The sequence below is a fragment of the uncultured Clostridium sp. genome, from assembly GCF_963515715.1.
Taxonomy (GTDB): Bacteria; Bacillota; Clostridia; order Clostridiales; family Clostridiaceae; genus Clostridium_AW.
On record NZ_CAUPZS010000022.1, the window covers coordinates 1 to 57,671 of the forward strand.

At 29.1% G+C, this 57,671-nt stretch carries 58 protein-coding genes (1 of these 58 running past the window's edge); 7 read left to right on the forward strand and 51 right to left on the reverse strand.

Annotation, left to right across the window (positions count from 1 at the left end; genetic code table 11):
- The 3 genes from RYO54_RS14285 to RYO54_RS14295 all read right to left on the reverse strand — a co-directional run.
- Nucleotides 1-1,773: fructose-1,6-bisphosphatase (locus RYO54_RS14285; RefSeq protein ID WP_315120108.1), on the reverse strand; the 1,773-nt coding region annotated here is incomplete at its 3' end.
- 176 nt (nt 1,774-1,949) lie between these two features.
- The gene (locus tag RYO54_RS14290; protein ID WP_315120110.1) at nt 1,950-3,335 is read right to left on the reverse strand and encodes an MATE family efflux transporter; all 1,386 of its coding nucleotides are present in this window, start codon (nt 3,333-3,335) and stop codon (nt 1,950-1,952) included.
- Between the two features lie 131 nt (nt 3,336-3,466).
- Complete coding sequence (locus RYO54_RS14295) at nt 3,467-4,738, reverse strand: M14 family metallopeptidase (RefSeq protein WP_315120113.1); 1,272 nt, start codon at nt 4,736-4,738, stop codon at nt 3,467-3,469.
- A gap of 226 nt (nt 4,739-4,964) precedes the next feature.
- Between RYO54_RS14295 and RYO54_RS14300 the strand changes: the two genes are divergently transcribed.
- The 4 genes from RYO54_RS14300 (at nt 4,965) to RYO54_RS14315 (ending at nt 8,506) form a co-directional block, all read left to right on the forward strand.
- Nucleotides 4,965-5,450 carry a DUF4358 domain-containing protein gene (locus RYO54_RS14300; RefSeq protein ID WP_315120117.1) on the forward strand — a complete coding sequence of 162 codons (486 nt, stop codon included), beginning with the start codon at nt 4,965-4,967 and terminating at the stop codon, nt 5,448-5,450.
- A 20-nt stretch (nt 5,451-5,470) separates the two neighbouring features.
- Nucleotides 5,471-6,871, forward strand: a complete 1,401-nt coding sequence (locus tag RYO54_RS14305) for an MBOAT family O-acyltransferase (RefSeq protein ID WP_315120119.1) — start codon at nt 5,471-5,473, stop codon at nt 6,869-6,871.
- Between the two features lie 24 nt (nt 6,872-6,895).
- Entirely contained in the window at nt 6,896-8,035 is a 1,140-nt protein-coding gene (locus RYO54_RS14310; RefSeq protein WP_315120122.1) for a DHHW family protein, read from the forward strand.
- A 111-nt stretch (nt 8,036-8,146) separates the two neighbouring features.
- Nucleotides 8,147-8,506, forward strand: a complete 360-nt coding sequence (locus RYO54_RS14315; RefSeq protein WP_315120124.1) for a YmaF family protein — start codon at nt 8,147-8,149, stop codon at nt 8,504-8,506.
- Between the two features lie 213 nt (nt 8,507-8,719).
- Here the strand turns inward: RYO54_RS14315 and RYO54_RS14320 are convergent, their stop codons facing one another.
- From RYO54_RS14320 to RYO54_RS14350, 7 genes are all read right to left on the reverse strand, one after another.
- Nucleotides 8,720-9,571, reverse strand: a complete 852-nt coding sequence (locus RYO54_RS14320; RefSeq protein ID WP_315120127.1) for a DMT family transporter — start codon at nt 9,569-9,571, stop codon at nt 8,720-8,722.
- A gap of 175 nt (nt 9,572-9,746) precedes the next feature.
- A complete protein-coding gene (locus RYO54_RS14325) occupies nt 9,747-10,943 on the reverse strand; it encodes a hypothetical protein (RefSeq protein ID WP_315120131.1) in 1,197 nt (398 codons plus the stop codon).
- A gap of 148 nt (nt 10,944-11,091) precedes the next feature.
- On the reverse strand, nt 11,092-12,549 hold the full coding sequence (locus RYO54_RS14330) for an aminoacyl-histidine dipeptidase (protein WP_315120293.1): 1,458 nt from the start codon (nt 12,547-12,549) through the stop codon (nt 11,092-11,094).
- Nucleotides 12,550-12,596: 47 nt separating this feature from the next.
- Entirely contained in the window at nt 12,597-13,247 is a 651-nt protein-coding gene (locus RYO54_RS14335; RefSeq protein WP_315120134.1) for a TetR/AcrR family transcriptional regulator, read from the reverse strand.
- A 496-nt stretch (nt 13,248-13,743) separates the two neighbouring features.
- Nucleotides 13,744-14,214: a peptide-methionine (S)-S-oxide reductase MsrA gene (msrA, locus tag RYO54_RS14340; protein WP_315120136.1), complete on the reverse strand. Its 471-nt coding sequence runs from the start codon at nt 14,212-14,214 to the stop codon at nt 13,744-13,746.
- 81 nt (nt 14,215-14,295) lie between these two features.
- The gene (locus tag RYO54_RS14345) at nt 14,296-15,294 is read right to left on the reverse strand and encodes a hypothetical protein (RefSeq protein ID WP_315120139.1); all 999 of its coding nucleotides are present in this window, start codon (nt 15,292-15,294) and stop codon (nt 14,296-14,298) included.
- Nucleotides 15,295-15,312: 18 nt separating this feature from the next.
- Nucleotides 15,313-15,495, reverse strand: coding sequence for a DUF4177 domain-containing protein (locus RYO54_RS14350; RefSeq protein WP_315120142.1), 183 nt, complete (start codon nt 15,493-15,495; stop codon nt 15,313-15,315).
- A gap of 175 nt (nt 15,496-15,670) precedes the next feature.
- Here RYO54_RS14350 and RYO54_RS14355 point away from each other — a divergent pair, with 175 nt between their 5' ends.
- The gene (locus RYO54_RS14355; protein WP_315120144.1) at nt 15,671-16,234 is read left to right on the forward strand and encodes a hypothetical protein; all 564 of its coding nucleotides are present in this window, start codon (nt 15,671-15,673) and stop codon (nt 16,232-16,234) included.
- A gap of 209 nt (nt 16,235-16,443) precedes the next feature.
- On the opposite strand, the gene lepB is transcribed toward RYO54_RS14355, so the two are convergent.
- The 19 genes from lepB to RYO54_RS14450 all read right to left on the reverse strand — a co-directional run bounded on the left by lepB (nt 16,444) and on the right by RYO54_RS14450 (nt 29,114).
- The gene (gene lepB / locus RYO54_RS14360; protein WP_315120147.1) at nt 16,444-17,052 is read right to left on the reverse strand and encodes a signal peptidase I; all 609 of its coding nucleotides are present in this window, start codon (nt 17,050-17,052) and stop codon (nt 16,444-16,446) included.
- A gap of 85 nt (nt 17,053-17,137) precedes the next feature.
- On the reverse strand, nt 17,138-18,013 hold the full coding sequence (locus RYO54_RS14365) for a radical SAM/SPASM domain-containing protein (RefSeq protein ID WP_315120150.1): 876 nt from the start codon (nt 18,011-18,013) through the stop codon (nt 17,138-17,140).
- Nucleotides 18,014-18,098: 85 nt separating this feature from the next.
- On the reverse strand, nt 18,099-18,575 hold the full coding sequence (locus tag RYO54_RS14370; RefSeq protein ID WP_315120152.1) for a GNAT family N-acetyltransferase: 477 nt from the start codon (nt 18,573-18,575) through the stop codon (nt 18,099-18,101).
- A gap of 15 nt (nt 18,576-18,590) precedes the next feature.
- Nucleotides 18,591-19,841 carry a S41 family peptidase gene (locus tag RYO54_RS14375; protein WP_315120155.1) on the reverse strand — a complete coding sequence of 417 codons (1,251 nt, stop codon included), beginning with the start codon at nt 19,839-19,841 and terminating at the stop codon, nt 18,591-18,593.
- A gap of 63 nt (nt 19,842-19,904) precedes the next feature.
- The gene (locus RYO54_RS14380; RefSeq protein ID WP_315120157.1) at nt 19,905-20,447 is read right to left on the reverse strand and encodes a flavodoxin domain-containing protein; all 543 of its coding nucleotides are present in this window, start codon (nt 20,445-20,447) and stop codon (nt 19,905-19,907) included.
- A 71-nt stretch (nt 20,448-20,518) separates the two neighbouring features.
- Nucleotides 20,519-20,608, reverse strand: coding sequence for an SHOCT domain-containing protein (locus tag RYO54_RS14385; protein WP_315120158.1), 90 nt, complete (start codon nt 20,606-20,608; stop codon nt 20,519-20,521).
- A gap of 9 nt (nt 20,609-20,617) precedes the next feature.
- Nucleotides 20,618-20,773, reverse strand: a complete 156-nt coding sequence (locus RYO54_RS14390) for a hypothetical protein (RefSeq protein ID WP_315120159.1) — start codon at nt 20,771-20,773, stop codon at nt 20,618-20,620.
- A 60-nt stretch (nt 20,774-20,833) separates the two neighbouring features.
- The gene (locus RYO54_RS14395; RefSeq protein ID WP_315120162.1) at nt 20,834-21,583 is read right to left on the reverse strand and encodes a DUF5694 domain-containing protein; all 750 of its coding nucleotides are present in this window, start codon (nt 21,581-21,583) and stop codon (nt 20,834-20,836) included.
- A gap of 38 nt (nt 21,584-21,621) precedes the next feature.
- On the reverse strand, nt 21,622-22,188 hold the full coding sequence (locus RYO54_RS14400; RefSeq protein ID WP_315120164.1) for a DUF3267 domain-containing protein: 567 nt from the start codon (nt 22,186-22,188) through the stop codon (nt 21,622-21,624).
- Between the two features lie 32 nt (nt 22,189-22,220).
- Nucleotides 22,221-22,409, reverse strand: a complete 189-nt coding sequence (locus RYO54_RS14405) for a DUF6440 family protein (RefSeq protein WP_315120167.1) — start codon at nt 22,407-22,409, stop codon at nt 22,221-22,223.
- A gap of 68 nt (nt 22,410-22,477) precedes the next feature.
- Nucleotides 22,478-22,951: an NUDIX domain-containing protein gene (locus tag RYO54_RS14410; RefSeq protein ID WP_315120170.1), complete on the reverse strand. Its 474-nt coding sequence runs from the start codon at nt 22,949-22,951 to the stop codon at nt 22,478-22,480.
- A 202-nt stretch (nt 22,952-23,153) separates the two neighbouring features.
- The gene (locus RYO54_RS14415) at nt 23,154-23,408 is read right to left on the reverse strand and encodes a DUF1653 domain-containing protein (RefSeq protein ID WP_315120172.1); all 255 of its coding nucleotides are present in this window, start codon (nt 23,406-23,408) and stop codon (nt 23,154-23,156) included.
- 172 nt (nt 23,409-23,580) lie between these two features.
- Nucleotides 23,581-24,336: a GNAT family N-acetyltransferase gene (locus tag RYO54_RS14420; RefSeq protein WP_315120175.1), complete on the reverse strand. Its 756-nt coding sequence runs from the start codon at nt 24,334-24,336 to the stop codon at nt 23,581-23,583.
- A 76-nt stretch (nt 24,337-24,412) separates the two neighbouring features.
- Nucleotides 24,413-24,856 (reverse strand): NUDIX domain-containing protein, encoded by a 444-nt coding sequence (locus RYO54_RS14425; protein ID WP_315120178.1) that lies wholly within the window; start codon nt 24,854-24,856, stop codon nt 24,413-24,415.
- A 131-nt stretch (nt 24,857-24,987) separates the two neighbouring features.
- The gene (locus tag RYO54_RS14430) at nt 24,988-25,971 is read right to left on the reverse strand and encodes a tetratricopeptide repeat protein (protein ID WP_315120180.1); all 984 of its coding nucleotides are present in this window, start codon (nt 25,969-25,971) and stop codon (nt 24,988-24,990) included.
- 158 nt (nt 25,972-26,129) lie between these two features.
- On the reverse strand, nt 26,130-26,591 hold the full coding sequence (locus RYO54_RS14435; protein ID WP_315120183.1) for a GNAT family N-acetyltransferase: 462 nt from the start codon (nt 26,589-26,591) through the stop codon (nt 26,130-26,132).
- Between the two features lie 55 nt (nt 26,592-26,646).
- Nucleotides 26,647-27,330, reverse strand: coding sequence for a cyclase family protein (locus RYO54_RS14440; RefSeq protein ID WP_315120186.1), 684 nt, complete (start codon nt 27,328-27,330; stop codon nt 26,647-26,649).
- Between the two features lie 43 nt (nt 27,331-27,373).
- Nucleotides 27,374-28,177 (reverse strand): lipid II flippase Amj family protein, encoded by an 804-nt coding sequence (locus RYO54_RS14445; RefSeq protein WP_315120189.1) that lies wholly within the window; start codon nt 28,175-28,177, stop codon nt 27,374-27,376.
- Between the two features lie 37 nt (nt 28,178-28,214).
- Entirely contained in the window at nt 28,215-29,114 is a 900-nt protein-coding gene (locus tag RYO54_RS14450) for a radical SAM protein (RefSeq protein ID WP_315120295.1), read from the reverse strand.
- Nucleotides 29,115-29,341: 227 nt separating this feature from the next.
- On the opposite strand from RYO54_RS14450, the gene RYO54_RS14455 reads away from it, so the two are divergent.
- Entirely contained in the window at nt 29,342-29,884 is a 543-nt protein-coding gene (locus tag RYO54_RS14455; protein WP_315120193.1) for a GerMN domain-containing protein, read from the forward strand.
- Nucleotides 29,885-29,968: 84 nt separating this feature from the next.
- Nucleotides 29,969-31,225: a class 1 isoprenoid biosynthesis enzyme gene (locus tag RYO54_RS14460; RefSeq protein WP_315120196.1), complete on the forward strand. Its 1,257-nt coding sequence runs from the start codon at nt 29,969-29,971 to the stop codon at nt 31,223-31,225.
- 116 nt (nt 31,226-31,341) lie between these two features.
- Here the strand turns inward: RYO54_RS14460 and RYO54_RS14465 are convergent, their stop codons facing one another.
- From RYO54_RS14465 to RYO54_RS14570, 22 genes are all read right to left on the reverse strand, one after another.
- Entirely contained in the window at nt 31,342-32,187 is an 846-nt protein-coding gene (locus RYO54_RS14465) for a hypothetical protein (RefSeq protein ID WP_315120199.1), read from the reverse strand.
- Between the two features lie 6 nt (nt 32,188-32,193).
- Complete coding sequence (locus RYO54_RS14470; RefSeq protein ID WP_315120202.1) at nt 32,194-32,538, reverse strand: hypothetical protein; 345 nt, start codon at nt 32,536-32,538, stop codon at nt 32,194-32,196.
- On the reverse strand, nt 32,480-33,481 hold the full coding sequence (locus tag RYO54_RS14475; RefSeq protein ID WP_315120205.1) for a hypothetical protein: 1,002 nt from the start codon (nt 33,479-33,481) through the stop codon (nt 32,480-32,482). Before RYO54_RS14475 ends, RYO54_RS14470 begins: the two co-directional genes overlap by 59 nt.
- Nucleotides 33,482-33,714: 233 nt before the next feature.
- Nucleotides 33,715-34,326 carry a DJ-1/PfpI family protein gene (locus RYO54_RS14480; protein ID WP_315120206.1) on the reverse strand — a complete coding sequence of 204 codons (612 nt, stop codon included), beginning with the start codon at nt 34,324-34,326 and terminating at the stop codon, nt 33,715-33,717.
- Nucleotides 34,327-34,455: 129 nt separating this feature from the next.
- On the reverse strand, nt 34,456-35,634 hold the full coding sequence (locus tag RYO54_RS14485) for a hypothetical protein (RefSeq protein WP_315120209.1): 1,179 nt from the start codon (nt 35,632-35,634) through the stop codon (nt 34,456-34,458).
- Nucleotides 35,631-36,905 carry a TRAFAC clade GTPase domain-containing protein gene (locus tag RYO54_RS14490; RefSeq protein ID WP_315120213.1) on the reverse strand — a complete coding sequence of 425 codons (1,275 nt, stop codon included), beginning with the start codon at nt 36,903-36,905 and terminating at the stop codon, nt 35,631-35,633. The genes RYO54_RS14485 and RYO54_RS14490 overlap by 4 nt, the downstream gene beginning before the upstream one ends.
- A 62-nt stretch (nt 36,906-36,967) precedes the next feature.
- The gene (locus RYO54_RS14495; protein ID WP_315120216.1) at nt 36,968-37,615 is read right to left on the reverse strand and encodes a hypothetical protein; all 648 of its coding nucleotides are present in this window, start codon (nt 37,613-37,615) and stop codon (nt 36,968-36,970) included.
- Between the two features lie 33 nt (nt 37,616-37,648).
- Nucleotides 37,649-38,914 carry a vWA domain-containing protein gene (locus RYO54_RS14500; RefSeq protein WP_315120218.1) on the reverse strand — a complete coding sequence of 422 codons (1,266 nt, stop codon included), beginning with the start codon at nt 38,912-38,914 and terminating at the stop codon, nt 37,649-37,651.
- A gap of 26 nt (nt 38,915-38,940) precedes the next feature.
- Complete coding sequence (locus RYO54_RS14505; protein WP_315120221.1) at nt 38,941-41,280, reverse strand: hypothetical protein; 2,340 nt, start codon at nt 41,278-41,280, stop codon at nt 38,941-38,943.
- A 63-nt stretch (nt 41,281-41,343) separates the two neighbouring features.
- A complete protein-coding gene (locus tag RYO54_RS14510; protein ID WP_315120223.1) occupies nt 41,344-44,751 on the reverse strand; it encodes a tubulin-like doman-containing protein in 3,408 nt (1,135 codons plus the stop codon).
- 21 nt (nt 44,752-44,772) lie between these two features.
- A complete protein-coding gene (locus RYO54_RS14515; RefSeq protein WP_315120225.1) occupies nt 44,773-46,512 on the reverse strand; it encodes a vWA domain-containing protein in 1,740 nt (579 codons plus the stop codon).
- Between the two features lie 23 nt (nt 46,513-46,535).
- On the reverse strand, nt 46,536-47,888 hold the full coding sequence (locus RYO54_RS14520; RefSeq protein ID WP_315120228.1) for a hypothetical protein: 1,353 nt from the start codon (nt 47,886-47,888) through the stop codon (nt 46,536-46,538).
- Nucleotides 47,889-47,930: 42 nt separating this feature from the next.
- The gene (locus RYO54_RS14525) at nt 47,931-50,591 is read right to left on the reverse strand and encodes a hypothetical protein (protein ID WP_315120229.1); all 2,661 of its coding nucleotides are present in this window, start codon (nt 50,589-50,591) and stop codon (nt 47,931-47,933) included.
- A gap of 9 nt (nt 50,592-50,600) precedes the next feature.
- The gene (locus tag RYO54_RS14530) at nt 50,601-51,785 is read right to left on the reverse strand and encodes a hypothetical protein (protein ID WP_315120232.1); all 1,185 of its coding nucleotides are present in this window, start codon (nt 51,783-51,785) and stop codon (nt 50,601-50,603) included.
- A 74-nt stretch (nt 51,786-51,859) separates the two neighbouring features.
- Entirely contained in the window at nt 51,860-53,062 is a 1,203-nt protein-coding gene (locus RYO54_RS14535; RefSeq protein WP_315120235.1) for a hypothetical protein, read from the reverse strand.
- 198 nt (nt 53,063-53,260) lie between these two features.
- The gene (locus tag RYO54_RS14540; protein WP_315120238.1) at nt 53,261-54,007 is read right to left on the reverse strand and encodes a SagB/ThcOx family dehydrogenase; all 747 of its coding nucleotides are present in this window, start codon (nt 54,005-54,007) and stop codon (nt 53,261-53,263) included.
- A 44-nt stretch (nt 54,008-54,051) separates the two neighbouring features.
- On the reverse strand, nt 54,052-54,555 hold the full coding sequence (locus RYO54_RS14545) for a peptide deformylase (RefSeq protein ID WP_315120240.1): 504 nt from the start codon (nt 54,553-54,555) through the stop codon (nt 54,052-54,054).
- Between the two features lie 62 nt (nt 54,556-54,617).
- Nucleotides 54,618-55,058 carry a GNAT family N-acetyltransferase gene (locus RYO54_RS14550; protein ID WP_315120242.1) on the reverse strand — a complete coding sequence of 147 codons (441 nt, stop codon included), beginning with the start codon at nt 55,056-55,058 and terminating at the stop codon, nt 54,618-54,620.
- A gap of 34 nt (nt 55,059-55,092) precedes the next feature.
- Nucleotides 55,093-56,022 (reverse strand): DUF4261 domain-containing protein, encoded by a 930-nt coding sequence (locus tag RYO54_RS14555; protein ID WP_315120247.1) that lies wholly within the window; start codon nt 56,020-56,022, stop codon nt 55,093-55,095.
- Entirely contained in the window at nt 56,019-56,555 is a 537-nt protein-coding gene (locus RYO54_RS14560; protein ID WP_315120250.1) for a GrpB family protein, read from the reverse strand. The genes RYO54_RS14555 and RYO54_RS14560 overlap by 4 nt, the downstream gene beginning before the upstream one ends.
- A 50-nt stretch (nt 56,556-56,605) precedes the next feature.
- On the reverse strand, nt 56,606-57,325 hold the full coding sequence (locus RYO54_RS14565; protein ID WP_315120252.1) for a hypothetical protein: 720 nt from the start codon (nt 57,323-57,325) through the stop codon (nt 56,606-56,608).
- Between the two features lie 81 nt (nt 57,326-57,406).
- Nucleotides 57,407-57,671, reverse strand: partial view of a class I SAM-dependent methyltransferase gene (locus tag RYO54_RS14570; protein WP_315120255.1) — the final stretch only. Its footprint extends 338 nt past the window's final position; only the last 265 of its 603 coding nucleotides appear in the window; its start codon lies beyond the right edge, outside the window; its stop codon occupies nt 57,407-57,409.

A 57,671-nucleotide genomic window follows, 5' to 3' on the forward strand; every position in this document is an offset into this window, starting at 1 on the left:
ATAGGAATTATATATCAATGTGTATCCCGCTATTCCTGTTTCAGGCTGATATGCTCTACAGAATCCCCCGTCAATTACAAGAAGCTTGCCATTTCCTTTTACTGGACTTTCACCTTTGATAGTCTTCACTGGTATGTGACCATTTATAATATGAGATATGTCTGGATCTAAATTAAACTCTTCAAATATTCTATTGCATAGTTCTTCGCTGTCTCTATATTTATAATAATAACTTTTATTTTCTTTATGCGATTCCTTGTCTTCTATGAAATATCTTTCAAAGGTAGTAATCCTCTCTTTACCAAATAGAGGTGAATAAGGCCCACACCATAGATACCACATCATGTCCATAGCATAATTTTTAATATTTGTATCATTTTTATAGAAATACGCCTCTCTAGCGTAGTGTTCAAAAATATCTAATAACGACTTTCCACTATATTCTTTTCCGTCAATAACCAACTTCTTAAAGCTTCCATCTTCATTTAATGGAATGCATCCGTGGTATAAAAGATTAGAATTATATACTAAATATAAATTACCTTTGCTATACATGAAACGTATATGTTTTTGAAGTTTTTCACTATTTACAAAGGATTTAGTTAATTTATTTATCAGCTCTTCTTCTTCTTCAGTTAATTTATATGGATCACTCGGATCTATAGTTGGGAAATTAGTATCTTTCAGTTTATATTTCTTTTCGTTAATCTCCACTGTTCCTTCCTCTAAATCCATCTTATCTAATAACAGCATATAATCCATTTCAAATTCAGGGCGTCTCTTAATTTTTTTCCCTTCTAACTTAAACTGAATTACAGTTATAGCTTTATGCATTTGAGAATATAAATATTTATCACTCTCACTTATATCTTTGTCCAATGTCCTAGGAGTAAAACATTCACAAGGGTCATTATTATATGCATCCATAGCAAAAGTAGCTAACGGCAGTAAATTAATTCCATATCCATCTTCTAAAGTGCTTAAATTTGCATATCTTAAGGATATTCTTAAAACATTGGCAACACAAGCTCTTGACCCCGAGGCTGCCCCCATCCACAGAATGTCATGGTTACCCCATTGAAAATCTATGGAGTGATGATCCATTAAAGCATCCATAACTATTTCTGCTCCTGGTCCTCTATCATAAATATCCCCAATTACATGAAGTCTATCTACTACTAGCCTTTGTATCACCTTAGAAATGGCAATAATAAAAGAATTAGCACACCCTATTTCTATAATTGTGTTTATTATTCCTGTATAGTATTCTTGTTTATTTATTCTATCTCCTTGTTCATTTAATAATTCTTCTATTATATATGCAAAATCCTTTGGTAGAGCTTTCCTTACCTTTGATCTTGTATATTTAGAAGATACGGACTTGCAAACTTGTATTAATCTATAGAGGGTCACTTTATACCATTCTTCTAAATTACTTTCTTTTTGTTTTAGTAATTCTATCTTTTCTTCAGGATAGTAAATAAGGGTTGCAAGACTAGACTTGTCTCTTTCCATCAATGATGTTCCAAATATATCATCTAGCTTTCTTTTAATTACGCCAGAAGCATTTTTAAGCATGTGAGTAAAGGACTCATATTCACCATGAATATCACTAATAAAATGCTCTGTACCTTTAGGCAGGTTTAAAATTGCCTGTAAATTTATTATCTCTGAACTAGCAGAAGATATAGTTGGATACTTAGTTCCTAAAAGCTTTAAATATCTCAAATCTTCACTTATTATCTTAATATTATTTTCCTCGTATAAAGTCATAGGATTTACCCCTTTTTCTATATTTTTATTCAAATACAATATATATTATATTACATTTCTATAATAAATTCTACATTAATTGGATAAATAGCTATTTAAAAAATAATAAAGTATATCATATTCAAAAATGTGATATACTTTATTATTCATCTTACAACCTGAAATATAAATCAATTTTAATTAGCTTTTAATTCTAACTCTTCTTCCTTTTCGTTATCCTTGATTTTTTCCTTAAGTGTTTTTACAGCTTTAAATAAAAATACAGCTGTTATTATAGATGACAATATATCGGAAATAGGCCCTGTTATCCATACTCCATCTAATTTAAATATAGGAGGTAATATTAATAATAAGGGTACTAATAAAATAAATTGTCTTGAAAGACTTAAAAATATTGATATTTTTGCCTTTCCTACAGCTTGAAAATAATTTGAACTTATAATCTGAAATCCGATCACTGGTAGCGCTGCCATATATATTCTAATACCACGTGATCCTAATGCTATAAGTTCTTTATTTTCTTTACCAAAAATACTTATTAAAGCTTCTGGAAAAGTTTGAATTACTATAAATCCTACAGTGGCAATTGTCACTCCAGCAGCTATTGCTATTTTTAAAGTCTTTAATACTCTGTCATATTGTTTAGCTCCATAATTATATCCGATTATTGGCTGACATCCTTGATTTATACCAAACATAGGCATTAAAAACAACATTATAATACTGTTTATTATTCCCATGGCACCAACAGCTAAATCTCCACCATGCTTTAATAAATTATTATTATAAAGAGTAGTAACCAAACTAGCTGCAATCTGCATGGAAAAAGGTGAAATACCTATGGAAAATATAGTTTTCACTGTGTCCATTTCTATTTTTAAGTTTTGTTTTTTAATTTTCAATGTGCTCTTATTTCCAAAGAAATAAGCTAATACCCAAATAGATGATACCGCTTGAGCAATTATTGTTGCTATTGCTGCCCCTTGAACTCCCATATTAAAAACAAATATAAAAATAGGATCCAATATTGTATTTATTAATGCTCCAATGAGCATAGTAGCCATAGCAACTTTAGGACTTCCTTCAGCACGAATTATATTATTTATAGCAAAGCCTATATTTTGCAATACCGCCCCACCAATTATGTATTTCATATAATCTCTAGCATAAGGCAATGTAGCAGAGCTTGCACCAAATATTTTTAATAAGTTATCCAAAAACATTAAGCCTAAAATACTTACCATTAATGAAATAATTATATTTAAAACAAGGGCATTTCCTAGAATCTTTTCAGCTTCATTTTTTTTATTTTCACCTAGCTTTATAGAAATCATAGTGGAAGATCCTATTCCCACCAACATTCCAAAAGCCATGTTAATTATAGACAGGGGAAATCCAACTGCAAGACCTGATATGGCTAATGCACCAACTCCTCTACCTATAAATATTCTATCCACCATATTATATAATGCATTTACAATCATTCCTATAATTGCTGGTATTGAAAACTTCAAAAGAAGTTTACCTATACTTTCTTCCCCTAATTGTTTTGACCTGTCCAAACTACCACTCCTCTTATTACATTCTATATAACTAATTAATTATACATAAATGTAGTATATTTTTCAAATCAAAGTTGTATTTTCCTAATACTCATACAATTATAGGGATTTTGCTCAGCAAAATCCCTTCTTTAAATTGTGGAAGCCAATAATAAAAGTTCTTCATTATCATTATATATCTTATCGAATTGACTTATAGGTAGTGGATTTTTTCCTAATCCTACTTCTATTGTAAATCCTGGTCTTCTGAATTCTTCAATGAACCAATCCTTGTAACCAGCATAAGATGCTATGCCAACAGTCTCACTTAAAGTATAACCACTAACTTCTGCAAATAGCTCTGCCATCCTTCTAGATTCAGGTGGAGTTAAATCTCCATATTGCCAATATATAACTTCTCCTTGGCTATGATAGGCAAGTACTAATCTAAAATTATGATCTCTCGTAAATTTTACCACTGATTGGGTTTCAGGCTCTGATTCTGGGAAAGGCCCTGAATATCTCGTAGGACCTGGACCCGTTATTCCATATGCTCTTTCTGCATCTTTAGATAATTGCCAAGACGCATTATAGTTGTGATTTAAATCTACTCCTCTATTATTTGCCTGCCAGATTCGCGAAAAATCAGTGCTGCCATTATTCCATCTTATTAACTGGTTATAATAAGGATTATCTCTCCTTAAACCATTTAAAACCAAGTCCACACCATCGGGATTTACCATAGGCATAATATATATACTACTTCTACTCCATATATCTCCTACATCATATCCTCTCATTTCTCTTCCTAAAACATAATTATTAAGAAAGTTTTCAGTAAACTTCATAAGTAGCGGCGATGTTATCCACTCTAATGAGTGATGGGCAGCATTATAAAATACTTCATTAGGCCCTACTCCCAGTCTTATATAATATAAATCTTTTCCTAATACACTTTTCCCTGCACTTCCCACAGTAATAAATGGATATCTCTTTTTCAATCCTTCAATATCTTTTGTTAATACATCATAAGTGTAGTCTATATTAGTATCCACTATATCTATTCCAAAAGGAACAACTATACTCTGTCCAGGAATGAGGTTATACGGATTTAGTCCTGGATTGGCAACTAATATTCTATAAACCTGAGTGTAATATTTTCTAGCAATACTATATAGTGTATCCCCTGGCTGTATTATATAATTGTCATAACCTAAAAGTAGTCTTTCTATAATTTTATAAGTGTTAGGACCAATTATGCCATCCGCTACAAGTCCATTTTTTCTTTGAAATTCCTTTACTGCATTTTCCATTTGAGCTCCAAAAATACCATCAATAGGTCCTGGATTATATCCGATTTTCTTCAATAATCCTTGAATCTCCATTACATCGGTTCCTCTAGAACCCCTTTTTAATGTTCTCATATTACAATAAAACCACCATTACATATTATTACTATTATTAGTTTATTTTCCACATTAATTTTTGTGATAAATTTATGATAAATATTAATGCATTTGTAACTTAATTTTTTTGTAACCTTTTCTATTTACAAATATACTATAATATTTTTTGTAGTTTAAGATTAGTTGTTCTTTATATTTGCAGATACAATAATGAAAATTTACAACATAATTAGGAGATGAAGCTATGAAAAATTTATTTAAAAATATGTTATTGATATCCTTAATAATAATATTGCCTACGGGAATTTTATTTGGTTGTTCTTCAAAAGAGCAATCATCAAAAAATCCTTCATCAAAAGAAATTGGCGAAAAAATAAGCCTAGCTACTAATCTATCTGAGATGAAAGAAGGCGATAGTAAAAACTTAACTAAACTTTATGATATTTCAGAAGAAGATCTTGAAGATTTCTTTCTTTTAACAGCTCCTTCAAATATTAAGGCTGATGAACTAGCTATAATAAAAGTCAAGGATGAAAAGAAGATAGATTCTATAAAAGAAAAGGTAGAAAAGAGAGTAGAAAATCAAAGTACAAGCTTTAAGGATTATCTTCCTGAAGAGTATAACTTAATAGAAAATCACATTTTAGAAGTTAAAGATAAATATATTTTCTTATCAATTTCAAAAGATAGCGAAAAAGCAAAAGAAGTTTTTTATGAAAGCTTTAAATAGTAAATTGGGAGGTACTCACTTTGGTATTTAGCAGTCTTGTATTTATTTTTAAGTTTCTTCCAATTACTTTACTTATATATTATATATCTCCAAAGCCCTTGAGAAATTTTGTTCTTCTTATAGCAAGCTTGATTTTCTATGGCTGGGGAGAACCAGTATACATATCAATAATGATTTTCTCTACAGTTTTTGATTATTTTAATGGACTATTAATCAATAAGTATAGAAATCATAAAGTTATACCTAAATTTGTACTTATAAACTCAATGGTAATAAACTTAGGTATATTATTCTTTTTTAAATACTACAATTTTGTGGTACTTAATATTAATAACTTATTGGGATTAAGTATTTCAACTTCATCCCTTCCATTGCCTGTTGGTATATCTTTTTATACCTTTCAGACTATGTCCTACGTTATAGATCTTTACCTCGGTAAAGCTCAAATGCAAAAAAATATCATTTCTTTTGGAACGTATGTAGCAATGTTTCCACAATTAGTTGCTGGTCCTATTGTCAAATACGGGGACATTCATAAGCAATTGAATGATAGAAAAGAATCTTTGGAAAAGTTCGGGGAAGGAGCTGAAATATTCCTCATTGGATTATGTAAAAAAGTGCTATTAGCCAATAATATTGGAGCACTTTGGACTAGCGTAAAAACTACTCCATTCATAGAACTTTCTACCCTCTCAGCTTGGCTTGGTATTACAGCCTTTACTTTTCAAATATATTTTGACTTCAGTGGATACTCTGATATGGCAATAGGTCTTGGTAAAATGCTTGGCTTTGATTTAGATATAAATTTTGATTACCCTTATATATCAAGGAGTATAACAGAGTTTTGGAGAAGATGGCATATTTCTCTTGGTTCATGGTTTAGAGAGTATGTATATATACCCCTTGGAGGAAATAGAGTTGGTACAGGAAAACATTTTAGAAATCTATTTATAGTATGGTTTTTAACAGGTTTTTGGCATGGTGCTAGCTGGAACTTTATACTATGGGGATTATACTTTTGTACCATACTAATTATAGAGAAAAGTTTTCTTTTAAAATGGTTGGAGACCAAACCTAAAGCTATAAGTCATATATACGCAATTTTACTAATAATCATAGGATGGGTTATATTTGAGTTTGACCAACTAGGAAATGCATTTTCTTTCATAGGATTGATGTTCGGAGCATGCAAAACTCCATTCTTTGATTATAAGTCACTTTATTACCTTTACACAAATATTTGGGTATTTATATGTCTTATAATCTTTTCTACTCCATTTCCTAAAAAGATAATGGACGGAATTAAAAAGAAATCCTATGGTTATATAATTGTGGCAACAATATATATTATTCTTTTATTGTTATGTACAGCTTATCTGGTAAACGTGAGCTATAATCCTTTCCTATATTTTAGGTTTTAGGAAAGCGAATTAAGAGGTGGAAAATTGAAGAATTTAGATAAATTATATAAAAGCATATTAGGACTTCTTATACTAGGTTATTTAATAATTATATTTGTTTTTAATATGATAATGCCTCAGAGAAAATTTTCTGAAAGTGAAAATAGGGTACTTCAAGAAAAGCCCAATTTTTCATTAAATAAACTTCTAAAAGGTAAGTATACCTCCGATTACGAAAAATACGTGGCAGACCAATTCCCTATAAGAGACTTCTGGATAGGAATAAAATCAAGTGCGGAGAGAGCAATTGGTAAGAAGGATAATAATGGTGTGTATCTAGGTAAAGACGGGTACTTATTTCAAATGTTTAATGCCTCTAGTGAAGAAGATTTCAAGAACAAGATGAAAAAAATTAACTCCTTTTCTTCTAAAAGCAAAGAAATCAATAAGTATTTTATGCTTGTTCCAAATTCAATTAAAATTTTAGAGGATAAGCTCCCTAAGTTTGCTTCTCCTGAAGATCAAAAGTTCTATATTAATAAGGTAAAAGAATCCTTAGATAAAAATATGAATTTTGTAGATGTGTACTCACCTTTAATGGATAAAAAAAATGAATATATATATTACAAAACAGATCATCACTGGACAACCAAGGGAGCCTATTATGCATATGAGGCTTTAGCTTCAGCAATGAACTTTACCCCTAAAGAGGAAGAGGATTTTAGCGTAACTGAAGTATCAGAGAATTTTTACGGCTCTATGTATTCTAAAAGCGGATTTAGAGGATTAGAACCTGATAGTATTAATCTTTATCTTCCTAAGAACAAACAAAATCTAATTGTTTCTTACTCTGATAAAGATGAAAACTTTAATTCAATATATGCCATGGATAATCTAAATAAAAAAGATAAATACACTGTATTTTTAGATGGGAATTACCCTATAGTTAAAATTTCTACCGATGTTAAAAATGGTAAAAAATTATTAATTATTAAAGACTCTTATGCTAATAGCTTTGTACCATTTTTACTTAACCATTTTAATGAAATATATATGGTGGATCTAAGGTTCTACAATGAGAATTTAAATGATTTAATGGGAAAAAATAATATAGATAATTTGTTAATTCTTTATAATGTAAATACATTTTTTGAGGATGCCTCTATAAATAATATTATTGGATAGTTTTATGTAAATCTCTATATTAAATAAATTATATATTTATTTAATTATAATAGTACCTCCTTATCTTCCGTTGCATATTATACAGTATCAAAAGATAAGGAGGTGTCAATAATGTCAGAAAGATTAAATTATAACCATGAAAATTGTAGACCAGAGCCAAGTGATTGTCAAACTCACACTCATGAATTTTTAGGAAGCACAAGATTAGCTGAACAAGGCGAGGATAGGCATAATCATAGATTTGCTGGAGTTACCAGTGAAGCTATTCCTGTGGGGAACTCTCACGTTCATGCCATCCTTGTTAATACTGATTTCTTCGACCATCACCATGAAGTAGGTGTAACTACAGGACCTGCTATTAATGTAGGAAACGGTAAACACGTTCACTTAGCAACAGGAGTAACCACTATTGTTGAGAATCATAATCATACTTTTATCTTTGCAACTTTAATTGAAAGTCCTTTACTTTAAGTATAATATAATTAATAATATAAAAGAGCACTTGGTTTCCAAGTGCTCTGATTGATTGTGTATTTATAGCTTGTAATACGTAGTTTTGTTTTTTTAATGTTAAATAGACTTCAAAAATGACTTAAAATTATCTAAATGCCTTTCAATTATTTCTTACATTAAATTTATAAGAGAAAAATGACATTGCCGAGCTTGCTAACCACTCTCTCCCGACTAGTTTCCTGTATCATCACTTCCATGTTTTTTAAATAATATATCTGCAACTGCACCAAGTAAAATAAATATAACACCTACAATAGTCATTGCTTCTGGTATTTCTTTATTCCCCAAAAAAACCCAAATAGGATTTAAAACTGGTTCTGCAAGAGCGATAATCATTGCTTTTTCAACTTTTATTTTTCTAAGGCCTGCTCCGTATAAAGCATAGGATAAACCAGAAACTAATACTCCTGCTAAACAAAGTAATAAAATATCTTTTAAAGAAGATGGTACATTAGTATAATTAAATGGAAGTACCAGTATATAAAAGAAAGAACATACAAGATTTATGAGAGCCACTATCCCCAAAGGTGAACCACTTTCAATTTTTTGCAAAGTTGCTGAATAAAGAATGAAAGTTATGCCTATGGCTAACCCTGAAAATATAGCTATAATATTTGCCGATTTAAAACTATCTAACACGTTTAGAAAAACTCCAATAAAAATTAATATTAAAACCATCAATTTTTTATAATCAATTCTTTTATTTTTATAAAAACCATATGCGATTACGTACATAGGAGCTGCATACTGCATAGAAATAGCCATGGCCGAACTTGAAATTTGTGTTGTCAGTGTAAGTGCCATAAGAAAAAGTGCCATAAAAACACTAGCAATTAAAACATTCTTTAGAGGATAAATTTTTTGTTTAAATATAAAAGGAGATAAAAATATTCCTCCTGATAAACTTCTAATTAAATTTATCCAAATTGCACTAGTATTAACTGTTTTTGTTATAATACCTGTAATACTCCATAAAATTACAGCCACGAGCACTAACAAGCTTCCTTTTTTAGTAGAGTCCATTATTTATCTCCTCCCTTACTGTATTAATACAAGTTTTATAAAATTTTTTACTTAAATAAATAATCTACAGAGTAAAAGAAAAGTTGTAATATATAACAACTTTTCTTTATTAGTTAACTTAGATGTTGTTTCAAAAATACTCAAGTTTAACCACCTTACTAAGCTTGTCCACTTATTACAAAAAGTTTTTTATAATTCCAGCAAATATAACAGATCCTATTGTAACTGTAGTAAAACCACCAACAAGCATAGTTGGAACCATAGTATTGGTCAAATAATCTTTTTCTTCTTCATTTGCTTCAAGAGAATTAATTGCTTCGTTTGTAAGTAAAAAGTTAACAGGGAAACCTATCAAACAGTTCAATGCAATGGCAAAGGACATTTCCCAAGACCTTCCAAGCATTTTACCAACAATAATTCCTCCTATTCCCATACCAACAATACCAATTCCTATTAATACAGCAATTGGCACTAATACAGCAATGATTTCCTGAGGTGTATGGTTTACAAGTCCACCCATAACCCCTATCAGGGATGCTACAACAAAGAATCCAAAAGCATTTGCTTTTTGTAGGGATTTACGTTCTAATAGTCCAATTTCGCCAGCTACAACACCATAAAATAATGCAAATATCGTTGGTGAAATACTATATGAAATTCCCATAGAGTTAAATATTTTTTTCGTAAACAAGGATGATAAAATTGCAACAAGACCAACTACAGCTAATAGGAAAAGATACATTTCACTACTTTGATACTTTTCTGGAATAGGTTGAAAGATCCTCTTTTGTCCTTCTTTTTCTTCCAATTTAGTTACAGCAGCTTCACCTCTTCTATACCTTTCCAAATTTCTATTAGCTTCTTTTTTAAGTAAGCTTGGTAATAAAAAGTATACTGGAAACTCTTGAAGTGCAAGCAATAAAAGAGCAATCATTGACAAATGTGGTAATCCTTTTTCAAGGGCCGCTTTTGACATCTCAAATGCCGCCACAAATCCACCAGCTAGAGGTGGTGCTGCTATAACAGCAGTTTGCCATCCATAAATTGCACTACCTAGAGTAAGCAATAAAGCTGCTAGTCCAAGAATTGCACCAATTCCAATCAACACAGTTTTCCACTCGCTCTTTAAATCACTTACGCTTAAAGAACTACCCATATTTACCACTATTATAACCATAATAACATCTGTCAAATTCTCAGAAAATCCTGCTAAGTCTATAACATTTGTAGGTAAGATGTTAGTCCATACTGCCCCTAGTAAAAGTATTAAAAATATGAGTATTGACGGTATTACTGCTTTTGTTTTTACTGAAACTACTTCCCCAATTGCTAGAAATGCCATTAATGCAAAGAAAGCTATTGCTGGATGCATGAATATTCCCCCTCTTTTTTTATGATTTTGTTTATTATATTTTTTATATTTTTTACATTGTTTTATATACACACTTAGTTTCTGTCAACCTATCTATCAAACTCTTTTCTTAATACCAAATTAGCTATACAAATTATGATAGGGTAATTTATTTTAGATTTTTTAGGATTTCACATAGCAACATAAAAACTCTGTCTATTGAAGATACACTGGCGCATTCGGAAGGTGAGTGGAGCGACCAAATGTTAGGACCTATTGAAATAGCATCTAAATTATGTATTTTAGGATAAAAACATCCGCACTCTAACCCACAATGTACAACTAAACTCTTCATTTCCTTTCCAAATATATCTCTATATGTTTTTTGCGTTAGGTCTCTTAATTCTGAATCAGGTCTATAGGCCCAACCAGGATATTTCGCAAATTGGCTTGTATTTGCTCCTAACAGTTTTGAAATAATGTTTATTTTTTCATATACATATTCACAACTGGAATTTTTAGCTGCTCTTATTTCATAAACAAAGTTAATACAGTCATCAAGCATATAGAGCTCCCCTAAATTGCAAGAGCTTTCAACAACATTCATTGTGCCATTCATCTCCTCAATTCCATTTGGAGATAATATTATTGCATTTATTATATTACTAACTCCTGACTCTGTAATTGCCTCAGATTCAAAGGTAGTTTCTTGTAATTCTATTTTAAAGTTCGGTTCTGCTTCTAAATATTCCTCATCGAGGTAAGCTTTAATACGATTTGTTGTATCTTTTAATATATCAATATTTTCAGGATCTATAATAATTGTTGCGTAAGCCTCCCTTGGTATTGCCAACCTAAAGTTACCCCCGCATATATCTCCAATGAGGAAATTAAATTTATTTTTATACTCATGTAATAATCGTGCTAATAAGACATTTGCATTACCACGTCCCCTATGAATATCTTCACCTGAATGACCTCCAGTTAGTCCATCCAAACTTACTTTAAAAGCCTTAAATTCTTTTGGGAAAGTAGTAAACTCACTTGGCAATGTAAATTTTACTCCCACTCCACCACAACTTCCAGCTATGACTTCACCTTCTACCGCATGATCTAAATTGATTAATCTATTTGTTGAAAACCACGAAGGATTTACTGAAATAGCACCACTCAAATCCTCTTCTTCCGCTGTTGTAAAAAGCACTTCAATAGGTGGATGGTCAATTGAATTTGATTCCAATATAGCCATGGCCATTGCAACACCTATTCCATTATCTGCCCCCAAAGTAGTCTTTTTACCAGTTGATAATATATCTCCATCTAGTTGCAGAGCAATGGGATCCTTAGAAAAATCATGAGCTACTTCCGGATCTTTTTCACAGACCATATCAATATGAGCTTGTAATATAACAGGTTTAATACCCTCATAACCTGTTGATGCAGGTTTTTTAATGAAAATATTATTGTGCTTATCTTGTACTGCATTAAGCCCTAAGTTATTAGCCCAACCTAATAAAAAATCACTTAACTCTTTCTCTTTGTAGCTCTGATGTGGAATTTGACAAATTTGATTAAAGTAATAAAATATTCTATTTTGCAGAAGTTCTTCTAGGTTTTTAAAAGGCATTATTTCCAAATATAGCTCCCCCTTTAACATTTAATTATTAAAAAAGTTTAATGTGCCATCTCCATTATGTAATCAAATAACTTTAAAAATGATTTATTATGCTCGTCTGCATCGATTCTATCCCCTTTTGCCCAAGCTTCATACAAGAAAGATTGATGTGTACGTATTATTAAATCTAAGGTCATTTGAGTTTTTAGAGAGCTTACATATTTTTCTTTAACTAGCTCTTTCATAACAGGCTCATCTCTTAAATACATGTTACCTTGCTTAAGCATTAATTTGAGAGTGTCATCATGCCCTTCTAAATCCATAGGAAACAGTTCATAATATTGGTAAATTACTTGTGAAAGCTTGGAACTATACTTTCCAAAAAACATATTATGAAAAATTTCAGGAGATCTAAAAGCAAAATAATTAAAAGTTGAATAAATAGTTCGATATTTCTCTAAAGCATTCATTTTTGGAGTTATATTTTGCCCCAAAGTGCTTATATATTCTCTCAAATAACGAACAGATGCAAATAAAACCAAATGTTCAAGGTCTTCAAAATAATTATATAAGGTTGCACTATTATAACCTGCCTCTGATGCTATTTTCCGTATAGATAAACCATCAATGCTATCTTCTTTTAAAAGTTTTTCAGTTGCCTCAATAAAATAGGTCATTACACGCTGTTTCTTAATGTCCACATTATCCATATAATACGCCTCCTTCCTATCAAATTAATAACTTAATTCGATTTATTTAATCATGATTATAATATAATCATGATTAAATATCAAGAATTTTGTCAGAAAATTAGACCATTTCATAATTTTGCGCCAGAATTACTATCTTTTTTGATTATTATGACGAGATACTTAAGAATATGGTGCTAAATTTGGCATAGATTTTTAAAAAGAATTCAAAGACTGGGGGAAATTAAAAATATTTTAGAAACAGTTAAAAAAGAAAAACTACGCTGTGATTGACTAAAAAGCAAAACAGCCCAACCCCCTCCGTTTATGAGGGGTTTGGGCTGTTTTTTAGTCTATTTCAATGAAAACGTTCTGCTATGCTATCTCCATTATTGAAAGAAACCATTTTCTCAACACCTTTATATATGATTATATCCAATTTATAGAAAATACAATTTACATATAGAAAGCAATTAGACTATTAATAATTTATATTTATTAATAGCCTAAAATTTATCTATAGTTTTATATGACAATACCCTCCTGGGTTTTTCTTTAAATATTTTTGATGATATTCTTCTGCTGGATAGAAACTTTTAAGGGACTCTATTTCCGTAACTATTGGCTTTGAATAACTCTTTTGCTCTTTCTCTTTACTTTTTAATATAATATCTGAGTCTTCTTCTTTTAAATAATATATCCCCGTTCTATATTGATGTCCAATATCTGGTCCTTGTTTATTAATAACTGTAGGATCAATAATATCCCAAAATTTTCTTAAAAGTTCTTCTAATCCTATTGTATTTTCGTCATACTTTACAAAGCATGCTTCTGCATGACCTGTGCTTCCCTTGCAAACTTGTTCATAAGTTGGATTTTCTAGTTGCCCATTAGCATATCCTACTTTAGTATCTAATACTCCATTAATTCTAGATATATATTCCTCTAATCCCCAGAAACATCCACCTGCTAATACTATTTCCTTCATAAATATCACCTCTCAAAATAAGTTTCCCATTTTTTCTTCATTTCTATCCGTTCTTTATTTATTATATATCTTAGCTCAAACTTAATCATTATTAAATCCACTTGAAAATTCTTTAAATATATTTATTATATCTTCACCAGTTATACTCATTTCTTGTCCATTTTTAGTTACATTAATAAATTCTTTCGTTCCTCCATTTAAAAGAATTTTTTCTCCATTTTCTAATTTTATAGTTACATTAATATGATTTTTACCATTTTCATCTTCTTCAAATATAAATGGAGATGAATTATTATAAGCATTTATAAATCTTTCAATCTCTTTTGTATTATTTTGTTTTTTGTAAGTCTCCTTTAAAATATCGTCAAATTTTATATCAATAGAGTTAACTTCATCTATATTTATCTTTTCAATATGATCCTTATATTCTTTTAAAAATTTACATTTTACTATATATGCATAATCATATTCCGATAATTCTTTTTCATATTTTTCTGGTTCTTTAAAAAACTCTTGTGGTAAACTTCTAAATGAATCACCTTTTGAATATAATATAGCTGCAAGGTATAAAGTATCCCCTTCCCTTATCTCTAAATTTTCAGCACTACCCCAAGTGGAAGCTATTTCACCTTCTTTTTTAGGGATAGTAGATTTGGCTTTAGTCATTCCATTACTATTTGCAAAAGCAAAAGACCAAATTTCTTTTTTATCATCATCATTTACATTATCATTTATAGAAATAATAATTCTACTATCTTTTTTATTCTCACTATTTGCATCGTCACCAAACCAAAAAATCTTTTCTTTTTTTACTCCTTTTTCATATTCATCCACCCAAAGCTCTGCCCACTGATATTTTTCCTTACCAAGTTTCACATCAAAAATAAAATACTTATCTGATAAGGATTCAACTAATGTTTCCTCTTCAGGCGTTAACTTGCTTTGAGTAATTATACCACCCTTTTTACTTGATAATTTATCAGAGTTATTTTTTCTACAAGAAACAAATAATACTCCATTTAATAAAATACATATGATAAATATCATTTTAAATTTACTTATTAACTTATTGATTTTCATATTATCCCCTCCTAAACACTATTCCACTTTCCTCTCAAAAATTATTTCATACGCCGTAGGCTTTCCATTTCCATTGTAATAGGTAGGAACTATTTGAACCAATCTCCATCCTTCTTTTGCATATTTATCGATTATTTCATGATGATTAGCATTTGTAAAAACACCACCTAAATTACAAGACTCATATTTATACTCATACATATATAACCCTCCGTGCTAGTTTTAAAAATTCTCAATTTTCATATCACTTAACTATATTTTACCACAAATTTATTAACAATCATCTAATGTAATTTATTTGTAACCATTAATTTACCAGACTTATTATAATTAATATTATAATATATACTAAATATAGATATTAGGAGTGAGCTTTGTGAATAAAAAATTAGTAAGTATAATTATATCTGCTTTAACCGTAGTTTCACTATCTGCATGTAGAAACAAAAGATCTGATACTGCTGTTGATAATAAAAATAAAGAAAATATAACTATTACAGATCCAGATGATAAAACTAAGGATAACACTACAAAAAACTCTGACATTAAGACTAATCCAGATGTGAAAACCGATGAGGATAAGATTACCAATAGATATTCCATAGCAGGTATAGATAATCCATCAGAATTTGAAGATGCTTTTAATAAGATCAAAGAACTAGTAGCTTCTGATGATAAAGAAAAAGTATCTGAATATATAAATTTTCCTATCAATGTACACATAGACGGAAAAAAAGTAGCTATAGAAACTAAGAATCAATTTATAAAAAATTATGATGAAATCTTTAATGATAACGTTAAAGCTAAACTAGCCAATCAAAAGGTTGAGGAAACCTTCGTAAACGATAATGGAGTAATGGTTGGCGACGGTGAAATATGGATTAGCGTATTTAATAATAGCACACACAAGTATTTAATCTATGCAATAAATAATAATTAAAAACCCACAACTGAGAAATTAATTTAGAGGTAAAACAAATAAAAATGCTATGCAATGCTTCTTATGTTGTTTCGCTGCAATAAGAAGAGCTAAATATGTAGTGAAATAGCGACTTTTTCTGGAGCGACTTCACTACGTACTTAGCTCTCTATTTTGAAAACCAAATTATCTTTGTAGAAACTTATAATTGTGAACTAATCTTATATAGCTTAATACATACTGCCTATCTTATCAATTGGCCATATTCTATATAATACCTTACCTTTAACCTGCTTAAAATCTATGGGTCCTAGATCTCTACTGTCTAGACTTACTTCTCTATTATCTCCTAATACAAATACTTTGTTTTCAGGTACTTTTATGGGAAGTGAGAATGCACCAGTATAAGTTTCTCCCTGTTCTTTGATATAATTTTCCTCTATTTTTTCTCCATTTACATATAAATACCCTTCTTTTATATCTATTAAATCTCCTGGTATTCCTACAACACGTTTAATCAAATATCTCTTTTTACCTTGTCCCAAAATAGAATCTAAAGTTTCCTTTGCATCAGTATATGTATTGTGGATTATTCCCTTACTTTCCTCATATTTGTCTAGTATTATAATGTCTCCTCTTTTAGGTTCTTTAAATAAGTAATTTAGTTTATATTCAAATATTCTTTCTCCTTCAAAAACAGTATTCTCCATAGAACTTTCTAATATCATAGGCATAGCAAATACATTACTTTTTATAATGAATGTAATAACTATAGAAAATACAAGGACAAATGCCCATTCCATCAATTCTCTTTTAATAGATTTATTAGTATCACTCATTTTCATTCCTCCTTAGTAACCTTTTTATTTATAACAAGTTTTTCCTCTCTATTTGAATTATCAATTGATTTTATAATAATAAAGCTTAATCAAATCTTTCCCTATAGCCACAGCTTTTGCATAGTTCTTCTACCACTTCTCTTCTGGAAAATCCATTTAAAATATTGGTTGCTCTATCTCCTTCTACTATTTTTGAAAAATTGCTTTCATTAATATTTCCTAAATTCACTATACCCTCTCCATCAAGACAACAAGGGACTACTGTTCCGTCTACTAATATACCTATTTGATTTCTAAGTCCATAACAAAAACCTTGGCTACTCCTATTTAGATTTTTTAAATCTGGCCACTGAAATTCATAATCCTGATTTAAATATATTCTCTCTTTAAGTTTAATTCCCCTGCCTGGTTCAATTTTTTCTTCAATCCTATAATCTAAATTAAACTCCTCCTCAATTATCTGTAAAATATCGCGATTTATCTCTCTTTGAAGATTTGTTATATTATCTTTATCTAAATTCCATAATCTAAAGGATATTAACATATCAGTATGAGAATTAGCTTCTTTTGTAAAATCTATAATATCCTTAATATATTCCTCTTTATCACATACCATATTGTTTCCGTCAAAGCTGTGCAATGAAAAATTAATCTGCCGTAAAGCTGGCTTATTAATTAATTTTTCTCTTGCTTTCTTTATAAGAGTTCCATTGGTAGTAATGTTTACTTTAAAACCCTTCTCATAGCTTATCTCTAAAAACTCATCTATTTGCGGATGAAGTAGAGGTTCTCCTTTTATATGAAAATATATATATTCTGTGTAAGGCTTAATTTGTTCTAGTATATTCTCAAAGGTTTCTATCGTCATAAACTGTTGAGTTCTATTAGTTTTTGGACAAAAGCTACAGGAAAGATTGCATACATTTGTAATTTCAATATAAAACTTCTTAAATTTCTTCATTGGTTACGCTCCAGTTCTATGTTTTTATATATTCTACATCAGTCACTATAATACATGTAGATCATAGGTAATTCAACCTGATAATTTACTTTTCTTTTAAAATAATTGTACTTGGATAAAAGTTATATTTTTTATAAAAACCCAATGCTTCCTCATTTCCGCTAACCACTCCAATTATCTTTGATTTCACTTTATTTTCATTCATCCAACTCAATGCAGAAGACATTAAACAATCTCCAACATTAAGTTTTCTATATTCTTTTCGTACAAATATAGAATCAATTTCTCCTATACCATCATCAGTTATTGAGCTCACACAATATCCTATAATTTTATTCATACTTATATCTTTAGCTAAATGAACTCTTAATCTACCGCCTTGTGATTTTTCAATGAGTCCTTTCTTTCTATTTTCAAAGATATTAATGCTATAAAATTCTTTGAAATAAGGAGATTTTTCCTCGTGATGTTGATTTAATTCTTCCCATAAGGATTGTATTGAATTTAATAATTCTTCTTCTCCAATTATATACTTAATATTTTTATTTTGTGGTAAACTCAAACTTTTCCCTTCTTTCTAATTTAATATTTTTTCAATTACAGCATCTTTTTTGTTTATATAATCTATTATACTAGGTTCAACATTAATATCTGGCATTAAAGAATCCGTATCTTCTTTAGAGTTTTTAAAATATTTAACTGAATAACTAACCGTAATTCCCGTATTATCCAAATATAATTCTTTAACTTCGCCATAGTGATTAGGCTTCCCTCCCGTAGGTTCTCCAATAAAAGTTGCCTGTGTTTTATTCTTAAAGGTTAAAGCGTTTAATATAGCCGAAGAAAAAGTTCTTCTTCCTACTACAACATATAGCTTATCCTTACCATTCAATTCTTCCCTTTTCTTTAGCTCTTTGAAGAATGGATTCATAATGGTAGAATTCCCTCCTCCATTATGTCTTAAATCAATAACAAGCTTCTCAACCTTGTTATTATCTATAAAATCAAACATTTCTCTTGTAAATTGTTTGAAAGGCTTTTCTTCCATCTCTGAGCAGGAATTGTATTGAAAATATAAAGTATTCTCTTCCTTAATGTATTCATACCAGTAATTTATATATGGATTACGTAAATATAGGGGATTATTATTATCCTCTACCATCTGTCCTATATATTTTATGTTTTCTACTTCATCTGGTTCTATATCAACTTTTATCTCTTTTCCTTTTTCATCTAAAAAAATCATATTTATTTTATCTTCATTTATAATATTTAGTCCCTTTAATATTTCAGGCATGATTAAATATCTTACCGCCAAATTCTTAAATTGAGGAGAATTTTCATGTGATATAATAGGTTTTAATAGTTCCAATACCTCCGATATATCCTTGCCATTTATTTTATCTAATTTAAGATTAATAGTATTTTTATATTCCTCTGGTGCATCAATAACATAAATTCCTTCTTTAAACCAATAGAGTTTTAATGGATATATAGTTTCTATATTAGGATATACCATTGTATGTCCATCTCCTATTGATGCAATTATTTTACTTAATTGAACTTTAATTTCTTCATCTGAGTAATCATTTACCTTGTTTTTCAACTCATCCATATCTATATAAAAATCCTCTTTCTTTACTTTGAAAAATAAATTCTTATGTCTTTTGGGTAACTGCTCTTCTAGATAAGTAATATCATTTACCCATTTGCCATTTCTATTATGAGCTATAGTTGGTTTCGTAGAACTACTGCAAGCAACCATTGATATAGATATAATCATTGTTAAACTAGCAGCTAAAGCTTTTGATACAAAATTTCTTTTCACCTCTATATCCCCCTTCTGACCAAAGACAACACTCTTTTTTCTTACAGGATTCTATTTAATGACCTATATGCAATTATTAATATAATTAACTAAAGGTGTTATTGTATTTTTATCTGTAAAATCTACTTTATCTCCATAGGTAGCTAAAAACTCTCTTTCTTCATCTGTTAATTCATCTTCAGATTTCTTAGCCGTTACCTTTTTAAGCATTGACATCATGGATTTGTGCAATAAACTTAGTTTTTTATATTCTATTCCGCCACGAAAATGGAAAAACTCTATGTTTTCTCCCATGGGCTTAGGGAAATTTTTTTCTATGATTGGGATAAAAATTTCTTTTTTATCTGTGGAAGCAAGTCCTACCGTATATACTATTATTTTTTTATCTTTTAAAATATGCAAATTTTTAGTTATAAGAGATACTCCTGAAATACCGCTAGCATAAAGTCCTCCACCATAAACAATAATGTCATATTCCTTTAACTTTTCTGCCTTAATCTCCGAAGCATCAAACAAATCACCCTTTACTTCCTCCGATATCCACTGAGCATATTTTTTACTGCTACCATATTTAGATTTGTATATTACTGCTATTTTATTATCCATGTTCTTTACCTCGCTAAATTATATTTTTATAAAAATTTATTTCCAACAATTTGATTATGCTAACTATCCTCTTACCATTTTTCTTTCATAATTTCATCCTTTTTAATTTTGTATTCTTCTTCACTGATTATGCCATCATCTCTTAATTTTAATAACGCCATCCATATTTATTAATTATTTAAATTTTTATTCTTTAATAATTCTCTTATTTCTACTAGTACTTTTAGGTTTTCCTTTAATAATGTAGTAGTTAAAGATCTATTTATTGCCTCAGTTATAATTATGTATAATAAAACAAATAATATAATGTATAAAAATATCACCATATACCTTTCCCCCTTGGAAATCTTATTGAACATAAATTTTAAAAATAAATATCGCTCACCTTATAAATAATTACAAACTTCCCTCAATTCCATATTGCTGCAGGAACTGACTAATTCACTCAGTATTGCTTTATGCCCCGCTCCATATATTACTAAAATTCGATCTCCTGGTTCTACTATACTTTTTAGATTCCCAAATATACGTATATTTCTTTCATACCAAGTTGAAAGAACTTTAGCACCACAATATGTGTCACCTGCTCCAATAGAGGCAAAATCTACATAAAGACTATGATTTTCCATAACCCATTGAGGAGTATTTAAATATTTTAGCACATCTATAACTGTTGCAGTTTTTATTAAATTATTTACTGTACTATCAATTTCATTGGTTTTTCTAATAAAATTATTATAAAAATCCTTTTGAAACTCTTGAGCATACTCCATTGCATCCTCAAAGGGCAACTCTAGTTCCTCATTTATTGCATAAACCCTTGGATGATTCATAATTTTTGCTAGTCTAAGCCCTAACTGATGAATTTCATTTCTATTTAAAGAATAGTTTCCATTACAATACTGCCTATATGAATTGTTCAATACTCTATCCCATCTTAAACATTCTTCCACAGCTATTTTATTGGGATTTATGCGACTTAATTTATCTACTACTTCAATTATTTCCTCTTGTTTTTCTGAGGATAATATATTTGACACTTTAAAATCTATAAAATCATTTTCTGGTGGGTCAAAATGATATGTGCCTAAAACAAAAATTTCTGCTTTTGATGATAATTTAAAGCTACTATTCATAATGTTTATCCCCCCATAATTTCTTTTTTATCCATTAATTAAAATCTATAATATGTTTCCCATCCTTTATTTCTCACAATTACTCCTTTAGGTAAATTGAAAGTCATAATAAAAAAACCTAATATATCCCCACAGGAGAGCAGAGCATTTAATTGAGCCAAATTAAAAACGAATTTATTCCATCCTAAAAAGCACATTGAAATTATGGGAATCACAGACAAAACCATAAGCGGCATTAATAAACATAATATAAATCTTTTCTTACTCATCTCCCCTTCGTAGTAAGCATAAAATATTCCCTTCTCTAACCACATGCCAAATATAACATTATCTGATTTTATGCTCTCTGGAAAAACTAATGCGTGAATAGTCTCATGAATTGGGATGATGAGTATAAAAGATATAATAAAATAGATAAAGCTAAAAACCCTAATTTGCTTAAATAAAATTATGGCAATAACCCACATAATAATCCAAGTTATAATTGCTATTGGAACAGAATATAGCAGATATTTATCTTGACTAGGTTCTTTTGCTTTTATCCAATTTCCTTGAGCAGGATTAAATTCTTCACTTAATGGCATCTCAGACTTAATAAATTTCAATGCTCTTCCCCCCTCTTGTAAATTATATGATATCAATCATCTATAGATGAAACAACAGGTTTACCATCCCCATCTAAAAGCACTGTAATTCCTCCAGCGTATCCATCCCAGGAAAACAAGTAATTCACTCCTGTCTTCTTATCTACAATTATTTTAATTCCTGATATTGTACCCTCTTTATAAATCACATCAAATCTTCCATTAGAATTTTTATTAAACATAATTTATCCCTCCATAATAACTATTTATAATATCTATTTTCATTTGAAACTTTTAGCTTAATATCTTCCTATCCTCTGATTTTAATCTCAACATCATTAATGTATTTTCCTATAATCTCTACATCCGGTGGATTTATTTCACTTGGTATTTCATCTAACTCAAAAAATTGTAAAGAAATACTTTCTTCATTTTCTAAGTCTAATTCTCCACTATGCTTATCTGATATAAATACAGTAACAACATTATAAACTTCATCGCCGTTAGGGTATATATAATGCTGCCCTTCCCCTGAAAAAACACCAAACAATTTTAGATTATTTGAGTGTATTTCTAACCCTGTTTCTTCCTTAACTTCTCTAGTGGCAGCTTCTTCTACCCTTTCACCAATTTCTACTGAGCCACCAGGTAACCCCCATTTATTATTATCCCTTCTTAATTGTAATAAAATTTTATTTTCATCTCTTATAACAACACTTGTACCGCATTGAATAAGTGGCCTACATCCTACAATTTCTCTTAATTCAAGCATATAGTTTGCCATAATACCCTCCATTATTTATCAATTATTTCTATATTATACATACTATATTTTCTTTATTATCTATATTTTAACATTACCCTAACTAAAAATACAGTATTACCTCTCACTGCGTATAAAACCAAGCGTCACTTACTTTATAAGCTTACGCCATAGCTAATAATTTTAATACTTCCGTTTTTATAAAATAAAATATTTAATTCATCTATTTTTTTACACTTTCAATTTGAACATATTCAAATCTATACTTTTGTCCTGTAGGATTTTCCTTATCCTTTGGCACCTCTTCATTAAACATATTATAAGGTCTTGCGAATACTCCACACTCCCCATAAAGAGCTTTATATATTACTAATTCTTCTCTTGTTTCTGAATGTATAGCAACATCTAATAATAAGTATAAATCTCCTTTAAAATGTCTAAATATTTTTCCTTTATATTCATATAAATTTCTTTCCATCTTATCCTCCAATTTTTTTATTTATTCCATTCTTCTTATACCTTCATTATTTATATTTTATCATCTCAATAATTAAAAAAGAAGGTACTTTTTAGCACCTTCTTTTTACTAGAATTTTAAAATACTTATATAATAATTTTTTCTAACTATACTTATCACTTTTCAATAACATCTATCTTATCTTATCCATAAGTTTATAGAACTTATTTTCGTTTATGATGTCATTTGTAATAAATTTACCATTATAAAATAGACTATATATACTGCATGCTGTAGGTATGTTCATTGCTTCTTCCTTAGTATTTATCTTTATAATTTCAAGTGGAATTCCCTCTTTTTGCGCTAATTCCTTTAATACTATATTTGTATAATACTCCGTATATGGACATCTATTAGAATAATATACTGCTAATCCATTCTTATTTTCACATATGTTGTTCTTTGCACACTCATTAAAAGTCGGAGTAATAGCATTAGGATTATTCTTATATACTAATAATTCAAAATAAGGAGGTGCTGTATCACATATTTCAAAGCCTTGCTTTAAAAAGAACTTCTTATCCGCTAAATATGGTCTTTTCTTATCACTAGATAAAAGAATAATACCATCCTTATCTTTTAAATCTTTAATACATTCATTTAATAAGTTTTTACCATATCCCTTCCCTCCATAGCTACCCGCTACCCAAAAACAGTTAATCACCATATAATTAGGAGCGTTAACTGGCAGCCAGGATATTTCTGCAGGACAATATTCAATAAAAACTTTATGTCTCACATCATATTTTTTGAAAACATATCCTTCATCTATTCTCTCTTTAATCCATTGCTTTTTCTTAAGATATCCTTCTTTACACTTTTTATCGGAAATGGCACAACAAATATGTTCTTCATCAATATTATTTTGATTTAATTTTATAATCTCCATCAATACATCCCCTTTTATAGACAAAATAATTATAGGTTTATGTAGAGTTTACTTATCAAAATATCTATAATATTTTTTAGCGAACAAAAGGTGTTTCTTGTTCACATAGTGCATCATTTAACCACTGAGGATGCATTGGTAGAATGTTAGAAGGTAAATTGTCAGTGTTAAAATACTCTAATTTCAAAGTTTCCGGTGAAGAGCAGGATAGTTGTCCATCTATAACTTCCCCTTCAAAATATGTTGTTACAAAGTGAGTAACATGCCCATCTGGGTATTTAAAAACTTGAGACTTAGGATCTGAATAAACGCCTATCAATCGCGTGATATTAATATTTAATCCTGTCTCCTCTTTTACTTCTCTAATGGCAGCTTCCATTACACTTTCTCCAGGTTCCACATGCCCTGAAGGAATTCCCCATAACCCTACATCTGCACGTTTTTGTAATAGAACCCTTCTATCTTTATCAAAAATAATAATAGCTACTCCTGGCCAAATATCATCGATAATCTCCTTCATTATCTTTCACTCCCTTAAACTATTTAATGAAGATTAATATTTTACATCTAATTTCATAGATAATTTCTTTTAATTTTTAAATTTATTTTAGTTCCTTTTAATTTCTTTATTCTTCTTTTATAACATAATTATTATTTTATCAATGAAATAAATTTTGCATTACTTTTCAAATCATCAAATGCCTCATCTTCTTTAGCGTACTCTTTGTATTCTTCATCAAATTCAATTGATTTACCCAAATCTATTAATGCCTCATCAATTCTATTCAATCTCGCTAATACTCTACTTTTACCATAAAAGGCCTCGGAAAATTCATTATTTAACTCTATGGCTTTTTGGTAACAATTTATTGCCTCTTCATTTTCATCTAAATAATACAATGCATCGGCTTTATATAAATATACAACTTCTTCATTTTTATCTATAGCTATAATTTTATCATAATAAGTTATTGCTGTTTCAAAGTCTCCTAAATTGTAATGAGATTCCACTAAGTAATAATATGCATCTATATCCTTAGGTTTTAATTTTTCATACTCCTCAAAACAATCTATAGCTTTTTCATATTCTCCTAAATCATAGTTTATAACGCCTTTTCCATAATATGCATATGAACATTTCGCATCATATTTTAGCGCTAAGTCATAATTCTCTAAAGCTTCTTCATATTCACCTAATGCTAATAGGGCATTACCTTTATTTGCATATGGTTCCGCAGACTTTGGCTCTAACTCAATCGACTTATCACAGTAAGTTATAGCTTCTTCATATCTATCTAAATCATTCAAAGCCCAGCCAGCATTATTATAAGCTACATCACTATAAGGATCTATGTCTATTTCCTTCTTGTAATAAGCAAGAGCTTCTTCATACTTGCCATCCATGTGTAACTTATACCCTTTTGAAAGATTATTTTCATCTGGGTACATGTAATTCAATATACCTAAAGCAATGATTGCTATAGAAATAATAAAATAAAAAATGCTTGTAAAACCATCCCCGAATAACCTTCTTAAACCCCTAGCTTTTCTATGGTTCCAAAAAAAGTTAGGTTTTGCCATTGTACATAAAATAATAAATAATCCTATCACTATGCTTAATATCAAAATACCCATAAATTTGTCCCTCTTTTCTCGTAATTTTAATTCCATGTAAATAATCGTATATATTAGAAAACACTTGATATTTTGAAACTATAATAACTATGCTAACTATGGCTATTTAACAACTTCTTATCATAAATTTAAGCATAATGATATACTTATATTTAATTTTATAAATCCAGACTTAAACGAATCATATCCACACAATCTATGCCATTTTCTATAATCTTATCTTCATAATGTTTTATAAAGAAGTTTTTATCTATGCTTTTCATTCTGAATCCACATTTTTGATAAAGCGCTAGCTGTGATATACTTGAGTTCCCAGTACCTACCTCTAAAGTTTTAGCTTTTTTCTCTCTAGATCTATGGATAGCATCCATTACTATTCTTTTACCTAGTCCTTTTCCTTGAAACTCTTCTTTTATTGCTACATTTACAAGCTCCATGGTAAAAGGTCTTGTTTTTATTAGAACATATACACCAACTATAATATCTTCTATATAACCACCATAACATTCCCCTCTACTAATATAATCTTTTATAGCTTCCATAGAAGGATCTGCTAAAAGCAATAAATCAAAAGGAATCTTTTCATCTTCATTTATTTCTCTTATTATAAATTTGTCCATATAATATTTCCCCTTTGTATAAACATGTATGTTAAAATGTACTAATTAATTTTCCCTATTGAATCTCTGCAAATGCTCTTATTGACATAGCTGCAGTTTTCTTAGCTTTTAAAGGGACAGCAAAGAATCTAAAATCATGGTCATATAATTTTTCTAATGACGTTAAATTTTCAACTATGAGAATTTCATTTTTTAAAAATAAAGTGTGAGCAGGTCTTTCGGGATTTTTAGAACTATCTATATTTATAGTATCTACTCCTACAAGCTTTACTCCTGAACTTATAAGAAAGTTTATAAGCTCTTCAGATATGTATGGATAAGAATGATATTTTTCCTCTCCCCAATGCTTGTCCCATCCGAAATTAAATAAAACAGCTTTGCCCCTTAAATCAAGCCCATCAGGAATAATGCTAACTCCTATGGATTCAAACTCTTCCCTGGCCCTTACATCTATAACTACACCTGGAAGTACAACTTCATTTATTTCAATTTCACTGATGTCTCTCCCCTCAGGGTAGCGATGGTATGGAGAATCCAGATATGTACCTATTGAAGTTTGGAAGGTTATCTCTGTTATCTCAAAACAAGCCTTCCCTTCATAGTTAGGTGCCGACTGTTCATGAGTTATAAAAGGTTTTATTTGAGCTGTGTATTGTATTAACTTCCCAGATTCATCCTTCATTTTAAAACCCGGCATTCCATCTTCAAAATAATGACTTAAGTCTATAAATCTTGACATTTACCTCACCCCATAATTATATTTTATATATAAGTTTTGCAACTTAAATTAATCTTGCTACAAACCCAATTAACCTTGCTGATGGAACTAATAATATTTGTGATAATATAGTACCTACAATTAATCCACCAACTATAAATATTATGCACCTATTGAATTGCAATTCCGTGCAGTCCCCTTTTATTACGTCATCTGTCAGCATTGATATGAACGGATCTATAAATATAAACATTAATATTGTAGAAAATCCATTTATGACAGAGGATAAAGTACTGCATGTGGTCCTTAATTCAGGGTTTAAACATCCAGCATATAATGAGGCCAACACACCAACTGTAGATATAGAAAAAGCTATTGTATTTAATAAAATAATCTTTTTTGGCATTTTATTAAAACTTTTTAAATGAACAAAATTATCTCTTTTGGGTATAGTAACACTTTTTTTAAATTGCTCTATGCCTGATTTAGAAAATCCATGTAATAATAATTTGGGTATAGAGCGATGAACACTAAATGACTCTACCGCTTTCCCAAATACTTTTATAAATGTAGGCATCAATAAAGCACCAGCAATTGTAGCTAATGTTGATGAAAATAGCACCCATCTAAAAACATGCAATAAGCCTTCTGTATTACCTATCTTTATGCTATTTTCAATTGTTTTAGCCATTAATGGGGCTTGAATCGTGTTGGCAGTCCTAGAAATTAAGGCAAATATATTAAACACCGCAAATGATATAGCTATTCGTCCTGTTTTTACTGCTACAATTCTTACTGAATATGCTAAAGTTGATATCACATATATAATGAATGTAAGCACAAGAACAATTATAATTTGCTTTGACATTTATCTTCCTCCATGAAAATCAATATAGTTATCTATCTTATACTCCAGTAAAGCTTTTAAAGTCTGGAACAAACTCTTTTGATGAAGTTCCCTCTTCTTGTATAAATGCATTCTTAACTCCTAACTCTAAAGCATAGTCTATAAGTGCATCATAATGTCTCATATCTAAGGTTTTATTAATCTCTGGATAATCCTTAGCATTAAACATTGGAGTATACTGATTCATAATGCTTATATAAACATTATCGCCAAAAGTTTTATATAAGAAATCTATAATCTTTCTAGAATCAAAGTATAATCCTGGAAGCATAAGATGCCTTACTATTACCCCCTTTTTTATTATGCCTTCCTCATCAAAGATAACTTTTCCAGTCTGTCTATACATTTCTTTTATTGATAGAGAGGCCTTTTCAAAGTAATCCCTAGATTTGGAATATCTTAATGAGTATTTAGGGTTATAATATTTTAAGTCGGGCAGATATACATCTATATGCCCTTCCAAGGCTTTTAAAGCCTCCAAGCTATCATACCCATTAGAGTTATACAGTATAGGAATCTTTAAACCTTTAGCCTTTGATAGCTTTAATGCTTCAATTATCTGTGGCACATAGTGAGTAGGCGTTACAAGATTTATATTATTAGCCCCTTTTTCTTGAAGCTCTAAAAATATTTGTGCCAATCTTTCAATTGAAATCTCCATGCCTAAGTTTTCTTGACTTATACAATGGTTTTGACAGAATACACACTTTAAATTACAATTAGAAAAAAATATGGTTCCTGAACCACTCTTTCCTGAAACACAAGGTTCTTCCCAAAAGTGAAGATCAGCTCTTGATATCATAACTTTATCACTAGCTCCACAAAACCCAACCTCACCATTTAATCTATTTACTTTACATTCCTTTGGACATAATTTACACTCATTTAACATGTTCATCATTTGTAACCTCTTATTATAATTTTAATATATATTATATCACTAATTTGTTCTTACCTACAGGCAATAAAAAAGACAGTACTCAGCAAGTTAAATGTAGAAATATATTATTAAGGTAACATAATCATGATATACTAAAATATAATAACTAAGCATGTATTGTTCAAAGAAAATATTTTAAAAAAGAGTGAGGTGTAAAGTGGTAAAGTTAAATTTGCCACGAAAAGATGAAAAAAAGATTTTTTCCAGTAGTGATTTCTATAATATTTGCTATTGCTTTAATTGGCTGTAAAAGTAATGAAAGGCCTAATGAGATGCCTGCTATTACTGAAGAAACTTCAGTGAAAAATACTAAGTGTAGACTGTATTTTTTTAATATGTCTGAGTTAAAACATTATTATATAGATAAAACACTACCTATAGAAAATAATGCTTTAATCACCGCTTTGACAAAAGAGCTGCAAAATACTTCTTATAACAAGGACTTTTTGTCATTAACAGATAAAGTAGAGGTAAAATCCGCAACGCTAGATGAAGCAACTGGCGTTCTTAAAGTTGTGTTCTCTGATTCTTATGTAGACCATATGCACTTAGGGTCTAGTACTGAAGGCGGTCTCTTAACATCCTTACTAGCTACTTATGGTTATAATTTGGGTGTAGATAAAATCGCCATATATTTCAACGATGAATTATATACCTGCGTAAAAGGAGATTTACCAGAGGGATATTTTCCTGTGGAATATCCACCTGCTGAACCCTATAATCCATAATATTATAAATAGATTTTAAATTTCATGATAACTCCTGTATAATTAAAGTACAATGAATAATATAGGAGTTATTTTGTTTTGATTATGAATGATAAGAAAAATATTGATTATTTAATTAATTTATATAGAGATATATGGTGGAACTCTAGTACAGAGTTAAGATTAAACATTGAAGCTACCACCTGCTTTGAAAAGAATAAAAACGAAAAAAACTTTGACCGTTTTATTAACTTAATGATAAGCCATATAAAAAGCTTCCCAAAGAAGGATAAAGAACGACTAAAGTGGAAAGAGAAGGCCGATAATTACATTGAAAATATTATTTTAAAGGAAGATGCTTTTAAATTAGGCGTAATAGATAAGGAAATGAAAAGCAGATTCTTTAAAGTTACAAAAGAATTTATAAAGGAATGTAAAAGTTTTGATAGCAATTTAAATTATAAAGATATAGGTCAGGCTATGAGAAATGTGTGGATAATTAGTATTTTCCAAAAGGTCATAGATAGTGATATTGAATTTACCAACGCGATTTTTGGTTACAGTATGCTTTATCCTTACACTGATAACTACCTGGATGATTCATCTATATCTATGGAAGAGAAGAAGAATTTTAATGATCGATTCTCAAAGAGATTAAAAGGTGAAAAAATTAAAGGTATTAACTCTCATGAAGAAAAGGTATATAAATTAGTTGAATATATTGAATCAGTATTCAAGAGAGAGAATTATAAAGAAGTCTATGAGAAATTATTATTAATCCATGATGGACAAGTGAAAAGTTTGACCCAGCAAGAAGTATTAAGTGCTCCTTATGAAAAAGATATTTTAGGTATATCTATTGAAAAAGGTGGAGCTTCTGTTTTAGTGGACGGATATCTCATTAATGGGGCTTTGACAAAGGATGAAGAAATTTTTGCCTATGGATATGGATTTTTGCTTCAACTCTGCGATGATCTCCAAGATGTAGGTAGGGATTTAGAGAACAATCACATGACCATAATGTCACAGTTAGCTGAAAAATATCCTCTTGATATGATTACTAACAAATTAATGAACCTTACCATAAGCATAATAGATGATGAAAACTGCTTTAAAGGAAGCAACAAAGAAGAGCTGAAAGAACTTATTAAAAATAACTGTATAATTATGATACTTTTTGCTATTGCCCATAATAAAAACTTTTTTTCTAAAGAATATGTTAAAGTAATAGAAATTTTTTTGCCTTTTACATTGAGTTATATAGATGACCTTAAAACTAACTTAGAAACAAAATTTAAAACTTTAGAACCTAGCTACAATGATACCTCTATAGAAGATATCTTGTTATATTTACTTGATTAAATTTTATTTAAATTTATAAGGAGTCTGATGAAAAATAAACAATCCCTCTCATATAAATTCTATGTCGAGAGAGATTGTTTATTTATTTATCCAATTATTTATTTTAATCACTTATTTTAATTAGTACAGTAAATAATACCTTTGTCCTTTAATTCATCAAATGTTTCTTTAACCATATTATATATTTCTGGCTTAATTCCCGTGAGCTTTATGGAATTAAACGTTAAATCAAATACAAATAATTTTTCTAAATTACTTAATGATATAATTTTAGGTATTAAATTTTTAGGTATTATAATATTTTTTGAATCTTTATTTATAAAAGCGTCTATATATTTTACCATTTCATTATTATCAATCATTATTGCAATAATTTCAGCCTTAATTTCTGCACTTTTTATTTTCTCTTCAGCATATTTTGGATCTATCTTTCCTTCTCTCTCTTGCACTTTTATATTTTCTATTTCTTTTTCCTTAATATCTTTTATACTTTCAGCTTCTTGAGCTTTGATAGATATATCTTTATAATTTATTTCCTTAATTTGAGAAACTATATACTTAAAATTTTCGAACATATTTTCATTAAATAATACTTTAATGGCAAAATATCCTATTATTAATACTTTCACAACTTCTATATTTAATATAACTTTGAAAATCTCATTTAAAATAAACCTAGTACTTAAAAGCAGATTGTTCCATTGTTCCCATAGTATCTTATATGAGTTATTTAAATTTAATTCTATTCCTTTAGATCTCATATATATATAATTATAAATAAAATAACTCATTATTAATAATAAAAACAAAGGATATTCTTTTTTAACAATAGATACTATTTTAAAAGAAAAGCTATTATCATCAACTTTATTTTTTTTATAGAATGAAAAAGCTATCAATAATATACATCCTAATAAAAATATATAGTCTGAAACTAAAGTTCTATTCAAATTAAGTGTCATCATTATTTATTCGTTTAAACTCATTTTAAATTTCTCATTATTATCATAAGGATAATAACGTTCCTTACAATAACTGCATACTACCAGTTGATCTTCAGTTTCAGACACATTTTCATAATTACAAACAGGGCATTGAGATGAGTATATTTTTTTAATTATTCCTTTGTTTTGCAATTCAGTTATAGCTTTAAATACTGAGGCTTGGTCATTATTTATTTTTTGGGATACATAAGAAAGTGTTACACCTCTATCACCTATAGTATCAAGGAGCCTAACTATATTTTTATTGATACTATGACATTGCATATTCTGTTGATAATTCATAGCTTGGAAAAATTTCTTTGCATACATTTTGGATTACCTCCGTGTCAAAATGTGGAACATTCAAAATAATTTCACCTTGATTTTTTAATTGAAACCATCTATTTTCAATATTACATTCCATGGTTTTAACTGTATGATCTTCATTTTCTACTGCATATTTAATAGCTTCTAATCTATGATCATTATGTCTTCCATCTTTTTTACTACTCTTTAAATTATTTTTAGGTTCTATTGGGTCTGAAGTTTCAATTACTATCACTTCTTTAGAGCTTTCTCCATTTAATTCAATTGATTCTAGATAATCTTTTATGTAATTATTCAAGTAGCAGTCAAAACTATACTTAGTCAATGTATTTTGATCTCCTTCTGTAAATAAATTGCAAAAGGCTTGCTTTTTTTCTGTTATAGCTTTTCCCTTTGAATTACCATCATCATCTTCATTCTGAACATCGTTATAAAACATGGCCACAATACCTTCTTTTAGGTCAATAACAAATTTTGTATGGTGATAATATATTCGATTTATATTTGTCACCACATTATGCATATCTACTTCTGTTTCCTCATACTTTCTCAGTTGAGCCATTTTGATTGTAGTAAATCTATCATCAAAATTTACATAATAAGGATATAGGGTCTCATCCACGTTTTTTACTTCCTTATTATCTATGGTATTATTTAACCTATTATTTATTTTAAACTGTTCTCTTAATATAGGTGACAATAATTCTTCTTGTTCTTTTTCTCTTAAATAAAATACAGAAACTTTTTTAAAGGCTACATCTTCAAAATCAAAAAGAATTTCATTTTCATCTATTATACCATATTTTTCTATAAAGACATTTGAAAAATCTTCTAAATTTTTTTCACTAATACAAATGCTATATTTATCATTTATATAATTTCTAATATACTCATATTGCACACCAATCATCCCTAATGATTTCCACCTTAATTTATTTAGGCTCATTATGGTTCCCTCCCCCAATAAAATATATTATTGAACTCTTAAGAACATTACTATATAAAATGTATATAAATCATTAAGAATACCTGTTACTTACAAATTATTAGAATTATAAAAATCCAGAATTCTATTTCATTGTAAATCTTTTCCATAGATTTTTCAACTATTTTTTTAATATTAATATAAATTTCATTAAAATTTTAAGAAGATTCCATATTCTACAATAAACGAGCTAATTATGCTAATGCATATAATTCGGCAAAAGGGTCCCATTCTCTATCTTCATTCCATTTATATTCAATGCCATTACTAATTTCTATAGCCTTTTCTCTCCCCATTAAATACTCAATGAATCCTAATGTCATATCCATTCCTGCTGAAACTCCTGATGAAGTAAATATATTACCGTCATTTACCCATCTAGCTTTTTTTATCCATAATATATCTTTTCCTTGATCCATTACCCAAGTAAAGGCTCTTTTGTTTGTGGTAGCTTTTTTCCCCTTTAATATTCCTGCTTTAGCCAATAGTGCTGCTCCTGTACAAACACTCATAATATATTTTGATTCTTTACTAATGTTTTCTATAAAATCCATTAATTTTTCATCATTAACTTTTTCTCTTGTACCCATTCCTCCTGGAATAAATAAAATATTTTCTTTATTATATTCATTATCATATGTGCTTGTATCAATTCTTACGCCTTGAGAACTTGAAATAATCCCACCATCTAGAGATATAAAATTCAACTTAAAGATTTCTGGCAAACGCCCTAATATTTCAACTGGGCCGAAGACATCTAATGTTTCAAACTCATCAAATAAAATTATATTAACAACATAACTCATATTTTCCTCCAAAGTTAATTTTTTAGTTTTAAAATAACTTTTATCTTGAATTTATACTCCAACCCATATTTTACCACGAATTCAAATAAATATATACTTTTTTATAGTAATTATAAACTTAAAAGTTTCCTATTTTCTTTTATAAAAGTCTTTAATTCTTTTTATGAATTTCCTAAAACCTAAAATATATTTTTTGTTTCCATCTTCCATGTTTTCTTTACAACAACTATGGCTATAACCATCTTTATTTGTAACTTCATGGCGTCCTAGGCTTTCATTTAAATTCTTTTCTTTCTTATTAGCATTCAAAAATTCTTTATACTTTACTTCCATATCTTCTATATAACAGTCGTTACCTTGACTATAAATAAACTCAACAATACTATTATATTCCTCAATATCTAATTTATTTCTAATATCAAACTTATCTAAAGTTTCAAAAAAATATTTTAGCATATCTACCTTATCTATATTATTTATAATATAATCCGTAAAGCTATTCTCTCTATCTAAGTCCTCTAAATAGAAATTATTATCTGCAAAATTAAATACATATCCTGCTTTTATCTCTGTTGTAAGTCTTTTTATGCTTCCTTTATTTAAGAACATGAGATTTATAAGATCCTTATTTTGAGGTTCTTTCATATAGGTAATAAACCCAATTTTTCTTCTCACTTCAAGTGGAATGCACTTATAAAGATATGTTAATATCTCCTTAGATATATTGTTTAAATCCTTTGGTTCACAATCTAAAACTATATATATCTTTTTACCATATAAAGCTGCATTAAAAGAGGCTTCAATAAGCTTTTTAAATGTTTTTTTCTCTATGCCTGTCTTACTAAACATCTCATCGATGGATGAAAAACTTTCTGCATTTTTTTCTATGCTTGTTTCTAAAACCTCTGGAATAATTTTTCCATTGTCTACATTATAATTATCTACAAAGTCATTTAAATAAATTATTTTCTCTGGATTTTCTATATAATTTTCTATTTCTTTTTCCGAAATTATATAGTTATGTGTAAAATATCTATTTCTATTTCCTGTGTAATCCTTACCTGCAAAAACTGATTGTCCTATTATCATCCTATTGTCTCTCGTATTTACACAAAATAATGCTTGAGGATATTTTGTAATATCCTCTTCTCCAGCTAAAATAGATGGTGCTTCATAAAAACATAAGTTGTGAAGTACATCAACTATAAAATCATCCTCTAAATTTATGCTTTTACCCACCGTATCATATCCTGGAGTATTACTGTATGCACCTTTTTTATCCCTTGTATAGTAATGTTGTTGTATCATTGTCTCCCTCCATCCAAATAATTCATTTGATAGAGAAGCCATAAAAATGGTTCATCCACCCTTAAAGGATTTACGCTATTACCGCTATCTATCTTTAAATTTTGTGGATTACATCCTAAGGATGACACTGCAAAATATCCAGTAACTCCAAAATAAGTATCCATGGCTCCTTTAAAAGAAGCATCTGCTTTTGATAAAAATTTTCTTACTTCACCATCTATATTTTCGAATTCGTTTAAATTGAAAAATCCACTATGATCGTAGTTTCTAAAAATATTGCTATTTGCGTTTATGTATTCCTCATCATTTAAATTTATCAGCATATCACTTTTTGTAACCACAATTGCGGTAGGTATATTAGTCTTCTCTTTAGATTGCTTAGATATAAAATTTTCAAATAGATAAACTATTATATCCTTAGGCTCTTGATATTTTTCTGTAAAATCACCTTTCATTTCTCTATTTACAAGGCTTAATTTTTTTCTTAAAGTTCTCATTTGCAAAGGATCCACAAGAAATATTATTCCATCAGAATTTTTAATGTGTTCCCCATGCTTTTCTATGTAATCTTTATCTGTCATTCCTTCCCCAGGAATATCATAGAAAATAAAAGTAATTGGAGCTATTTTGTCATCTTTAAATTTCATATTTTCTATTAAAGGTTCCACATGTTGTTTAGGGGTAGGGTCCAACATTATGTTCTTTTCAAAAATCTTTTCTTGATTTTCTCTTATTTCATCATTATATAGGGAACTTCCTGCAATAAGAGAGGAGTTTATTCTCTCACAGCTGTACTTCTCTAATGTGTATAAGAGAGTTGTCATATAAACAGATTTTCCCGCTTGTGAAGCTCCAACCACAGAAATAATTTTTGATGGTCCCCTTCCTGAGGTTATAGGAAGTTCATTATGACAAAAAGGACAAAGTCTTTCACTGGTAGCCACATCGTACTTATCCCTAATCTCTATTAACACTCCATCCACTCTTGTCTTATTCTTTTCTGGAAGATCCTTTGGTATAATTATAGGGTTTATTTCTCCTAATACACCTTTTCCAACTTTCTTATTATACTCATTTAACAATTCATCTACAGCTTTTTCATATTCAGGATCTCCATTTTCAAAGTGAGATGCTCTAAAAACCACCTGCTCCGTCTTAAATTTTTTAAAGCAAAATGGGCATGTTATCATAAAAGGTCCTTTTTCGTAAGTTGCCTTTTTATAATTATTATTTTCACTTTTATTTCCTCTAAAAAAACTAAAAAGACCCATTAAACATCCGTTCCTTTCACAGTTTAATTATTATATTTATTAGCAGAAAACTTATAATTTTTTTATCTCTGTTTAAGATTGTATAAATTGCCGTACTTCTCTACATCCTTTATAAAAACCTTTATGTATTCGTCCTTTTCTATAACTATTTCTGGCATAATATTTTCACCTGGATAAATATTGTGAATAAAATCAAATTGTATACCATCATTTTTATTAAGAGGATGCGAATCTTTCTTTTTTACATAGCACAAAACATCGCTTTTTAGCTCTATATCTGAATTTATTATAATTTCAATAATTTTTTCTTTTGAAAAAAGACTTTTGATACTCTTAATGCTATTAATATTGTAGTATATATTAGGAATACCTGTGCTTACAATTATTTCATTTCCTCCATTTTGTTGTTTTAAAAGTGCTACATCATCTTCTATTTCAATGGCTGGGAAAATAAAAAATTTATATTGCTTTACTTCTTTTATAGTCTCTACATAACCATTAAATTCCTTATACTCTTCTTTTGTATATAATTTAAACCGCTTATTTTCAATACCCTCCATTGAAAAATCTTCAAAGCTATCTACCTTTAGTATATATACTATGTCTATATCTTTGGGCCAGTTCCATCTTATTGTGAATTTTTCTTTATCTAAGATGTAATTTACTTGGCTTATCTTATTTTCCTCCCCTTCAAACTCTTTTATCTTCATCAAACTCCCCCTTTAACCATGCGTTAATAGCCATTAATCGAATTTATTAATAATTTTTTCTTCATCTTCCACATGTCTCTTTTTGCCATTTCTAGAATATGAAGACTTGGAGTAGTCCTTTATATCTACCTTTACAGGAATAAATGTAAAAATTGAAGCTATGATTATATCAGCCAAAAATCTATGCATACCCCCTATCCATGGTAAGTGTAAAAATCCATATTCAATGATTAACCCTGCTAATATCCCTGAAATGCTTCCTCCTATTATAAAACCTTTAAGCAAATTTTTATTATCAAATACAAAGCTTACACATACAGGTATAAGAATTCCAAGTATAGCAATTAATAAAATTCTAAGTATCATATATAATGTTTCTCCCTCAAAAACTCCATTTCTCTTGTCTACGAGAAGTCTTTGCTGTCTATTTTTATATATTTCGTTAAATACGTCCTTTAACTCTTTTACATCCTTTACATTATGATAGGTTCCTCCAGTTTCTCTGGATATTTTTTTTAACATAGAAAAATCGTTGCCATTTGACATTCCAATAGTATATACCGGTATTTCTCCTTCTATAATGGGATTCATAGTATCCTCAAATTCTGAATTAAGATTAAAGTTATCTCCACCATCGGACAATAGAATTATCATAGCACTCCTATCACTACTTGAAGTGGACTCTATTTCTTTATAAGCCTCTTTAAGAGCTTGATTCATATTAGTATTTCCAACTGGATTTTTATGCTCTTCTAACTTTTCTTCTACATAAGCTCTTGTATCCGGTGTAACTTCAGTCATAGGTAATATCTTTTCTACATTATCATCAAATTTATATATGGAAGCCCTGTTATCTTCTTTCATATTATTTAATAAATTTAAAGTAGCTTTAAATCTTTCGTTCTCTGGGTCCGTTTCCTTCATACTTCCTGAGGTATCTAAAAGCATTACTACATCATTTATTTTCTTAGTTTTACCTATATTCATATCATATACAAATTGAAAAATTGCTCCCATTATAAACATAGCCACTAGGGTACAAGGTATTAAAAATTTAAAAGAGGTTTTTAAATAATTATTTTTCCAACTATGGCCATTTAATCTTGGACTTATCATCTCTGCTATTAAGCACATAAACCCTATGCAAAATGCTAATATTCCAAAATATAGGCCCATAAGTATACTGTTAGGAAGTGTATACTTATATAGTGATAATAAAATCTCTCCGATAATGAATCCTAATACTCCTCCAATTAAGCTCATTATGGCCATGGTTAAATTTATTCGTTTCTCTATCACAAGGCTTCCCCTCCATATTAAAATATCTATATTATATCTGGTAACTTATCTTCATCTATTCCATGAAGTTTATATCCTTTTTCTATACAATACTTATAACATTCAAAAGCATTTTTAATATAAACTACATCTTTAGCTGTAAAACCGCCCATCAAACTTAACTTTTCAATTCCACTAGCTCTTTTTTCATGTATGTATCCAATTTTATAATTTCTAGTATTTCTATCAAAGTGAAAAGCATATTTTATAAAACTGCTTTCATAATCTCCAAAGAAATATTTTTCTTCATATGCTCTCACATCATAATTCATTATGTATGCTTTAACAGCTGAATTATCATCTAATATATTAAAGAGTTTTCTATAAAGTTCATCTTTAGAAAGCACACTATTATTGGAATCAACTACATCCACATTAGCTCTTTTATTGAACTCTTCCTCAAAAGCTTTGTAAAATTCTTTATTAGATAAAATATACTTATTACAAAATTTTATAAGTTTTTGAAGCAAAGCATCCTTTCCTTCTTTCAGTATTTCACAAAGATTTCCCATGTACTTTTCATTGAAATAGAACCCTTCTCCTTGGGTACTCTCCATTTCTGTCATTATTCTATTTACTAGATTCTCATAATAGGCATTTATATTTTGACCGGTATATTCATCTTGGCTTTTTATTATTTCATCCTCATAATCTTTTACTATCTTTTTAACTTCATTTAAATCCTTTATATAAATATAAATTTCCTCATTTATTTTACATAAAATCTCTTCATACTTTCTGAGGATCTCCTTCATCATCTCAAACTTTAAAACTTCAACTTTCTTCTCATACACAGCGAATATATTATTCTTTACTTCTTTAATCTTTTCATCTTTAAAAAATATACTTTTAATATTAAACCCTTCTAATGCCCTATTTTCATACATATTTTCAATTTGATTATTTAAACTATCAATATTTTTTTGGATTGAATTTTCACATTCCCTTATGTATTTTATTCCTTCCCCTTCTTCTAATGTCCATAGCCAGGAACAATATACCCCTAAACTAGGGTTATTTATTATATCCTTATAAATTAAATCTCTTATTTTATTTTCAAGTTTTATATTACGTAGATTCTCTTCCGCCCTTTGAATAAAATTTTGATTGAAAAATTCTTCACATCTTCTACCGTAAAGATTTTCCTCCGCATCCCTTACTGTAAGCCTATATAGCTCATTTTTACCCTTTGAAGTCATTATGCTCATCATATCATTTACATTTACAGTTTGTGGTATTAGCCCCTCTCCCATTAAATCTAAGCTATGTTCATCTATCTTTAGAATCCTTCCAATAAAATTCCTATCCTTTTTAGAAAAATATATCATCTTATTCAGTACATTATCATAAAAGGCTCTAATAACAGTGGCAGCAATGGCTCCATTAGGTGTTTTTACCTTTGAAAGCCCTCCAGTTGAATATATATTTCTCAATTTTTCCGAGGAAATAGAGCTTATATTTGCTTTAAATCTGCCATTATCATAATATTGATTTTCTATGTCTGAATAAGTTTCTCCCTCTATACCTATGTTTTTCAAAAGGCTTATGTAGGATATTATCTCATAATTATTTTCCATTGATATTTTAGGTATTAAACCTTTTTCATTCTTCTCTTCTAATAAATATGTTAAATAAAATAGAGGGCCCTTTTCTTCTACAGACAACTCCCTATCCTCTCCGTATATGGCTATCTTTTCATTGAAGGTAAAATCTTTTTTTTGAATGTACTCAATTTCCCTAAAAAAGCTCACTGCAAAGGCTTTTGAGTAAAATTCATCTTCTACATTTTGTTCTTTTATAAGTATATATAAATCCATTAGTGAACTCTTAAAAACTTCCATCATTCTTTTTTTTATAAGTATAGATACTTCTGGAAGTATTATATTTAAAGGATCATCTGCCCTTGTTACTACAGAAATACCAAGGTTCTCAAAGGAATTAAACATTTCTCCGCAACATAACATTTTATCTCTTACCATAGTTAATTTTTCATTTAATTTGTGAAGAAATTTTTTATCGCTGTAAAATCTCTCTCTTATGCTATTTCTTAAAATATTCTTGTCTTTATGCTCATAAGAAATTTGAACATTAAATACATTGGAATGATCTTCTATATCTTTAGTAGATATATTAATAAAAATTATTCCCTCTCCATTATCCCATCTGTCTTTTATATTGTTGATAAAGGATGAGGCTTCAATTACACTATCCCCTATAAATACAAAGAGCATAGGACTTTGTGAATTCCTTTGAGCATCCTTACTAAAAATTTTCTTATCCATATTTAATGCGTAATTATTGACAAAATTAGTTAATATATTATCCATACAAATTCCTCCTGAGCATCTTTAACACATTGAAGGTAAGGGATACCCTTACCTTCTAAGCTTCTACTCTAATTGTTTTTTTACTTCTTGAAGTCTTGAAAGCATATCACTATAAAACAGGAAGAGTTCCTCTCCTTTAACAAGCTGATATTTTCTTGTTTCTAAATCTTCTACAGATGCTTTTATCTTATCAAAAAGTTCACTTACATTTTCTCTAAGACTTTTAGCATCTTCTTCTAAAGAAAGTTGCTCTAATCTCTTATCTGAAGTTTTATCTACAATAGTTTTCTCTTTTTCATCAAGAGATATATATTTTCTATAAATAGCTTCATGTTGATATTCTTTATCCTTTAATGTATTTATGAAAGGCTCTATCTCTACTTTACTTTCTTCTCCCCCATTATAAACAAAAAGTAATCCTGCTTTTTTTATAGTTTCTGTATACATGGCTCTAAGGAAGTTATCCATATCCGTTTCAGCCTTACTTAAATTATTTATTATGCTTTCAAGTTCATTTTTCTTTTCTATAATGCTTTCATATTTTTCAACTTCTGCTTTCATAAGCTTTGTAAGTTCTAATGTTCTTATTAAATTATTTTTTGCTTTTTCTTCACTACTGCTCTCATAAATATAGTATTTTTGAGTATTAGCATTTTCCATAGGGGTTAATCCCTTATCTAAAATCCCTTTGATTTCTTCTAATGCCTTTTTTATTTCTCCTACATTAAATTTATCATCTTTTAAATTTATGGAATATTGACTCATAAACTCTTCAATATCAAATGGTTCTGTAATGATACATTTATATTTTACATTGCTGCTTCCTTCAACATCTACAATACATCCTAGTTTAAGCGCACGTTCAAAAAGATTTCTTACCTCATCATTATATTTTTTAACTCTTTCATTAGTATAAGTTGAACCCCAGCTCTGCTCTGGAATTGGAGACGGCAAATAATTCCAGTTTTTCTCTCTACTTTGATACAAATGTCTTCCTATTCCATCGTATTCAAATAGTGAGCTTTCATAAATCTGTTCATAATGCTTTATTGCGGAATATGAATAAAGAGGCACTCCATTTCTAGTATTCAACCAGAATATTCTATTGGTTACCATGCTTTCTTTTATATTAAGAGAGGTTCCTGTATTAGCATTTTTCTTATATTCTTTTATTCCCTCAAGAATTTTTTTAGCATTTCTAGGCACAGAAACCATGCTCCATGAAGGGAAATTAAGGGCTTCCATATTGTTTAAATGAAAAATTGGTACGGCGTCTTTATCAAGCCTTGGCGCAATTTCATCCTTAATTAGACTTATTATAGATTTATCTTCCCCATATTCTAGTGCGAGGAAATCCTCCATGGATTGAGTTATTACATCTCCATATTCTTCAGAAACAAAGTTTGATATAGATCCAACTACATCCATATGAACATCATCAATCCATTTTTGAGATTCTTCTAAAAGCTTCTTTGAAAACCTTCTAACTATTTCATCTGCAGTATCTTTATTTACTATTTTTTCAATATAATCCGTTAAATCTGGAACATTCACTACTGTCCAAGAATAGCTTCTTCCAAGTACTCCTTCTATTTCTTCTCCCTTTGCAAGTATTTCACCGTCTTCTTTAAATATCTTATTTAATTCATTAAGAATCTCTGTATATACTCTGTATATATTGTTATTTAAATCACTTAAATCAGATATTACGTTTCTGTAAAACTCCATAACTCTAAAGATTCTTTCTTCTTCAGCCCTTAGAATATACTCATCACTTTTAGCTTCAATATAGTCGTTTTTCTTTCTATCTTTTGTAAATAATATAGCTTTTTTAGCCTCAACTAATCTATCTTCAGCATCTTCCCTGCTCATCTTTATTTCTCTAGATACATTTGAAAGCCTTTCTTCCAATGAAACTATTTCCGCCTCTAGTGTCTTTATTACACAAAAGCCTTTGGAAAATAACATCCTTGACGCATAAAATGGCCCTTTACTAGGATCTCTAAAAATGCCATCTAACATAGTTCTTACATTTTTTACAACTTCTCCTGGGTATTGAGTTTTTACCTTATTATATTCATTAGTACAATCTCTTAAAAATTCCTTCATTTCATCATCAATATTTATAGCTTGTTTTTTTATAACATTGTCATAACTGTACCTATCTCTATCTTCATAACCTGAAATAGGCTCTCTATCTTGAAGATGAAGTTCAAACCTTTCTATTACAGAATCTTCATCTAGTCTAATCTGTCTTATAAACTGATCTATATCCTTTTCTTCTGGCATCTTCTCAAACATATACTGCATCTTTTGAAAAATCTTAAAGGCTATATATGTAGTTATTTCTTCAATAGGAAGCACTGCTGAGGAAGCTCCTATCATTACATATTTATAATTTGCCATATAAGGTTTTACCATATTGTCTGTGTTTTGCTTTAAGTTGCTTATATAGTCCTGTATTGCAAACTCCCCGCCAGATTCTCTCACTTCATTTGACATAAAGTTTACTATATTTTCCGCCGTAACATTCATACAATAGTCATAAGCATTGCTCATAGGTCTTCCTAAAGTATTGGTAGCGGATATCAAATGACATAAATTGAATGGAGGCATTGGAGAATCTACTGTGAGTCTGCTCCTATATTTTTGTTTAAATCTTTCGTGTCTATCTCCTATACCCATGAGGTAATCCAACTCTTTAAGGGCTGCAAATCCATTTTTTATAATATAGGATTGTGATGTTTGATTATCTGCTGCCCTTGACAAGTTAACATCTGGAGTAAATAAATATCCCATTATATTAACTTTATCTTCTCCCTTAGAACCATAAATGTTATTCATGATTCCTCTCACTATATAGGGAATATCTATAAAGGTTCCGCTTCCTGTTCCTCCCGCTAGTCCTGAGAGGACAAATACATGTAAAACATCCTCACTATCTTCTAACAGAAGCCTTATCTTCTTTTCAAGGCAATCCACTATTTCATTGATCTTTGTAAATAAAAGCAGCCTTCCTAATTGTCTTATACCACCAGCCCCATCGATACCACTTTCCGCTGATAACTCTGGCGCTAACCATTCCTTTATGGAATCATCTAATATTTCACGGTCATTTAATATAGATCTTACTTCTGCATTTGAAAGCATTACTAATTCACTTTGTGGATCAAGACCCATTCCAAAGTTTGCTGGATATTTTTTATTTTTTTCCTTTTGGTTGGTTTCAAAACCTAAAAACTCAACCTTTTTAGGTTTATCTTTTCTCGTATTTGATAGCTTATCTTCCTCAAGAACAAATCTTTTATTTATTTGATATTTAAGTCTTAACATTGCATCTATACCAGTTCCCCCAAGGCCTATTATAAGCATTGGATTAGATATGGTCTCTATACGTATTTTATCACTTATAATTCCTCCACCTTTTTTAACTTCAAGGTCTTCTAGATGCTCTCTAACTCTTATATTCATAAAAACCCTCCATTTTATAGCCTATTTAGAATAAAATTCTACAGTTACACTCTTTGAAATTTTGTTTAATTGTATTGTTACTTTATTTCCATTATAAAGTCTTATATCAGAATCCTTATTTAGTTTTCTGCCTGACTTTTGAACAATACATTCTGATTTATTAACTAGTTCTATACTATCATCATTTTTAAATATAAATCTTACCCCTTCTGTTTCTTCATACTCTTCTTTAAGTCCTAATACTTCAAATAAAGAAAAGCTTCCTCTGTACCCTTTTAAACTTCTAAATTGAGGTGGTAAAAATTCATTGGTGTTTTCATCCTTGATTTTAAGCTCTACACGTCCAAATCCATTTACACGCTTCTTTTTAGCAGATGCAAGTATTAATGCTATGATCAATACTAAAACTGCTACTCCAATTCCTCCTAAAACTAAAGGTTTCTTTAAAATACTTTCCTTAGGAGGATCACTTGCTACTGCTCCTCCCCCTCCAATAATTATAGGAGAACTTTCTCTATAAAAACTACTTCCATCTACTCTTACCTTAAGTTCATATTTTTCATTATCTGGAATAGAATACTCTCCTTTAAATGCACCTTCTTCAACACTTAAAGGCACTTCTTTTATAGAATTATCTTTTAAACTTTTTATAATTAAGTTTCCCTTAACTCCATTATACAGCTCTTTGTCTGTAACCTTTTGGCCATTATTTACAAAGTAAGCTTCTACATTTAATTTATCTCCTTTATTAGGATTCACAGGGTCAAATTTTGCTTCTATTTGAATATCATAGTTAAATACATAACTTAACTTTATGCTGCTCCCACTTACCCCTTTTACTTTTAATGTCCATTCTCCTACTTCAGGCTCTACAATTTTTAGCATTGAATATTTTTTTGAAGAAGTAAATATTGCATTTGAAGAAGGTATAGAAATTTCTTCTCCCTTTGGATTAATAAGCTTTACTTCTACTGGTTTATCTGAAATCATTGATATATTAGCTTCTAATACATTGGAGTTTGGAATATCTATCTTTAATTCTTGAAAACTTCCATCTAATTTTAAAGTTCCTTTATCTTGAACTTTTAATTTTGAGTTATCTGCATATATATCTGTAAGAATTTTTGGCAAGTCCAGTGCAGTGTTAGTTATATAATTCTTACCTTTAGTGGCATTTGATATTTCATTTAACTGATCCTTATCCACAGTACCATCGTAATTTAATCCTATGGTATATACTGGGTATCCCTTTTCCTTACATATATTTATAGCTTCATTTAGATCCTTTAATGATTCTTCATTACTTCTTAAAGGGTCGTTTTTACCATCTGACAGTAATATTATTACAGGTCTATGGTTCTTATCATGCTCGCTATCTAATAACTTTACCCCTTCTAATAATCCTGCACCTGTATCAGTTTTCTGACCATAGGGAATATTAGAGGCCATATTTTTTATTCTATTTTTATCATCATTTGAATCCATTTTATTTAAATTATGCGCTCTAACTACATTGTCTGAATAGGCCACAAGTCCTACTTTATTGCCTTTAAGTTGAGACATATCTAAAAACATTTTTACCGCTTCTATCCTTATATCCTCAGGATCGCTTGCTTTCATCGAACCACTGGCATCAAGCACGAAAATTACATCTAAATTTGAAGATGATTCTGCTGCTTTAACAGATGTAAAGGAAGCGGAAAATATCTGAAATATCACCATTAGCATTATGATTAAATTTAATTTAATTTTAGATTTCAAAATTGCAATACTCCTTTCTAATTTTATTTAAGCTCTTTGTTCGCTTCACTTAAAATCCATTTCATAGGTTCAGTTACACATTCTACATTGTGCGCTTTCTCCTTACTATGATTCCTTATGGAATTACATGAGAAAAACTTATAACTTGCGAAATTATAGTTAATTTTTCTCACTATCCTTTCTCCACCAATTCTATTTAATAAATCTTCAATACTATCATGTAAATTATCATCTAATTCTTCTATATTATTCACAACTATTGCTATAGGTATGGGTATAAGTTCATCTAATTTAATTTGACGAATTTCTCTTAAAGCTATTATAAATCTGTCAAGGAAATCATTTATCTCATGTATGCCTACATTAGGCTCTATGATGAATATTAATCCATCCACATATCTATGATACTTTTGTTTCTTAATACTATCTTTATCATTAAATTTCTCTCCCAAAATATCATAAATATACAATAATTTTTCACTAGAAAACTTTTTTGAATTTATAGCTAAGTTATAAACCTTACCATCTTCCTTTAGATTCTCTTTTAAAAATTTTACATTCCATTTTTTCTCCACAGAAATATTATTCAATAGTAGGTTTACCGCTGAAAGTATAAAAGAAGTTTTTTCTGAAGTTTTTGAGCCCACAACAGATATACATATTGGAGCACTCTCCTTAATTTCAATCTCTTTAGAACATGTAGGACAAATTGCTTTAATTTTATCTGTTCTTGAGTAAAATGCACAGGGAATGGCTTCCCCACAGACACATTTTCTTCTTATAATGCCATAGGGTCCAGGAAATAATTTCTTATGAACTCTTCCGCATTTTACACATACATAATAAGGTAATTGAAATTTTTCATCGCAATGTGAACAAATATTTGAAAGCTTTCCTTTTACCCTTCTCATTTCTTTTAAGCTTTTAATTATGTAATAAAATATATAATTAGGAATGCTAATTATAGTGATAATTAAAAAGTGAATGAAGGTGTAAATTACTCTAAAAATATTACCAAATATATATATAGATATTTCAAAAGCCTTTAGTTTTTTAAAATTAACTTTACCTCTATCATACATCTTTTTTTTCATAAGCAGTACTTTTCCTCTATTAACCCCGTCAACACTGAACCAGGTATTTTTCAAATCTCTATATTGCTTATGAAAAAAATACTTTTCTTTGGCTGGTTCATTAAAATCATCTATTTCTTTTACTGAAATCTTACCCATACTAAATTTCAATGCTTCAAAGTAAGTAAAAGTACATATAAAAAAACTTTTTAAAACTGCACTAATAATACTTGGTAATCCTAATGCCATAAATAAAATAATTGCTATAATAGAAATGAGTATTTTTATTATTAAATCTAACATATTACCCTCATCACATCCAATCCATAATATATTTAATTTCTTCTATCTTTTGAAAAAGGATAATATATTTTTAAATCCACCTTTCTCCGCAGATTTTATCTTTATCTTTTCCCACTCTTTTAATATAGCAGCTTCATTTCTATCATCTTGAATTTTTTCAACTATATATTTATCATAATTGTTTATTTTTCTTTCATTAGAATTTTGTAATACATATATAATTTTATCTTCAACATACTGTTGTATATTCTCTTCAAAATCCACTTTACCTTTTAATGTAAAAATAACATAATCTAAAAATATTTCATAAGCTTCTATATTAGAATCCTTTAACATATTTTTATATTTTTTTTCATATAAAATATTTATTATGGTGTCAGTGTAGATTCTATAATAAATCTCCTCATATTCTTCACATAAAAAAGCCCTCTCTATTTTGCTGTGATCAATATAATCTCTAATATACATACTGAGATTTGATAAGATCCAACTTAAATATTCTTCATATTTCTCTCTACTCATATGTGAAAAATCAGCCTTAAAATTTCTTAAAGCCTTCATTTTATTCTTATAAGAATCATCTTGAAGTTTCTTATAAATACATACAAGCTCTGTAATACTACAATGAGTATTTATCTTATATTTATTTTTAAGCTTTTCTACTTCCTCAATACCATTACAAAGACCATCTGCATCTTCTACTCTGATTTTTTCCTCAAAATTTAATATAATCTTTTGAAGAAGTCTTTTATTTGTCTCTAAGTAAGATGAGTTCTTGCATACATAATTCAATATTTTTTTATATCCTTCTAGAGATATATCTTCAAAGAAATTAATGTATGTATCCACTCCCTGCCAAAATCTCTTATTTCTATATTCTATAAACTCATCAAAAATCTCTTCACAATATTCAATAAAGAAATTTTCATTATTCATATTTTTTGAAAGCTCATATTTGAATATATAAAACATAAAATCCATACCGTAAGGTTGAGCATACATATTAGAATACACTTTCTTTTTCCAATATATGTCCTTCTCTCCTTCAGTAACTACAAACTTAGCTAAGATTTCTTCAACAGAACTACTTTTACATTTATGTAGGTTAATTATGTATTCCATAATTACTATATTAGACACATACTCCCATTCATCTTTAAAATAGTAGACAACCTCTTCTATATCTTTAGGGTAATCTAACAATATTTCCATACATTTTTTTAGTAATTTTGTTCTATTTATATCCTCTTCATTGTTCATACTAAATAATTGTATTTTCTCAGTTATATCACACTCTTTGTTAAAGGCTATTATATCCTCTATTATGGACTTAAGATAAAATTTTGCATGTCTACCCTTAGCACCTTCAAGATAAGTATTTAATACCTCTATCCTATTTTTATCTAAGCACATTTTAATAAATTCATGACTGCTTTCTTTTTCATTGTCTCTAATTTTTTTATATAATTTAAAAATTTCTTCCTCATCCATATCTTCTTCATCTGTAATAAGGCAGTGCATAGCATCAAAGAAAAAAACATAGGCTTTTTGTATATGTTCATATTTCTTTGTTTCTCTTCCCATATTAAATAAAAACTTTGCTACTATTTCTGTAAGCTCCCTATCAACTTGAGTGCTAATTTTCTCTAGATTAGGGCTAATTTGTTCAAAAAGTTTAGTAAAAGCATCCTGTGACTTATATGTATTAGCAAAGGTTATAGCTTTTTTTATATTTTCAACATTTAGCTTTTCTATTCCTTTATTAACTATATTATATAAGCAGATACAATCTTCTATATCCTCATCTAGTAGGTTATATTCAAACTGTTCAACAAAAGATAAAAAAGATAAAAGTACTTCTTTTGAAACTGTGTATCCTACTTCTACTAATTTTGAAAAATTAGTATTAATTATTTGTTGGTTGCTTTCATTAAAATTTATAAAAGTATATTTATATAATTTTTGATTGCCTTTTAATCTAAATACGCTTCCGTCTTTATCAAGAGCAGAAATTATATAATTAGTATTTTCAGGATTATAACAGTATGTTGTAAAAGAAAAGGTTTGTGCTAAATTTTTAGGTAAAGACATTTGTATTGCCCCAATCCAATAGGGATTATTTTCTTTAGAATCCCAAAATACTAAAGCTTTACCTTTCTTTTCGTACCCCACAACATTATCCATCAAAGCCTTAAAGCTTTTTCTTCTATTTTCTGTTCCCGTTCCTTTTAAAAATTTCGATATTGTATAAAAATCAATTACATTACCTAAGTGTATTTCTTCTAAATTAGGTAGCGGATTTATTTCTACTACATTTTCCTCTTCAAAGGTTAAACAATCTCTAAAAGTTATGGAACCGTAAAGTTCTATAGGATAAAATGGCCACATCTCATCAGAAATTAAAACATGAGAAAAGTAATTTCCATACCTTCCTGAGTAATCCTTACCAATGTATTTTGATTGACAAATACAATACTTCCCATTCTTTAATCTAAAAGAAGATAGTGCCACTGGAAATAGCTTTTCTATTTCTTCCTTTGTAGGTTGAGTAGGAAGATTCTCTGGGGGTATATATATACAATGAGCCTCAATTTCTTTCCTTTCTTCTTCTGTGATTCCTTCAGACATGGAATATGTTTGAAATCCCATTCCTAAAGAAATACCTTTCTTACATGAAGTATAAAAAAGCTGCTGAACTTTCATAGCTCTAAATCACTTCCCTTTTTCTGCCTTTATCAATTTGTGTTTATATAATAACCATAAGAAAGGATCTTCCACTCTATGAGGTCTTAGTTTTGTGATCTTGTTACTTTCAGGATTGCATCCTAATGCAGTCATCCCAAAATAAGCATAATCTTTAAAATTAGTGCTTAATTGGTTGGCAAAATTCTCCCCTCCCCAGCTTCTAACTAAGGATTCCATAGTGCCATTTACATCTTGAAAATCTAATAAATCAAAATATCCATTGCTTATATGCTTACTTTCATAGTTTATAGAGCTGGATGGATCAACCAAAGATTCCACTGCGTCAATTTTTGAAAAAGCCACTGCTACAGGTATATCAATAAGTTTATCCATTTTTATGCCATTAGCTTTTCTTATAAGATTTGCTGTTCTTGAAAGCAAATCCTCTATTTCCGTATTTCTTTCTGGTAATGAAGTTTCTTCTGGTAACATATCTCTTACTTTTTCTAGCTGCAAAGGGTCTAAAACAAACATAATTCCTGATGAATTGTATATGTATCTATTTACTGCCTTCATTGTATCCTCTGAATCCAAATCCTCTCCTGCAGTATCAAAGAAAGCAATGGTAACCACATTACTTATTTTATTTTTATTGTTTTTAAAAAAGCCTCCAATTCCACCCTTTTGTTTAAAGGTCAATGTGTAAATAAGAGGTTGTTTTACTGATGCATCTGTTTTAGCTGAACGAGTTACTCTTATTACTTCATTTTGCCTAAAAATTGGATTATAAAAATCCGTTCTATATCTATTGATAGTTGAATCATTAATAGCCTGAAGACTACAATTAAAGGCTGATCCTATTTCGTTCATTATTTTATCTATTAATACAGCAATGTAATGACTTTTTCCAGCTTCTTTTGCTCCTATCACTGAAAATATCAAATTATCGTAATTTCCAATAGAATAAGGGAGCTCTTCATTACATGTTGGGCATACCTTTGTAGTTGTTTTTTCACCACATTTATCGCAGGTTTCAAATTCAGGCATTTGTCCCTTACCCTTTTCACCATTGGATTCCATTATAAATCTTGTTCTTGCATTTTCGCATTTTTCCCCTTCATTTTCACATATAAAACCAACTTTATCTAAATCATGTTTTGAAAAGCAGTATGGGCATATATAATAATCTTTCTTTTTAAAGTTAAAGTTCATAATTTATATCACCTCAAATATTAATACTTTATTTTTACAAAATGATTACAATCATTTGAAATATAATATTTCTTTTACTTAAAATATAATCTTTCTTTCGCTGGAGACACTATTCTAAAGAGTCTACTGTTGGTATCATCTTGGAAAAATAGTTTTACATACATGTTTCCTCTTATCTTATCATTAGATAACTCAATATCTATAGACTCATCTTTAGTGATAGCTTCATAATCAATATTCAGTATACTCTCTCCATCAGATTTTTGAAGAGGCATATTTCCAACCTTCCCTACTAGAGTAAGTTGAGGTAAATTCACATCTTTTTCCTTGCTCCACACCATAATTTGTGCGGATTTTAATTTACCAAAAATATTTTTTCTAATTTTTATTTCATAGAATATTTCTGAAGGTTCTTTGTTCACCACAAGCCTTTTTTGCCCCTGTGAGTAAAATGCTTTTCCATTAAAATTTACTTTTGTGTAAACACAAAAATAAAAGTCTCCTTGACTTGCCTTGCTGATAGTATAGCTACCTATTTTATCCTCCCCACACCTCTTAATCTCATATTGTGTTGATGATAAATCTCTAGGCCCTGTTGGAAACTTATCCATTCTGTGACATATTAAAACCTCTTCTATTTCATCTGGCCAACCCCACTCTATTGAAAGTTGCCCATACTTAGTATCCCCTCTTATAAATGACACCTCAGGTATTGAATTTTCATCAAAAGAATATCTCTTCTCCTCTACAGCTTCTACTATAGCCTTCTGTAATTCCTCTTCGTCTTTATGTAGCTCTTCTTTCTCTTCTTCCTCTGCATTGACACATTCTTCATCTATATTGCTACATTCTCTATCTACACTGCTACACTCTTCATTTGCACTGCTATATCCTTCATCTACATTGCTGAATTCTTCATTTATGTTATTTTTATAGCTACTAGATTCAATCTCTTTAACGTCCTCATCATGATCATGTTCTAATTCAATAGGCAATGTAAACTCTTGTGTATTTTCTATATTGTTTATGTGTATATCTTTTACATTACTTATGTGTATATCTTCTGTATTGATTATGTGTGTATCTTCTACATTATTTATATATGTATCGTCTCCAGTAATTTCTGATATTCTCTTCCTTATATCATACTCAGACAATAAATTAAATTTATCTATAAAATTATGTATTTCTTCATTAGAAATATAATCCTTAACAGAAAATATAATTTCTAATTCATCTATCAGTTCTATCAATTGAGATTGCTTTTCTTCAATCATAATTAATTCCTCCATATAACATATCTTTTATATGTAAAATGCAAATATATCCAATTATAGTTTCATACCTACATTTTATCATATAAATTTTATTAATTTCTTAAAATTTCTTAAAGATTTCTTTAATTCATTGATAATTTTAAGAAAGCTGTCTCGCTTTAGAAATTGCTTTCTATTTTGAGACAGCTTTTTATCCGATTATATTTTTCCTACTGGTGCTATATAAACTACAAATTCATCCTCACCATCAATTCTTAAAAATTTATCTATGGCAGGTTGGTCATAGGCACCTATGGCGCATGTTCTACAACCAATGGCCTCACATGCAAGATAGAGATTTTGGCATACATGTCCTGCATCTAGTAACATGGTCTTGTGTGCTGAAACATGGTATCTCCACTCTCCTCTATAAGGAATGCAACTCCATATAAATGTTGCAGCACTTTTTCCTACAAAGGACTGACCAAGTGTTAATTCTGTTAATTTCCCCTCTAAATTTTCCTCATGAAAAAGAAAAATTAATTTATGGCTTAAAGCTAAGTAACGATATACTCCATTTTTTAATCCTTCAACTCGATTTATAACTAAATATGTTTCAAAGGGGTGTCTTGCTCCTCCAGAAGGTACAGTTCTCATGCTAGCATAATTATTAGCTGAAACCTTCTTCACTCCTTGCGTTGCCCAAAGAAGAAAAGATAACTCTTCTAGTGATAAACTCTCTTCTGTATGCCTTCTATGGCTTTTTCTATCTTTAATAATAGTTAATATATTTGTTTTCTTTAAAATTTCTTCACTTATCTCAGGCAAATCTATAAGCTCATCACTTCCATTATAAGATTTTTCTAACGGAGGTTGAGGTAATTTCTTTTCCTGATCGGACTTTATGTCATCCCATTCTGTAAAATTAGATTTCATCCATTGACGTTGTAATTTTGCTTCATTCATAAATTCTCTCTCCTAATAAATTATAGTTATTTAATTATCTTTATTTAAAAACATCCCGATTTATCTTTATTTATCCTAAAAGATTTATTATCAATTGCCCTCTGTACCGCTAATATACCATCTAAATGGTCATATTCATGTTGTATCAATTCTGATAAATCACCTTCAAACTCTAAAATGCAATCATTCCACTCTAAGTCTTTATAATAAACTTTACACTTTCTATATCTATATAACTTAACTTCTAAGCCTGGATAGCTCATGCAATCATCCCACATTTCAAATTTATCATCCTCTATAAATTCAAGTCTAGGATTTATAAATGCTATAGAATTATCATCAAAATTCATATATATTATTCTATAAAGCTCATTTATCTGTGGTGCTGCTATAGCTCTTCCAAAGCCATATTTATCTCTGAACTCCATCATTGTATCATGTAAATCTTCAATTATTTTCTTTGCCTTATGAAGTTCATCCCCTGAAACCTCCTTACAAACCTTATATAAATTTTCATTTCCTAATAAAAGTATTTCTCTTACAGCCATGATTTCCGCCCTCTCATTTACATATTTATCTATGCATTTATTTATATATTTTAAATTTATAATTATATATCTTTGCTCATAATTATCATTTTGTCATGTATTTCATACTCATTTCTTCTATAGAATCCCTCTGTTTTATCGGATTTTGCTGTAAGCAAATGTATATAATTCACACCTGTTTCTTTTAAATGTTTTTCTAAACATTTTAATATTTTACTTCCAATTCCATTTTTCTGAATGTTTGTATCTATAAAAAACTCTTTTATGTTATAGTGGAATCCATCATACCATTGCTCATAGTTCCCCATAATTACCCCTACTATTTTATTGTCTTTCTTATAAACTAATCCTTTAAAATTAGGTGTTATATATATATCTTCTAATCTCTTACGAGCAGTGTTGAAGCTCCATTTATCATTCCAAGGCTCTGCATTAAATGCTGCTATGAATAAATTTGAGCATTCATCTAAATTGCCATATTCAAAATTTTCAATGGATTCCATATTCATATTCCTCCCTATAACTTAATTTGACATTCTATTTTTTATTTATTTCACTTTCATTTATTTTTTCTATAACTAACGTACCTAATGGACTTTCCAAATACTCCTTTTCCCTATACACATCTCTAAATTTTAAATAAACCTCTTCTTCTATTTGCAATGTATGTCCACTTTCCACTATAGCTTGATTTTCATAGATATAATAAAATATATTATTAAATATTTCATTTATTTCAGATGCTTCTTTAATATCACCTAAATATGCAAAATCATTTACTCCAAATATGTGATTACCTTTTGTAAACATCCAAGTTCCATATTCCATTGGCATCTTAATAAAATTTGTCCATAACATTAGCGGTGGTACTTCCCTAGATTCCATCAACATTTCTTTAGTAACTAAATCTTCAACAACATATGCTGGCTGACATGTCCAGGCATCTTCATTAATAATCCCTACTAATCCTTTTTCCTTAAAGCCATATATTACTTTATATAAAGCTATGTATTTTTCTGAAGGATCTAGATTTTGTCCATCATAGTAGCAAATTATATGCGCTTTATGATTTCTAATATTATCTTTATCCTCTGGCTTCCAATAAGAACAATCCACAGTATAATTGATAACGTCATCTGGCAAAGGAGCATTAAATCCAACTAATTTTATCTTGTGATCATCAAATTCAATCACAGCCAACAATGCTTCTCCATTGTTCAATTCCTCTTCTGCTGTAACTTCTACCCCTGCATTTATTTTTTCTATTTTCTCTATTCTTTCACTTAGGTTTTTTCCATCTATTATAGGAAGGTTATCAAATACCATTATTAGTGTTGGTTTATCTTCTAAATTTAAATCTTTATCTTCATTCTCTTCTTTATGTTGATTAAGCTCATTTTTATTTTCTTTTCTACCAAAAAATTTATCTATTAATCCCATTGCTATTCTCCAACTTTCTATTTTCACTTATTTCCCTTTGCCCATTTTTCCGCTTTTTTATCTATCTCCTTTATGAATGCATCTTTCCCATTACAATAAGCTTCAATATCATATTTAAACTTTTTAGCCAATTCATTCTTTAATTCACTGTATTGATTTGCTTCTTTAGGATGAGCCACTAGATAGTCTCTAAAATTTATGTGCCTGTGTATTTCTGAATTTCCGCTTTGAAAAATATGAATGTGATGTGTTCTATTATACAATCCTTTTAAAAGGAATCTACGACCTTTTATTCTGTATTCTCCTTTAGGTATATATCCTAAACTCTCCATTTCATTATTATACTTATCAACATTATTTATATCTTTAACTTCAATTAAAATATCTATTATAGGTTTTGCCTCTATCCCTGGAATGGCTGTACTACCAATATGGTGAATTTGAATTATTTCTTCCTTCATTATATTATGTATTATTTTTGATTCTCTTAAATATTCTTCTTTCCATTTAGGGTCATGTGGAACTACTTCTATTATTCTTACCTGACTTTCTCCATTCACACCTATATCCATCCTCCATTAATTTTATTAATCATGTAATATAGCTATAATTATACTTCTCTAGAGTTACTATAGTCATTATCTGTGTTCTTAAAATCAGCCCTTAAATTGTTAAAATCAGAATAACATTCATTGCTCACAGGAACTATTATATCAGAGGCCTCTAATATTCCAGTGTTGTGCAATAATGCATAATTAATTACATGTTTTAATGCTTTTAAATTGTCCTCATCCATTATTCTTGAAACTAAATTTTCATAGGCAGGATCTTCTATTAACTCTTTTAAATAACTCAACTTAGAATTATCTATATACCCGCCTCCACAATAGTTTCTAGTTATTAATCCATCGCCTTCATCTTCAATTTCCTTAAATGTATCTGGTGAAAGTTCCACTAAACTTTCTAGTAGTCCATTAAATGTTTTCTTACTGTTATTTAATAGTTTATTAGATATTCTTTGACTCTCGCTTTCTTCCATACAAATAAAACTTATACATCCTTGTCTTGAATACCAATATGGGTGAATATATCCCGCTATTGCTGCAGCGGCAAATCCATAGGATTCTCCAAATTCACACTCTCCATTAAGCAATTCATCTCTGAATTCTTCTAATCTCATATATATGTTTTTAATACTCTCTTGCTTATTATCGTCTTTTGATATCATTAACGCTCTTTCTTCTGCTAAGCTTGGCTTTTCAATAACATCAAATACAAAAGTTTTTAATTCCTCCCTTGTAATTGGATGAAATGTTATGTCAAATCCCATAATTATTTCTCCTCTTTGTATTTATTATAAATTAATTATCTAAAGAAATTTTCTATTATCAGCTTTTATTTACATACACTTCTACTCTCGTTCACAGGAAAAACAAAAATAATCACTATCATCTATTTTAATGTTTTTAAAATTATATTTATTTGAAAGCTCTAATAATGTAACGTCTTCTGGTATAGGTTCCTTTTTATCAGAAACATATCCTATATTTTTATGATGTTCTTTTAAACCATCTCTTGTTTTAGAATGGGCGATAATAAATTTCCCACCTATTTTTAAATTATTATAAGCATTTTTAAAGACCATATCTAGATTATTAAAATGAGGTATACTATTA

Bases quoted from the DNA above. Each gene is read 5' to 3' on its own strand.
- RYO54_RS14295 (WP_315120113.1), bottom strand. From the start codon at position 4,738: ATGAGAACATTAAAAAGGGGTTCTAGAGGAACCGATGTAATGGAGATT.
- RYO54_RS14300 (WP_315120117.1), top strand. From the start codon at position 4,965: ATGAAAAATTTATTTAAAAATATGTTATTGATATCCTTAATAATAATA.
- RYO54_RS14315 (WP_315120124.1), top strand. From the start codon at position 8,147: ATGTCAGAAAGATTAAATTATAACCATGAAAATTGTAGACCAGAGCCA.
- RYO54_RS14320 (WP_315120127.1), bottom strand. From the start codon at position 9,571: ATGGACTCTACTAAAAAAGGAAGCTTGTTAGTGCTCGTGGCTGTAATT.
- RYO54_RS14325 (WP_315120131.1), bottom strand. From the start codon at position 10,943: ATGCATCCAGCAATAGCTTTCTTTGCATTAATGGCATTTCTAGCAATT.
- RYO54_RS14330 (WP_315120293.1), bottom strand. From the start codon at position 12,549: ATGCCTTTTAAAAACCTAGAAGAACTTCTGCAAAATAGAATATTTTAT.
- RYO54_RS14335 (WP_315120134.1), bottom strand. From the start codon at position 13,247: ATGGATAATGTGGACATTAAGAAACAGCGTGTAATGACCTATTTTATT.
- msrA (WP_315120136.1), bottom strand. From the start codon at position 14,214: ATGAAGGAAATAGTATTAGCAGGTGGATGTTTCTGGGGATTAGAGGAA.
- RYO54_RS14345 (WP_315120139.1), bottom strand. From the start codon at position 15,294: ATGAAAATCAATAAGTTAATAAGTAAATTTAAAATGATATTTATCATA.
- RYO54_RS14350 (WP_315120142.1), bottom strand. From the start codon at position 15,495: ATGTATGAGTATAAATATGAGTCTTGTAATTTAGGTGGTGTTTTTACA.
- lepB (WP_315120147.1), bottom strand. From the start codon at position 17,052: ATGAGTGATACTAATAAATCTATTAAAAGAGAATTGATGGAATGGGCA.
- RYO54_RS14365 (WP_315120150.1), bottom strand. From the start codon at position 18,013: ATGAAGAAATTTAAGAAGTTTTATATTGAAATTACAAATGTATGCAAT.
- RYO54_RS14380 (WP_315120157.1), bottom strand. From the start codon at position 20,447: ATGGATAATAAAATAGCAGTAATATACAAATCTAAATATGGTAGCAGT.
- RYO54_RS14385 (WP_315120158.1), bottom strand. From the start codon at position 20,608: ATGGCGTTATTAAAATTAAGAGATGATGGCATAATCAGTGAAGAAGAA.
- RYO54_RS14390 (WP_315120159.1), bottom strand. From the start codon at position 20,773: ATGGTGATATTTTTATACATTATATTATTTGTTTTATTATACATAATT.
- RYO54_RS14395 (WP_315120162.1), bottom strand. From the start codon at position 21,583: ATGAATAGTAGCTTTAAATTATCATCAAAAGCAGAAATTTTTGTTTTA.
- RYO54_RS14405 (WP_315120167.1), bottom strand. From the start codon at position 22,409: ATGTTTAATAAAAATTCTAATGGAAGATTTGATGTGATTTATAAAGAG.
- RYO54_RS14410 (WP_315120170.1), bottom strand. From the start codon at position 22,951: ATGGCAAACTATATGCTTGAATTAAGAGAAATTGTAGGATGTAGGCCA.
- RYO54_RS14415 (WP_315120172.1), bottom strand. From the start codon at position 23,408: ATGGAAAGAAATTTATATGAATATAAAGGAAAAATATTTAGACATTTT.
- RYO54_RS14420 (WP_315120175.1), bottom strand. From the start codon at position 24,336: ATGGAGATTATAAAATTAAATCAAAATAATATTGATGAAGAACATATT.
- RYO54_RS14425 (WP_315120178.1), bottom strand. From the start codon at position 24,856: ATGAAGGAGATTATCGATGATATTTGGCCAGGAGTAGCTATTATTATT.
- RYO54_RS14430 (WP_315120180.1), bottom strand. From the start codon at position 25,971: ATGGGTATTTTGATATTAAGCATAGTGATAGGATTATTTATTATTTTA.
- RYO54_RS14435 (WP_315120183.1), bottom strand. From the start codon at position 26,591: ATGGACAAATTTATAATAAGAGAAATAAATGAAGATGAAAAGATTCCT.
- RYO54_RS14440 (WP_315120186.1), bottom strand. From the start codon at position 27,330: ATGTCAAGATTTATAGACTTAAGTCATTATTTTGAAGATGGAATGCCG.
- RYO54_RS14445 (WP_315120189.1), bottom strand. From the start codon at position 28,177: ATGTCAAAGCAAATTATAATTGTTCTTGTGCTTACATTCATTATATAT.
- RYO54_RS14450 (WP_315120295.1), bottom strand. From the start codon at position 29,114: ATGAACATGTTAAATGAGTGTAAATTATGTCCAAAGGAATGTAAAGTA.
- RYO54_RS14455 (WP_315120193.1), top strand. From the start codon at position 29,342: ATGAAAAAAAGATTTTTTCCAGTAGTGATTTCTATAATATTTGCTATT.
- RYO54_RS14460 (WP_315120196.1), top strand. From the start codon at position 29,969: ATGAATGATAAGAAAAATATTGATTATTTAATTAATTTATATAGAGAT.
- RYO54_RS14465 (WP_315120199.1), bottom strand. From the start codon at position 32,187: ATGACACTTAATTTGAATAGAACTTTAGTTTCAGACTATATATTTTTA.
- RYO54_RS14470 (WP_315120202.1), bottom strand. From the start codon at position 32,538: ATGTATGCAAAGAAATTTTTCCAAGCTATGAATTATCAACAGAATATG.
- RYO54_RS14475 (WP_315120205.1), bottom strand. From the start codon at position 33,481: ATGAGCCTAAATAAATTAAGGTGGAAATCATTAGGGATGATTGGTGTG.
- RYO54_RS14480 (WP_315120206.1), bottom strand. From the start codon at position 34,326: ATGAGTTATGTTGTTAATATAATTTTATTTGATGAGTTTGAAACATTA.
- RYO54_RS14485 (WP_315120209.1), bottom strand. From the start codon at position 35,634: ATGATACAACAACATTACTATACAAGGGATAAAAAAGGTGCATACAGT.
- RYO54_RS14490 (WP_315120213.1), bottom strand. From the start codon at position 36,905: ATGGGTCTTTTTAGTTTTTTTAGAGGAAATAAAAGTGAAAATAATAAT.
- RYO54_RS14495 (WP_315120216.1), bottom strand. From the start codon at position 37,615: ATGAAGATAAAAGAGTTTGAAGGGGAGGAAAATAAGATAAGCCAAGTA.
- RYO54_RS14505 (WP_315120221.1), bottom strand. From the start codon at position 41,280: ATGGATAATATATTAACTAATTTTGTCAATAATTACGCATTAAATATG.
- RYO54_RS14510 (WP_315120223.1), bottom strand. From the start codon at position 44,751: ATGAATATAAGAGTTAGAGAGCATCTAGAAGACCTTGAAGTTAAAAAA.
- RYO54_RS14520 (WP_315120228.1), bottom strand. From the start codon at position 47,888: ATGTTAGATTTAATAATAAAAATACTCATTTCTATTATAGCAATTATT.
- RYO54_RS14525 (WP_315120229.1), bottom strand. From the start codon at position 50,591: ATGAAAGTTCAGCAGCTTTTTTATACTTCATGTAAGAAAGGTATTTCT.
- RYO54_RS14530 (WP_315120232.1), bottom strand. From the start codon at position 51,785: ATGAACTTTAACTTTAAAAAGAAAGATTATTATATATGCCCATACTGC.
- RYO54_RS14535 (WP_315120235.1), bottom strand. From the start codon at position 53,062: ATGATTGAAGAAAAGCAATCTCAATTGATAGAACTGATAGATGAATTA.
- RYO54_RS14540 (WP_315120238.1), bottom strand. From the start codon at position 54,007: ATGAATGAAGCAAAATTACAACGTCAATGGATGAAATCTAATTTTACA.
- RYO54_RS14545 (WP_315120240.1), bottom strand. From the start codon at position 54,555: ATGGCTGTAAGAGAAATACTTTTATTAGGAAATGAAAATTTATATAAG.
- RYO54_RS14550 (WP_315120242.1), bottom strand. From the start codon at position 55,058: ATGGAATCCATTGAAAATTTTGAATATGGCAATTTAGATGAATGCTCA.
- RYO54_RS14565 (WP_315120252.1), bottom strand. From the start codon at position 57,325: ATGGGATTTGACATAACATTTCATCCAATTACAAGGGAGGAATTAAAA.